At 40.9% G+C, this 57,671-nt stretch carries 47 protein-coding genes; 23 read left to right on the forward strand and 24 right to left on the reverse strand.

Annotated features, from left to right (window positions below; translation table 11 throughout):
- Positions 1–215: 215 nt before the first annotated feature.
- Positions 216–1,535: an alpha-amylase family glycosyl hydrolase gene (locus tag AN393_RS12725; protein ID WP_235575986.1), complete on the reverse strand. Its 1,320-nt coding sequence runs from the start codon at positions 1,533–1,535 to the stop codon at positions 216–218.
- A 221-nt stretch (positions 1,536–1,756) separates the two neighbouring features.
- Here AN393_RS12725 and AN393_RS12730 point away from each other — a divergent pair, with 221 nt between their 5' ends.
- Together AN393_RS12730 and AN393_RS12735 are read left to right on the forward strand one after the other, a co-directional pair.
- Positions 1,757–2,632 carry a LysR family transcriptional regulator gene (locus tag AN393_RS12730; protein ID WP_055016074.1) on the forward strand — a complete coding sequence of 292 codons (876 nt, stop codon included), beginning with the start codon at positions 1,757–1,759 and terminating at the stop codon, positions 2,630–2,632.
- A 270-nt stretch (positions 2,633–2,902) separates the two neighbouring features.
- Entirely contained in the window at positions 2,903–3,583 is a 681-nt protein-coding gene (locus AN393_RS12735) for an SDR family oxidoreductase (RefSeq protein ID WP_055018261.1), read from the forward strand.
- Positions 3,584–3,714: 131 nt separating this feature from the next.
- Here the strand turns inward: AN393_RS12735 and AN393_RS12740 are convergent, their stop codons facing one another.
- The 4 genes from AN393_RS12740 to AN393_RS12755 form a co-directional block, all read right to left on the reverse strand.
- Positions 3,715–3,978: a Txe/YoeB family addiction module toxin gene (locus AN393_RS12740; RefSeq protein ID WP_004587014.1), complete on the reverse strand. Its 264-nt coding sequence runs from the start codon at positions 3,976–3,978 to the stop codon at positions 3,715–3,717.
- Entirely contained in the window at positions 3,971–4,225 is a 255-nt protein-coding gene (locus AN393_RS12745; RefSeq protein WP_055016076.1) for a type II toxin-antitoxin system Phd/YefM family antitoxin, read from the reverse strand. The genes AN393_RS12740 and AN393_RS12745 overlap by 8 nt, the downstream gene beginning before the upstream one ends.
- Before the next feature lie 320 nt (positions 4,226–4,545).
- Complete coding sequence (locus tag AN393_RS12750) at positions 4,546–4,884, reverse strand: hypothetical protein (RefSeq protein ID WP_055018262.1); 339 nt, start codon at positions 4,882–4,884, stop codon at positions 4,546–4,548.
- A 489-nt stretch (positions 4,885–5,373) separates the two neighbouring features.
- A complete protein-coding gene (locus AN393_RS12755) occupies positions 5,374–5,892 on the reverse strand; it encodes a hypothetical protein (RefSeq protein ID WP_055018263.1) in 519 nt (172 codons plus the stop codon).
- 673 nt (positions 5,893–6,565) lie between these two features.
- Between AN393_RS12755 and AN393_RS12760 the strand changes: the two genes are divergently transcribed.
- A complete protein-coding gene (locus tag AN393_RS12760) occupies positions 6,566–7,879 on the forward strand; it encodes a M20/M25/M40 family metallo-hydrolase (protein WP_055018298.1) in 1,314 nt (437 codons plus the stop codon).
- Between the two features lie 15 nt (positions 7,880–7,894).
- Here the strand turns inward: AN393_RS12760 and AN393_RS12765 are convergent, their stop codons facing one another.
- A complete protein-coding gene (locus AN393_RS12765) occupies positions 7,895–8,794 on the reverse strand; it encodes a LysR family transcriptional regulator ArgP (RefSeq protein ID WP_055016122.1) in 900 nt (299 codons plus the stop codon).
- Between the two features lie 105 nt (positions 8,795–8,899).
- Here AN393_RS12765 and AN393_RS12770 point away from each other — a divergent pair, with 105 nt between their 5' ends.
- A complete protein-coding gene (locus AN393_RS12770) occupies positions 8,900–9,502 on the forward strand; it encodes a LysE/ArgO family amino acid transporter (RefSeq protein WP_055016079.1) in 603 nt (200 codons plus the stop codon).
- Positions 9,503–9,562: 60 nt separating this feature from the next.
- Here AN393_RS12770 and AN393_RS12775 read toward each other — a convergent pair whose 3' ends face one another.
- The 3 genes from AN393_RS12775 to AN393_RS12785 form a co-directional block, all read right to left on the reverse strand.
- A complete protein-coding gene (locus AN393_RS12775) occupies positions 9,563–10,360 on the reverse strand; it encodes a response regulator (RefSeq protein ID WP_055016080.1) in 798 nt (265 codons plus the stop codon).
- A 121-nt stretch (positions 10,361–10,481) separates the two neighbouring features.
- Positions 10,482–11,198, reverse strand: coding sequence for a Sir2 family NAD-dependent protein deacetylase (locus tag AN393_RS12780; protein WP_055016081.1), 717 nt, complete (start codon positions 11,196–11,198; stop codon positions 10,482–10,484).
- Complete coding sequence (locus AN393_RS12785; protein WP_055016082.1) at positions 11,195–12,211, reverse strand: kelch repeat-containing protein; 1,017 nt, start codon at positions 12,209–12,211, stop codon at positions 11,195–11,197. Before AN393_RS12785 ends, AN393_RS12780 begins: the two co-directional genes overlap by 4 nt.
- 362 nt (positions 12,212–12,573) lie before the next feature.
- Here AN393_RS12785 and AN393_RS12790 point away from each other — a divergent pair, with 362 nt between their 5' ends.
- The 3 genes from AN393_RS12790 to AN393_RS12800 are packed head-to-tail and all read left to right on the forward strand — an operon-like array spanning position 12,574 to position 17,213.
- Positions 12,574–14,634 (forward strand): TonB-dependent siderophore receptor, encoded by a 2,061-nt coding sequence (locus AN393_RS12790; protein ID WP_055016083.1) that lies wholly within the window; start codon positions 12,574–12,576, stop codon positions 14,632–14,634.
- Between the two features lie 8 nt (positions 14,635–14,642).
- A complete protein-coding gene (locus tag AN393_RS12795) occupies positions 14,643–15,176 on the forward strand; it encodes a YfiR family protein (RefSeq protein WP_055018264.1) in 534 nt (177 codons plus the stop codon).
- 3 nt (positions 15,177–15,179) lie between these two features.
- Positions 15,180–17,213, forward strand: coding sequence for an EAL domain-containing protein (locus tag AN393_RS12800; RefSeq protein ID WP_055018265.1), 2,034 nt, complete (start codon positions 15,180–15,182; stop codon positions 17,211–17,213).
- On the opposite strand, the gene AN393_RS12805 is transcribed toward AN393_RS12800, so the two are convergent.
- The 5 genes from AN393_RS12805 to yegQ all read right to left on the reverse strand — a co-directional run bounded on the left by AN393_RS12805 (position 17,214) and on the right by yegQ (position 24,312).
- Complete coding sequence (locus tag AN393_RS12805; protein ID WP_055018266.1) at positions 17,214–17,849, reverse strand: isoprenylcysteine carboxylmethyltransferase family protein; 636 nt, start codon at positions 17,847–17,849, stop codon at positions 17,214–17,216. It abuts the gene before it with no gap.
- Between the two features lie 98 nt (positions 17,850–17,947).
- Positions 17,948–20,875, reverse strand: coding sequence for a TonB-dependent receptor (locus AN393_RS12810; protein ID WP_055018267.1), 2,928 nt, complete (start codon positions 20,873–20,875; stop codon positions 17,948–17,950).
- Between the two features lie 323 nt (positions 20,876–21,198).
- Positions 21,199–22,524 carry a PAS domain-containing methyl-accepting chemotaxis protein gene (locus AN393_RS12815; RefSeq protein ID WP_055016088.1) on the reverse strand — a complete coding sequence of 442 codons (1,326 nt, stop codon included), beginning with the start codon at positions 22,522–22,524 and terminating at the stop codon, positions 21,199–21,201.
- 132 nt (positions 22,525–22,656) lie between these two features.
- Complete coding sequence (locus tag AN393_RS12820) at positions 22,657–22,911, reverse strand: YfhL family 4Fe-4S dicluster ferredoxin (protein ID WP_055016089.1); 255 nt, start codon at positions 22,909–22,911, stop codon at positions 22,657–22,659.
- Between the two features lie 9 nt (positions 22,912–22,920).
- Complete coding sequence (yegQ, locus tag AN393_RS12825; RefSeq protein WP_055018268.1) at positions 22,921–24,312, reverse strand: tRNA 5-hydroxyuridine modification protein YegQ; 1,392 nt, start codon at positions 24,310–24,312, stop codon at positions 22,921–22,923.
- Positions 24,313–24,529: 217 nt separating this feature from the next.
- Here yegQ and ndk point away from each other — a divergent pair, with 217 nt between their 5' ends.
- From ndk to der, 9 genes are all read left to right on the forward strand, one after another.
- Positions 24,530–24,961 carry a nucleoside-diphosphate kinase gene (ndk, locus tag AN393_RS12830; protein ID WP_004586996.1) on the forward strand — a complete coding sequence of 144 codons (432 nt, stop codon included), beginning with the start codon at positions 24,530–24,532 and terminating at the stop codon, positions 24,959–24,961.
- A 184-nt stretch (positions 24,962–25,145) separates the two neighbouring features.
- On the forward strand, positions 25,146–26,276 hold the full coding sequence (locus AN393_RS12835; RefSeq protein WP_004586995.1) for a bifunctional tRNA (adenosine(37)-C2)-methyltransferase TrmG/ribosomal RNA large subunit methyltransferase RlmN: 1,131 nt from the start codon (positions 25,146–25,148) through the stop codon (positions 26,274–26,276).
- A 126-nt stretch (positions 26,277–26,402) separates the two neighbouring features.
- Complete coding sequence (pilW, locus tag AN393_RS12840) at positions 26,403–28,298, forward strand: type IV pilus biogenesis/stability protein PilW (protein ID WP_055018269.1); 1,896 nt, start codon at positions 26,403–26,405, stop codon at positions 28,296–28,298.
- Entirely contained in the window at positions 28,295–29,191 is an 897-nt protein-coding gene (locus tag AN393_RS12845; protein WP_055018270.1) for a RodZ domain-containing protein, read from the forward strand. Before pilW ends, AN393_RS12845 begins: the two co-directional genes overlap by 4 nt.
- Before the next feature lie 5 nt (positions 29,192–29,196).
- The gene (gene ispG, locus AN393_RS12850; RefSeq protein WP_055018271.1) at positions 29,197–30,315 is read left to right on the forward strand and encodes a flavodoxin-dependent (E)-4-hydroxy-3-methylbut-2-enyl-diphosphate synthase; all 1,119 of its coding nucleotides are present in this window, start codon (positions 29,197–29,199) and stop codon (positions 30,313–30,315) included.
- 396 nt (positions 30,316–30,711) lie between these two features.
- Positions 30,712–31,992 carry a histidine--tRNA ligase gene (gene hisS, locus AN393_RS12855; protein ID WP_055016094.1) on the forward strand — a complete coding sequence of 427 codons (1,281 nt, stop codon included), beginning with the start codon at positions 30,712–30,714 and terminating at the stop codon, positions 31,990–31,992.
- A 19-nt stretch (positions 31,993–32,011) separates the two neighbouring features.
- Positions 32,012–32,632, forward strand: a complete 621-nt coding sequence (locus AN393_RS12860; RefSeq protein ID WP_055016095.1) for a tetratricopeptide repeat protein — start codon at positions 32,012–32,014, stop codon at positions 32,630–32,632.
- A gap of 10 nt (positions 32,633–32,642) precedes the next feature.
- Entirely contained in the window at positions 32,643–33,821 is a 1,179-nt protein-coding gene (bamB, locus tag AN393_RS12865; protein WP_055016096.1) for an outer membrane protein assembly factor BamB, read from the forward strand.
- Positions 33,822–33,895: 74 nt separating this feature from the next.
- A complete protein-coding gene (gene der / locus AN393_RS12870) occupies positions 33,896–35,365 on the forward strand; it encodes a ribosome biogenesis GTPase Der (protein ID WP_055018272.1) in 1,470 nt (489 codons plus the stop codon).
- Positions 35,366–35,453: 88 nt separating this feature from the next.
- On the opposite strand, the gene AN393_RS12875 is transcribed toward der, so the two are convergent.
- The 6 genes from AN393_RS12875 to AN393_RS12900 form a co-directional block, all read right to left on the reverse strand.
- Positions 35,454–36,605 carry a cytochrome-c peroxidase gene (locus AN393_RS12875; RefSeq protein ID WP_152968283.1) on the reverse strand — a complete coding sequence of 384 codons (1,152 nt, stop codon included), beginning with the start codon at positions 36,603–36,605 and terminating at the stop codon, positions 35,454–35,456.
- Positions 36,605–36,835 carry a hypothetical protein gene (locus AN393_RS12880; protein ID WP_055018273.1) on the reverse strand — a complete coding sequence of 77 codons (231 nt, stop codon included), beginning with the start codon at positions 36,833–36,835 and terminating at the stop codon, positions 36,605–36,607. The genes AN393_RS12875 and AN393_RS12880 overlap by 1 nt, the downstream gene beginning before the upstream one ends.
- Positions 36,836–36,847: 12 nt before the next feature.
- Complete coding sequence (locus AN393_RS12885) at positions 36,848–39,541, reverse strand: TonB-dependent receptor (protein WP_055018274.1); 2,694 nt, start codon at positions 39,539–39,541, stop codon at positions 36,848–36,850.
- Positions 39,541–42,348, reverse strand: a complete 2,808-nt coding sequence (locus AN393_RS12890) for a cadherin-like domain-containing protein (RefSeq protein ID WP_055018275.1) — start codon at positions 42,346–42,348, stop codon at positions 39,541–39,543. The genes AN393_RS12885 and AN393_RS12890 overlap by 1 nt, the downstream gene beginning before the upstream one ends.
- A 491-nt stretch (positions 42,349–42,839) precedes the next feature.
- Entirely contained in the window at positions 42,840–43,340 is a 501-nt protein-coding gene (locus AN393_RS12895; protein ID WP_055016098.1) for a zf-TFIIB domain-containing protein, read from the reverse strand.
- Positions 43,341–43,379: 39 nt separating this feature from the next.
- Positions 43,380–43,967, reverse strand: a complete 588-nt coding sequence (locus AN393_RS12900) for a DUF4202 domain-containing protein (protein WP_082422736.1) — start codon at positions 43,965–43,967, stop codon at positions 43,380–43,382.
- Between the two features lie 216 nt (positions 43,968–44,183).
- Here AN393_RS12900 and AN393_RS12905 point away from each other — a divergent pair, with 216 nt between their 5' ends.
- Positions 44,184–45,911, forward strand: a complete 1,728-nt coding sequence (locus AN393_RS12905; protein ID WP_055018277.1) for a DUF885 family protein — start codon at positions 44,184–44,186, stop codon at positions 45,909–45,911.
- Positions 45,912–46,030: 119 nt separating this feature from the next.
- Positions 46,031–47,338, forward strand: a complete 1,308-nt coding sequence (locus AN393_RS12910) for a DASH family cryptochrome (protein ID WP_055016123.1) — start codon at positions 46,031–46,033, stop codon at positions 47,336–47,338.
- A gap of 41 nt (positions 47,339–47,379) precedes the next feature.
- On the opposite strand, the gene AN393_RS12915 is transcribed toward AN393_RS12910, so the two are convergent.
- Positions 47,380–48,456, reverse strand: coding sequence for a YeiH family protein (locus tag AN393_RS12915; RefSeq protein ID WP_055016101.1), 1,077 nt, complete (start codon positions 48,454–48,456; stop codon positions 47,380–47,382).
- 137 nt (positions 48,457–48,593) lie between these two features.
- Between AN393_RS12915 and AN393_RS12920 the strand changes: the two genes are divergently transcribed.
- Positions 48,594–49,472, forward strand: a complete 879-nt coding sequence (locus tag AN393_RS12920; protein ID WP_055018278.1) for a LysR family transcriptional regulator — start codon at positions 48,594–48,596, stop codon at positions 49,470–49,472.
- Between the two features lie 80 nt (positions 49,473–49,552).
- Here the strand turns inward: AN393_RS12920 and AN393_RS12925 are convergent, their stop codons facing one another.
- Together AN393_RS12925 and AN393_RS12930 are read right to left on the reverse strand one after the other, a co-directional pair.
- Positions 49,553–49,939, reverse strand: a complete 387-nt coding sequence (locus AN393_RS12925; RefSeq protein ID WP_055016103.1) for a hypothetical protein — start codon at positions 49,937–49,939, stop codon at positions 49,553–49,555.
- Positions 49,940–50,125: 186 nt separating this feature from the next.
- Complete coding sequence (locus AN393_RS12930; RefSeq protein WP_055016124.1) at positions 50,126–50,584, reverse strand: thioredoxin family protein; 459 nt, start codon at positions 50,582–50,584, stop codon at positions 50,126–50,128.
- 128 nt (positions 50,585–50,712) lie between these two features.
- On the opposite strand from AN393_RS12930, the gene AN393_RS12935 reads away from it, so the two are divergent.
- From AN393_RS12935 to AN393_RS12950, 4 genes are all read left to right on the forward strand, one after another.
- Positions 50,713–53,271 carry a CotH kinase family protein gene (locus AN393_RS12935; RefSeq protein ID WP_055018279.1) on the forward strand — a complete coding sequence of 853 codons (2,559 nt, stop codon included), beginning with the start codon at positions 50,713–50,715 and terminating at the stop codon, positions 53,269–53,271.
- Between the two features lie 77 nt (positions 53,272–53,348).
- Positions 53,349–54,263, forward strand: a complete 915-nt coding sequence (locus AN393_RS12940; RefSeq protein WP_055018280.1) for a polyphosphate polymerase domain-containing protein — start codon at positions 53,349–53,351, stop codon at positions 54,261–54,263.
- Between the two features lies 1 nt (position 54,264).
- Positions 54,265–54,852, forward strand: a complete 588-nt coding sequence (locus AN393_RS12945; RefSeq protein WP_055016106.1) for a DUF4956 domain-containing protein — start codon at positions 54,265–54,267, stop codon at positions 54,850–54,852.
- Position 54,853: 1 nt separating this feature from the next.
- Positions 54,854–55,945, forward strand: a complete 1,092-nt coding sequence (locus tag AN393_RS12950) for an OprO/OprP family phosphate-selective porin (RefSeq protein ID WP_055018281.1) — start codon at positions 54,854–54,856, stop codon at positions 55,943–55,945.
- 368 nt (positions 55,946–56,313) lie between these two features.
- Here the strand turns inward: AN393_RS12950 and AN393_RS12955 are convergent, their stop codons facing one another.
- Complete coding sequence (locus AN393_RS12955; protein ID WP_055018282.1) at positions 56,314–57,195, reverse strand: NAD(P)-dependent oxidoreductase; 882 nt, start codon at positions 57,193–57,195, stop codon at positions 56,314–56,316.
- Positions 57,196–57,671 lie beyond the last annotated feature (476 nt).

A 57,671-nucleotide genomic window follows, 5' to 3' on the forward strand; every position in this document is an offset into this window, starting at 1 on the left:
ATAAATGTACCTAGCGCTAACACTAATAAAATAGCCGCTTTGTTTAACTGATTAGATGCCGACGCAACATCTGCACTCATAGAAGATCCCTCAACTTTGATTTTAAAATAGCGAATAGCCAAACTCTAACCATGCGCAATTGCGGTCGTAGTATGGCTATTTAAAGTGGAAAAACGTGTGGCGTCAGTTATAAAAAAATTTTTAAAACTGCACGCTTATTTTACAAATACCTTATAGCCATACGCAGGTACAGATAGCTGAGTGTATGCATTTATAACTGTGGCCTTATTTGAAAAATATTCGGTGTATTCACCTAATTGAATTGTTTCATTAAAAGAGACACTTTGCGCTTTATCTGAAAAATTAATGACTACAAATACTTTGTCTTCAGCTTTTTGGCGAGCAAAAGAAAAAATAGCCTTACTGTTGTTATTAGGCACAGGAATCATTTTACCACCCCAATTACCGTTCCAAAGCGCCTGATTTTTATGCTTTAGTTTAAATAATTGTTTGTATAAATCACCCACCGGGTGCGCCTTCCAAGTGATCTCATCTTTTTCAAAAAATGCCAGTGGCCTGTCCAACCCAGCTTCTTGGCCACTGTAAATAAGTGGCATTCCCTCTGCTGTTACTGTTAATACAATACCCGCATTTAAGTATTTGCCATGGCGCGCAAACATAGACTCCTCCCACGAATTTTTATCGTGGTTATCAACAAAATTCATTTTAATTGCATTATCAGGCCAAGCACTTAACGCATGCGCAAAGTGAGAATATACTGTTGATGCATCGCCATGACCTTTATTTACATCTACTAATGTATCGTGAAGCTCCCATGCATAGGTCATATCAAACGCTTTTTTATGTAAGTCTCTTGCATCCCATTCTGCAAGCATAAAAACAGGTTTTATTTTATCGAGCTCAAAGCGAACAGTGTCCCAAAAGTTGGTAGGAATAAACCCAGCCACATCTGCACGATAACCATCAATGTTTGCTTCTTTAACCCAATAAATTAATGAGTCAGTCATGTATTTACGCAGCTGTGGGTTTTCGTAATCAAAATCAATAATATCGGTCCAATCCCACCATGGGGTAGGCTGAAAACTCCCGTTGTGATCTTTTGTGTACCACTCAGGGTTATTTATTGTGAGGGGGTTATCCCACGCAGAATGATTAGCCACCCAATCAAGTATGACGTACATGCCAAGTTCATGTGCTTGCTCAACTAGCGACTTAAACTCATCCATAGTGCCAAACTCTGGGTTAACGGCTTGGTAATCCTTTACAGCGTAGTAACTGCCTCGTTCACCTTTGCGATTTTTTTCACCTATGGGTTGAATTGGCATTAACCACAGTATATCTACGCCTAAGTCTTTTAATCGAGGTAAGTGCGAGGCAAACGCGTTAAAAGTACCTTCGGGCGTATACTGACGAATGTTAACCTCATAAATAGTGGCATTTTTACTCCACTGAGGATGAGTTAACTCTACATACGGTTGGGGTTCATAAGCATGCAATTTATCTTGTGGTTGCACGGTATTGCATCCGTTTAAAAATAACAACGAAACAAAAAAAGTAAAAGCATACGCTTTATTTAATATTATATTTTTAAGTACCATTAATGATCTCTGTTGAGTAAAAGTGGCACTATTGTCGAGTATTTAAAAACGAGAACAACCGCCTAAAAACAAAATCACTGTTTACATATAAAAACAATAACTGATAATGTTTTTATATAAACCACATAAGCACTATTATGAAATTAGATGATGTACGCCTATTTGCTGAAGTAGTTAAGCAAGGTAGTTACTCAAAAGCAGCGCTTAGTTTAGGCGTTTCGAAGGGGTATTTATCAAAACAAATAAAGCAACTAGAAGCCCAGCTAGAAAAACAACTATTAGTGAGGAATACGCGCACTATGCGACTAACATCTGCTGGAGAAGTTCTTTTTGAACAATCGAGTAAATTAACCCGATTTTGGTCCGATACTCAAACGTTGTTAAATAACAACGAAGACTCAATAGCAGGTGAAGTAAAATGTACAGCACCTGTGGGGCTTGCTCAATATAGCTTATGGCCTATTTTATCTGACGTTATGAATAAGCATAACGGCCTTTCTATCTGTCTTGACACCGGAAACCCTACTCACAACCTAATTGCTGATGATTACGATTTTGCAGTCAGAATATGTAACGCCCCACCTGAAGATATGATTGCCAAAAAAATAGGCCAAGTAAAATACGTATGCTGTGCTTCACCGGAGTTTATTGCACTAAATAACTCCCCGGTCACACCTGATCAGTTAACAGACTTTCCATGCTTAGTACTCTCGCATTGGAGAGAATGGACATTTTATAAAGAGCAATTAGCTATAAATATTCAGTTACAAGGTAAATTAATGTCATCAGACAACGAAGTGTTAAAAAAAGCGTGCCTAGCACATAAAGGTATAGCGCGTTTACCTCGTTATATGGTGCAAAAAGAGCTAGAAAAAGGGACTCTAGTCAGTTTGTTTAATAGCTACCAAATAGAGACAAAAGATGTATATATTTTATACCCTCAAATAAGCAGCCGCCCCAAACGTATAAAGTGTGTTATTGACGCTATTATTGAAGCAACCGAGTTAATTTAACCTACTATGTATATAAGTCGCTAGGTGATCTTTTATATACCACACTAGGTAAAAAACGATTAAAAATCAGCCAATCAAAAAGTGTCATCATTTTTAAATTAAGCAACTTTATGTCTAAAGCCCCCTAATAGTGAGCGCTGAAAATTCAACCTAAAAAGATAAACAGCCTCTTCATTCAACCCCTGTTAACCCAGTACTGTTACAGTGAACAGCACGTATTAGATAAAGCGTTCTTATCATTTTGAATATGTAAACATAGGAGAAATAATCATGGCGAAAGAAAAAGTAGTCCTCATTACAGGTGCCTCAAGTGGCATTGGTGAAGCAACGGCCAAAACATTGGTTAATAACGGTCACAAAGTCATTCTTACCGCCAGAAGTGAAGATAAATTAGCTAAACTAGTTGAGTCATTAGGTGAAGATAACGCACTGAGTGTACCTGCAGATGCCACCGACTTTACCGAGCTTGAAAATGTAGTAACAAAAGGGCTCGAAAAATTTGGCCGACTAGATGCCGCATTTGCCAATGCAGGTATGGGCGTTTCAACCGCAGGCACCGAAAAAGGCGACCCCGATGAATGGTCAACCATGATAGACATAAACATTAAAGCCCTACTTTGGACCGCAAAAGCAACCTTGCCCCATTTACGCCAAAACAAAGGTCATTTTATATTAACCAGCTCAGCTGCTGGCCGTAAGCCAATTAAAGGCTCTATTTATGGTGCAACTAAATGGTTTGCTTACGGGTTTGGCCAAAACTTAGCTGAGGAAATGAGCGAGTGGAATGGCCGCTGCACAACCATAGCCCCTGGCATGGTAAACACCCCATTTTTTGATGAAGCTAAGCCCGACAAACTCGACCCGCAAGATGTAGCCGATGCGGTATTGTTTGCAATAGAGGCAAACCAGCGCAACAGCGTACGCGAGATATATTTAATGCCAACTAATTAAAACGTTAATTGGTTGAGTTCGGGCTGTCAGGTTTAATGCTAATGCGTTAAACCTGACGATTGTTTTTGATAAATACTGGCTGGATAGAATGAAGAATTTAAGATGGGTGTCTTGTTTATTTGCGTGTTTATTTAGTAATGGTAACGGCACGAGATAACTGTAATTGCTGTATCATCCACGGCATATACCAAACGATTTGTATCATCTATTCTGCGAGACCAAAAGCCTGAAAGATTTTCTTTAAGAGGTTCCGGTTTTCCAATCCCATCAAATGGAGAACGCTTAACATCGACAATTAGCTTATTTATACGTTTCAAAGTTTTCTTATCTTGAGTCTGCCAGTAGACGTAACTATTCCAAGCTTCATCAGTCCATGATAATAACCTGTTACTCATCAATAAGTTCTCGTGGAGTCGTTTTGCCCGCTTTATACTGCGCAATTGAACGGTTTAAATGTTCAGCGTTCGCTGGAGAGCGAAGTAAATGAACAGTTTCCATAAGGCTGTTGTAGTAATCTAATGACATTACAACCGCATCTTCAGTGTCACGACGAGTTATTACTGTCGTATCTGCATCATTAATTACATTATCCAAAACGGTTTTTAGACTATTTCGGGCTTCGGTAAAAGAGACTATTCTCATTTCGCACCTCACTTGTACATTATATAGGACAAGTTTAGCTGGAAAATTATTACATGTACAGGATGCTGTGCATTACTTTGTCGTGGTAGCAAATTTCTAAATAAAGCGCACAGACATACGGGCTAAAAAAAAGGCACTCTATATTAACTAGCCCAGCTGCTGGATAGAATGAAAATTTAAGATGGCTGTCTAGTTTATTAGTATATTATCTAAGTGAGGCGTACAGACATACGATCTAAAATTCGAGCCGGCTGCAATGTGCACGTGCTATTATCCTTGTGCGCAGCTTAATATGAACTAGCTCAAAATTAATATGATTGTTAGCAGTTTATAACAACAACGTCTGCATCTTTAAAAATCTCTCTTGCATACTCAAAAATGGGCTTCGCTAAACGATCGCTTGGTGCCCAAATATCAACAGCATTATCACTCGCATTGAAAAAACTAACATAATTACCAGCTAACTGGATTTTAGTAACCGAAGACTTAGGAATAGTTTTCCCGTACTTTTTATTAAATCTAGCAACGGGGAGGTGAGAAATGAACACTTGCTCTCCCATGTCTACCAACACTTTTTCGGGATTATAATGTCTAGACCCATAACTAAAATACAAAGATGTTACGCAAACAAAAAAGCAAATTAATAAAAACCATTCCATACACTACTCCTTGAACTGTTAACGCCAACATAACCATTAGCCATGTGCTAGCACTCTTTAGGCTGTCCTGCCACTAAGTGGCGATGATTGGATACTTGATTAGGTATCGAAATACACTTAGGCCAAAAGGTGCAAACCTGCGGCGCTGCTGACTCCGTAAGCCCATAAAGTTTCAAACGACGAGCTTAAAAAAATACGAGTACGAGCAGTTATTGTTTTTACCATAGACACCTCCTTTTTACTGTTGTCGTTTGCCAAAGGAACTAAACGAATGGTTAAGTAACGAAGTAAAATTAATAAAAGGGCTACAGAGCCAACAATCGCTAGAGGAATTGAACCTCCACCTAATACCCCTATTGGCCTAAATGTACTTTGCTAAATGTTACCTCCTAGATAGCTTTTTGCTAAGCGGCAAAAAAATTGGCTAAAATTTGCGAGAAACGTGCAAAGCCAACTGTTTTTTGTCTTTTTGAATGACTCGTTAAGCGGTTACTTCCCCGGCTCTATCGGCACTGTTTTTATATACTTGCTTAGTGGAAGTCTTGCCCAGTCATAATTATGTTCGATATACCCCATAATAAATAATGAGGAAATAAATAAACCTGTAGCTAAAACCCTAAAAAAGAATAACCTAAATTTTTCTGCCCAGTCATGTTTAGCTTCTAATTTTAATTCCTGCTCTTTTAAAGCTACCTTTCGAGATTCATCAGAATTTAAATCCTCAAATTTATCGATATATCGAATTAATTTAATGAGGGAGTTTTCAATGTCATCTTTGTGTTTCCACAATTCAGATTGGCCTGAATCATATTTCCCTAAATCGATAATTTGCTCTTTAAGCTTGATTAGTGCCTTTTTATCTAAGGAAGAAAGATCTTTTTCAAAGTCCTCTCTTCTTTCAACTCTTGAGCGGTTATCAGGTACAGGGGTATTGGCAGACGTATATTCGGGTATTTGCATTCCTTGCAATGGGTTTGTAATTCCATCTAAATTGAACCTTCCTGTCATTATCCTACTCCTGAATTTGAATAACCGCTTAACGATTTAGTCTACGACATTTGCCGTTTATAAACTGCCAAATGTCCCTATATTACAGTGATTTTATCCTAGCTATAAAATAAACATCTGTAAACAGATAGTTAGCTTCGCCTTACCTTTCCTAAATACAGTAAAAACCCAAATTGGTAGAGAGCAGTAATATCAAACATATAGCTGTGTAGTTGTACTAGTTGATTATTAATTAACAGGTTTTATTTTAAACACCTGTGTTTAAATCAATAACGCATATACCCATTAACCCGTAAACTTGTAACCCGTTATTGCTTATAAAATTAGTTAAGAATCACAAGCTACTTCTATTGAATCCTCAGTATTTTTACTTCATATTGGGGCGTGTTGACCTTTGCAGATTGAAATTTGTTCAATCTAGGGGTGATTAAATCGCGGCGCGAGGTTTGTAACCTAGTGGGCTAAGTAAAAACCGAGCAACAAAGAGTTTATCGCCCCTAGAAAGAACCCGAAGGGCAGCGCATGTTTGGCATTTATGCTACGTTATCGCCTATTTATGGGGAGTAACCACACTACACAGGCTCAGCCTTGCCTAAAAACCAAACACACTGCTGCAAATCCAACCATCAAAGATAAACACGCCCTAACTCTTTTCTTCAATTATGAGGCTGTTATGTCACTTTTAAAATTTAGCCATGCACTTATCCTTACACTTGCTAGTACCCTACCGCTTACAAGCCATGCAGCGCTTAATAAAAATGAGCGTGAAATAGTAAAACAGGTCGATAAAAACATTCCCCAAGCACTTAAAGAAATAGAGCAAGCCGTAAATATTAATAGCGGTTCGCTTAATATTGAAGGTGTAAAAAAAGTAGGCGCGCTTACAAGCGAGCAACTAAAGGCCATTGGTTTTGAGGTTGAATGGTTAGATGGCAGCGCGTTTAACCGTGCAGGGCATGTATTAGCAACCCATGAGAGTAAAAACCCCGATGCAATAAAAATACTGATGATCGGCCATCTTGATACGGTGTTTGCCAAACACGATAACTTTACGACCTATAAACAAATTGATGAACACACCGCAAGCGGCCCAGGTGTTGCCGATATGAAAGGCGGTAATACGATAATAATTACCGCGCTTAAAAGCTTACAAGCCCTTAATTTACTTGAAAACGTGAGCATAAAAGTACTGCTTACCGGCGATGAAGAAAGCAGCGGTCGTCCACTTAGTTTATCTAAAAAGGCGATTGTTGATGCAGCAATTTGGGCAGATGTAGCACTTGGTTTTGAGAACGGCGATAACAATATTAAAACCGCGATGGCGGCGCGCCGTGGCTATACCGGCTGGACATTAAATGTAACGGCCAATGCTGCACATTCGTCGCAAATATTTAGTAAAAGTGTAGGCTATGGCGCTATTTACGAGGCGTCGCGTATTTTAAATGACTTTAGAGAGCAACTAGCTACACAACCTAATTTAACCTTTAACCCGGGGCTTATTGTAGGCGGTACAAATGCCGATTACAACAGTGCTAACTCGTCAGCCATAGCGTTTGGTAAAAGTAATGTAATTGCACAAACCGTGCATGTGGCGGGTGATTTACGTGCGCTTTCGCCAAAGCAGGTAGAGGGCGCTAAAAAAGTGATGCAGCAAATAGTGGCTAAAAGCTTAAATGGCAGCCAAGCCGAGCTTATTTTTGAAGACGGCTACCCACCAATGGGGCTTACCGAGGGTAATAAAAAGCTGCTTGCACTGTATAGCCAAGCAAGCCAAGACTTAGGTTATAACAAAGTGGTGGCTGCAAACCCTCGTAATGCCGGCGCTGCTGATATTTCGTTTGCTGCAAACCATGTTGATATGGCGCTGGATGGCCTTGGCCTAATGGGCAGTGGCGCACACACTAAAAACGAAACCGCTGATTTAACCTCTCTAAATAAAAACACTGCTAAAACAGCGTTACTTATATACAGATTAGGGCAGTTATAAACGCAGACTTAGCCTTTATGGGTTAATAGGCTCTAACCGTTTGCCTGCTACTTGCAGCGCAAATTTACGCAACGTTTTAAGCTGCGGGCTTTCGGTTTGCCAATAGTGCCAATACAACGGTGTATCAATATAATATTCCGGGAATAAATCAACTAACTCCCCTTTTACCAGCGAGTCTCCTAGCTGTAAGGTCGGTAATAGCCCATAACCTAGCCCTGCTATCATGGCTTGTTTAAATCCCTCTGACGAAGGGTAAATATGGGTAAACAGTGGGGCTGAGCCATTAATATCTGCTAAAAACTGGTGTTGTAACTTGTCATACTCACTAAATACCAAGCATGGTAAATGTGCTAATTGCGAAAGCTCACTAAGCTTATGTTGTTTTATAAAATCAGGGCTTGCAATGGCTTTATAGCGTATGGCGCCAAGCGGGCTTACAAGCCCGCCATTTACTGGCTCGGGGGATGAGCTAATACACACCATTACTTCGCCGTCTTTCATTCTTTTATGGGCAATGGATTGATCTTCACTAATGACTTCAAAGCGTAATTTGCACGCAAGCTCTGTATCAAGCACAGCGAGTGCTTCGGGCAGCCAGGTTGCAAGCGAATCCGCATTAGCGGCAAGCTTTACGCTAAGCGGGGTGTTTAAATCTGTGTGCTCGTTGAGCGCCTCTACATTAAGGGCCACTTCTAACTGCAATACTTGCTGTAAATGGTTAAGTAAACGCTTGCCAAGTGCCGTGGGCGATGGCGGCTGGGTTCTTATTAATACGGGCTCGCCTAGTTTGGCCTCAAGCTGATGAATACGCCTGCTCACCGCCGATTGGGTAATAAATAATTTTTTTGAGGCCTTTTCAAATCCGCCTTCACTTATCACGGCGCTAAGCGCATTGAGCAACTGATAATCAATCATGAGTTTTACGCATATAACAATAAATATATTCATTGGATTTGTAACAGAATAGCCCCTACCCTGCAAGGCATTGAATAGCTGGTTTTATTTGGGTGGATTTAAAGTATGTCGTTTTTGTCGGGTGTTATGCTTGGGCTGAGTTTAATTATTGCCATTGGGGCGCAAAATATTTGGATTTTAAGCCAGTGTATGGCGGGCGCTAACCGCTTTGTTTTAGCTGCAGTTTGCATACTTTGCGACGCCACTTTAATTATAGTAGGTGTATTTGCCGCTAATGAATTAAAGCTATGGCTGCCGGGGTTATTACCGTGGTTAACGTGGGGTGGTATAGCCATGTTACTTTACTTAGCATTTGGCGCTGCGCGCAGTGCAATTAAAGGCACATCGGGGTTAAAAGTAACTCAGGTAATAAAAGTGAGCTGGTGGAAGACTGCCCTTGCGGCCCTTGCTATAAGCTTACTTAATCCACATGTTTATTTAGATACCGTGTTACTACTTGGCAGTATTGGCGCACTTCAGCCTGCGCCTTTGCATTTTGCTATTGGCGCTTGCGTGGCCTCTGTTATTTGGTTTAGTAGCTTGGTGTTGTTTGCACCAAAATTAAAAAAGGTTTTAAGCTCCCCGTTTAGATGGCGCATATTTGATAGCTGTATTGCGGTTATTTTATGTTTTGTGGCCTTTCAGTTGTATAGCGTGCCTAGCCAATAAGCCAAAACAGCGGTAGTTATGTATTTAACCAACGCTGTTGTTAGCTGTTTTTTAAAAAGACTAAGACATTATTTTATACAGTAATTCTCGCACTGTGGCGGGCTCAAACGGCTTATCACAAATGGCATCAACTCCCGCTTGCGCAATATTAGCTAGGTGGGTGTCGTTTGCCTCTGAGCTCACCATTAAAATAGGAATATGCGAGTAAGCATTTGAGCCGCGTACTGTTTCGGTTAGCTCACGGCCGTCCATTTCTGGCATGTTGTAGTCGGTAACAATTAAATCAAACGACTGCTCGCTAAGGTGCTCGATTGCTTCTTTACCGTTTTCGGCTTCTACTGGCTCAGGAATACCCATGCCAGCGAGTACGCGTATAATGTGTTTACGTGCAAAGCGGCTGTCGTCTACTACAAGTACACGAAGTAGCGTTACATCAAAAAGTTCAAGCTCTACTTCTTCTTCGCTTATTATATCGAGGGTTGCTTTAAGTGCGCGAGTAATGGCTTTTGCGCTAAAAGGCTTAGGTAAAATAGCCAACACGCCCGATTGGCGTAATTGCTCAAGGTATTTTTTATTACGCTCGCTCGATATAAGCATAAAAGGTTGATGCTCTGTGGCAGGATTAAGTCTTATTTTTTGCAACAATGAGTCGGCTGTACCGTCAGATAAGTACATTGAACTAATCACTAAATCTGGGTGGTAGCTTTCAAGCATAGATAGAACTTGTTCTTGAGTAGCCGCTGTTTCAACTTGCTTAACCCCACTTTCTACAAGCGATTTTATTATTATTTTTTGCTGAACCTCTGAAGGTTCTACAAGTAAAATGGACAAATTTGCTATTGCAGTTAAGTCGCTCATTCAAGTCTCTTTGGTATTGTTATAATCAGGATAATAATAACATTATTGACTCGTTAATATTATATAAAGAGATTGTAATATTTGAGAAAACATTAGCAATCCCCTTAAAATATAGCACTTATTAATTAGATTGAATGTAATCTAATGCATTCATTTTTTTATACGTGACGTTAGCGTGCAAAATATGTGCAGGCTCAGGGTCAACTACCTCAACGGGTATATCGTAATTTCGTGCTATTTCAATTGCCATTTGCGTGATATTGACACTAAATGAAGTGCCCATAAATACAATTTTATCGGCATTGAGCATACGCTGCTGTGCTTCGGTTATTCTGTAAAGCTCGGTGTAGTATTCATCAAATAACAAAACAAAGGGCTTAAATGAATGATTTAGCTCAGGCGTTTGGTTTTGAATATTAAATAGCTCAAAAAGAGAGTCATGCAGGCGGCTTTCGTCTACGCTATCCCACGGGGTCATAAGCGGTTTAACTGCTTCGCCTTGCTCATGAAATAATGTCATTTGATCGAGCCTGCCGTGTATAGCAATGTAATTTTTGTTACCTGCTTTGCCATCAAGGCCATCTATATTTTGGGTAATTAAATTTTTATCGCTAAGCCAATGGTGAACGTCATTAGGGCCATGATTCCGATAGGCTGCAAAACGGTTGTAATACCAAGCTAAAAACTCGCGTGGATTATTTTGATACATAGCTCGCGTGGCCATTTCCATGGGGGTGTAATTTTTACTGCCTATAGTCCAAAAGCCATCTTCCCCTCTAAATGTAGGTATGCCGCTGGCTGCGCTTACCCCTGCGCCGGTAATATAAAGCGTATTCACTGTGTTACCTCGTACCCTAATACATCACTTATTACTTGCTGTTGGTTGTTCATTCCGCCAATACGGTATAAAAACCCATTGTGCTCAAGTAAGCCACGGTGATCCATACTGCCAACAGCTACATTAGGTAATACTTGCCACGAGTTTTGCTTTATATTAAAACGCCACACATGGCTGCTCGCCGGAGCGGGCTTTTTATTGTAACCAATACCGTTGTAGTTATACGGGTTATTAGAGCCACCCAGCATGTAAATATTGCCATTGTAGCTAGTCGCAGCCATACGGTAATGCGACTCACCTGTAGGGTGCGGCAAAGTACGCCAATCTATTTTTAGCGGATTGCTTGCGTTAATAGTGCCTTTTAAACACTGCGCAACGCCTGCAAACGAGCGACGTGAATCTGGGTTGGCCTGGGTTTTAACCCCATCGCAAATAACTATAGTATTACCGCTAATGGCTGCTGCTTGGCCAAAAACAGCTTCTCCTAAAAACGGCGATGCCTGTTGCCATGTGTCAGTTTGGGTATCGTATACTTGTACTAAATTTACATTGCCATCGTTATGCCAACCGCTAATAAGGTATATGTAACGCTCTTTGTAACTTAGCGCTACGCTGTCATCAACTGGTACTGGCATACTTGCAAGGTGTTTATATGTATTGCTTTTTATATCAAAGCGGTAAACATCGGGGCTGGAAATTTCAGTATGATCGCTATCTACCGTATAACCACCAAATATATAAGCGTATTCACCTAAGCCCACAGCAGTACTGGCTAAACGCCCTTTTAAGGGTAAGCTTGAAGGTACACTCGCTTGCTGCTGCCATTCGTTCTCACCTAATTTAAGTGAAAACACCTTATTGTGCACATCAGTGTGTTGTTTGTTTTTACCAAGGCCCATAAAGCTTAAAAAATAGCGTTGGTTTTCAATAGTAACCTTAGCAACAGCATTGTTTGCAACGGGTTCGGGTAGAGCAGGAAGGCTTGTTAACGCAATAGAAAAAAGAAGGCTCATAAACAATTAATATAAAAGTGACTAATATACTAAGGGTAAATTATTTTGCCCCTATGAACCAGACAACAGAAAGTAATTTGCCTTTTTAAAACATGAGCTCAAATGCGCTGCGTTTTACTTATTATTTAAAACAGCCGCCAATTTACACTTCCTTTAATTTAATTTTTAAGCATTGTGTTTAAAACTGCAAAACTTTAATAATTTTGAGCTAATTTTAAACATACGTGCTACCAAGCAATTTATACTTGTTAGTCCAATTAAGTGTACTTTTAGCCATATAAAGTATGCTAATATTTTGTGGTAACAAATGCTTTACAAAAATATATCCTGTTTTTGATTTTTGATCCTGTGGAGAAACCTAGGTGAAAATACCTAAAAAGTTAGTGTGCTCACTTATTATTGCCTCACCAATACTTGCTGCCGAACCATTAAACGACGATGACTTAGACCTTGATGCGTTAATGGGAATGGATGTGCAGGCCACCTCTGCAATGAAACGAGCACAATCGGCCTTTAATACAGCCTCGTCTATTTACGTACTAAGCAAAGAGCAAATTGAAAGTTCGGGAGCCACCTCTATTCCTGAGGCGTTAAAAATGGTGCCAGGACTTGCCGTAAGACAGCTTGATAACAATCAATGGGCTATTTCTGCCCGCGGGGTTGCTTCTCGTTATTCAAGCAAATTACTGGTAATGATAGATGGGCAAAGCTTATATACGCCGAAATTTGCCGCTGTTTACTGGGAGTCATTACATGTGCCCTTATACGACATTGAGCGCATTGAAGTTATTCGAGGTCAGGGTGGGTTGTTATGGGGTAATAATGCAAATAACGGCGTTATTAATATCATTACTAAAAACAGCATAGATACTCGCAACACATACGCTAAAGCAATTACAGGTAATCAAATTAATGCAGATATAAGCCTTCGCCATGGCGGCGATATTTCAGATATTGGTAGTTACAGGGGCTATTACAATACTAAAAATACTGCACCTTCTAAAAAAGGCAGTCGCATTAAACCGAATGACTTTACTAAGCAACATTCCGGTGGCTTTAGAGCCGATTTTACGCCAAGCGATGAGTGGTCAATACTCTTCCAGGGGGATCATACTCACACGCAGCACGGTCAAAACCTTACTGGCGTTTTAGATTCGTCGAATCGTAGCCAGCAGTTTCCAACAACCGCTGACAGGCGCGACACGCGCTTAATGACCCGTGTTGAGCATCGCCTTTCTGAGAATGCAAATCAAATGTTGCAAATGTCGTGGCTTAAACAGCAAGGCGATCAGCCCTATATAAATGAAGATTTTGAATCGATTGATATTGATTATCAAATGAACTTTATTGCCGGCGCATTACAGGTAGATTGGGGCCTAAATTATCGCTTTAATAATATTTCTTTCCAAGATAGTATTTTTATTAATAGCGATAAAGACTTAGATAATCTTTATCAATACGGTGCCATGCTACAAGCACAATACAGTGTTATACCTGATACGTTAAACCTCATTGTAGGTACAAAAATAGAGCATAACGATTTAACCGGCTGGGAAAACCAACCTTTAGTTCGTTTTACCTATCAACCAAATCACGATCACTTAGCTTGGGGCTCAATTTCTCGAAGTGTGCGTATTCCTACCCTGATTGAATATAATGATAACTTTAGAGTCAATGGCCAAAAAATTTCAGACGTCATTGGGATGCAATCGGGCGTACCCGAAATAGATGAATACCATATAGCCACATTTTTAAATGGGAACGATAAAGTAAAAGCTGAAAACTATACCTCCTACGAGCTAGGTTACCGTGTATCTAAGGCTGACTGGTCTTTAGATGTTTCTGCGTTTAATACGCAAGCAGATGATGTTGCCGTAATTGGCTTAAACCCTCACGTAGAACAATTTATACCTGCATTAAATTTTTACCTTTCAGGACAAATACCTCAAGCGTTTGCGGCACTGCAAAAAACAAGCTTAGATTACGACTTTGTCTCGCTCGGTGAAACCACCACCACCGGCGGTGATTTGTTATTTTCGATGCAACTAATAGACGACTTAAGCAGCGAAATTGGCTACAGCTACACTAAAATAGATTATGATTTACCTAATGCAACGCGCCCCACTATTGGCTACGACTCGATAAACAGGCAGTTATTTACAAAACTCAACTATCATCTGAATGAACAGCATACTGTTTTTGCTACATTAAGAGCCGAAAACTCAAGCACCTATAATACAGATAACTACACGGCGGTAGACCTTACATGGAACTGGAAAATAAACAACAACTGGGCCACAGCCGTATCAGGCAAAAACTTATTTGCAGGCGCCCATATTGAATACGGCAATACTCGCGAAACATTTACGGTTCCTAATTACATAGACGAGTGTGTCACGTTTTCTGTTAGCGCAACATTTTAAGAGAGCCAATGCTTAAGCTTTTAAATCGACTGCTTTACCTATTTTTATGCCTTGGGCTTTGTACAAGCCCAAGCGCCTTTGCTGTGCAAAAAGAATATGTACTTAAAGCAGGCTTTTTATATAACTTTGCCCGATTAGGGCAATGGCAATCAGCTAAAGAAAACACGCCCGATTTTTTAATCTGTAGCCCCGATAGCCAATTTATAGCCATAGCCAATGCCGCTTTAGAAAATCGCAAAGTGCATAATCGCTACCTACGTAATAAATACACCCCCCTTAAGACAACCGTACTTGAGGACTGTGATATAGTCTTTATTACCGATAATACCTACAAATTATGGTTAGAGGCTCACTCTGCCCTTGAGTTAAAAAATACAATGGTAGTTGGCGAAACCGATGGCTTTATAGCCGCAAATGGACATATTCGATTTTTTCTTTCAAGTAGTAAGGTACGCTTTGAAGTTGCCCCAAACAAGCTCAAAAAAGCAGGCATTACTATGAGCTCAAAAGTGCTTCGCCTAGCACGTGTAGTTGAGGGGTAAATAATGAAAAACTATTTCTCGCTTAACTCAATGAGTAAAAAGCTGCTGTTTATTTTAATGAGTGTTGCGCTTATCTCTACGGCGACCGTAACTGCTGTTTTTAGCGCGTATGAGCTCAAAACAGCTAAAGAAGAACAAACGCAAAGCCTAAAATCGCTATCTCAAATATTGGCCCCTAATATAAGTACGGCCTTAATTTTTTACGATATTGCTGCCATTAAAGAGCTCATTGAGCCGCTATTAATGCGCTCCGACATTGTTTCTGTAGAAGTGCTAGACAATTTTAGCCAACAACTCGCAAGCGTTGCATCACCTAAATACAATAAAGAAAACTCAGCTGCGCACACTACAGAAGTAAAAACACCACTAAAAATTGACGCACAGCGCTACGGTACGCTAATTGTGCGCGCCGACGACAGTGACCTCAACGACAGAGCCGCTTTTTATGGCCGGTTTATTATTGTATTAATGATTTTTAGCTTTATTTTAAGTTTGCTTGTATCGCTAATGCTTAGAAAGCGTTTTTTAAACCCCATTTTATATTTAGCACAAACTGCGGAGCAGATAACCTCATCTAACGACTATAGTTTACGAGCTAAAGAGCTTTCAAAGGACGAAGTGGGTAAGCTAACCAGCTGTTTTAATACCATGCTACAAACCATAGAGCAGCGGGATAACCTACTTGAAAACCAAGTAAAACGAAGAACAAAAGAGCTCGAAAATGCCAATGTTCAGCTGCATCAATATGCCTATCAAGATGGCTTAACCGACCTACCTAACCGCCGTTATTTTTATGAGCACCTGCAACAGCTTGTAAGTCCCCCTGAGCAACCATTTTCTTTGGTGTTTATTGATTTAGATGGCTTTAAAGAGGTAAACGATAGCTTAGGCCATGACTTTGGTGATTTATTACTCCATGAGGTGGCTAAGCGACTTCGCCGCTGCTTAAAACAGCAAGATATAGTGGCGCGCTTAGGCGGTGATGAATTTACCCTAATACTTAAAGGGGTAAACGATACAACAACGGTCTCCCATATAGCTCACGATGTAATGAAAAGCCTTACCCGAACCATAACTATTAAAAACGAACATGTTCAGGTAACTGCAAGTATGGGCGTGGCATTTTTTCCACAGGACGGCGACTCGGTAGAAACGTTGATCAAACGAGCTGACCAAGCAATGTATTTATCAAAAAGTAAGGGGCGTAATAGGTTCGAGTTCTTTTCCTATGAAATGGAAGAGCTCGCTATTGAAAAACGTCGTCTTATAGAAGAGATACGCATCGGCTTGCATAAAAACCAGTTTGAACTTTACTACCAACCAATATGGGACCCACATTCACATACGCTAAAAAAAGCGGAAGCGCTGATCCGTTGGAATCATCCAAAAAAAGGCATTATTGGCCCTGCCGAATTTATTGATGTAGCAGAACAAAATGGCTTAATAAAAGAGCTAGGGGAATGGGTTAAATCGCAAGCTGTTCGCGATGCTGTAGAGTTTAATAAACTAAGTTATACACCGGTGCAAATTAGTGTAAACACCTCACCTTTAGAGATTGACCGCGACGGTGTGTGGGTTACACAGTGGGTAGAGGCATGCAAACTTTATAAATTGCCCCCTCACACGATTCTAATTGAAATAACTGAAAACAGCTTAATGGACCCAGATAACGCAATCCAACACCATTTAAAGCGGCTTAACGCGCTTGATATAGACATTGCCATTGATGACTTTGGGGTTGGCTACTCATCGCTTGCGTACCTGCAACAATTAGACATTGATATACTTAAAATAGATCAATCGTTTGTACAAAATATTGAAGCCAATAGTAGCAGTATAGCGCTAATTAAAGCCATAATTACAATGGCGCATAACTTAGGGGTAGAAGTGGTCGCCGAAGGGGTAGAAACCCCCACTCAACAAGCGCAATTAATTGCATTGGGCTGTGACTATATTCAGGGCTATTTATATTCAAAGCCACTTTCAAAGCAAAACTTTATAAATAGCCATCTGCAAATAAAAGCCACCACCGAATAATTACAGCCAGCGCGGTACGGTTTGCTTGTAGTTTAGGTAGTCACTATTAAAGCGTGTTGCTAAATGCGCTTCTTCAACCACTATTTGTTTATAAAGTGCAATTAAGCCAACGGCCAAGCAGATTAAACTAAATACACTCGGTAAGGCTAAAAAGAATCCCAGCTGAGCAGTTGCCACTCCTACATACATGGGATTGCGCGAAAAACTATATAAGCCTGTGGTTTTAAGCGTTTGCGGTCCATTTGGATCTATACCCGAGCGCCAAAGTGACGCCATATGAAAATGCACCACCATGCTAAGTGCAAAGCCCGCCGTGAGCAAAATATTACCAAACATAACACCTGGCCACCCATTTAAGGAATTAAACATACCTAGGTAGTTGTCGGTGGCAGGTACAAACACACGCAGCACACACACTAACCATATAGCAGCCCGAAAAAACTTAAACGCCATATGATTCCACCAGCTAGTACAAAACTTAGCGCCAGGAAAAATAACACCCGCAGGCGTAGAACGGTTTTTATAAATAATTCTAACGGTGTAAAACCCCGCCACAAACGTGTAAAAAAGCGCTAAATACACACGCGTAAATTCGATTAGCGAAGCAGAATCATCTATAAACGGTTGGTAGCTCATTAATTTATTTTCTTCATCCTTTTATAATAATTTCATCATAATAGCCATGCTATTTATTAACAAGGTTAGTGTGCTAAAAACGTATAGTGGGTTTTTACCTAAAAACTATAATTTATACCCGCGTAGTAGCGCCTACCTGAGTAACTTGAACTTAATAAACGCGCATCAGTATCGTTACCTAAACGCGTAACAGTTTCCGATTTAGTTAAATTAATAACAGAGGCTGTTAAACTTAAGCTATCAGATATATTAATGGCGGCATTTACATCAACTTGCTCGTAAGGGTCTTGGTATACATTTAAACCGCTATTTAAGCCAAGTACAGTTTCGCCGCGTTTATTGTACGACGCGCGAAGAGTAAAGTACTCGCCTTCGTAATAAGCGGAGGTGTTGTATTGGTATTTAGCGCTTCCAATTAATGGCGATTGGCCAAATTCTTCACCATTTACACTTACATCGGCTTTATTGGTTTTGTTATAGGTGTAATTAGCATAAAAGCCAAAACCGCCTGCAAATGCATGTTGAATAAATACTTCAGCCCCTTTTGATACCGCATCGGTGCCATTGCCCACTGTGCTGTATGGCGCAACGGTAATTACCCCGCTTTCTACTATATTTTCTTTGCCTGCAAACTCTTGCTGCATATCTATTACCAGCGGCACAACAAAGTTATCAACCTTTTTATGAAATAGCGCTAGCCCCAATGCGGAGCCCTCGGCGTAATAATATTCAATAGATAAATCGGCCTGCACTGATTCAAAAGGTTTTAAATTTTTATTACCGCCTCTGCCACTAAAGCCTGCAAGCTCGTTAAATGCCGCTCTGTCATCTGCCCATTCATTTGATACAAACGTAATACGCTGCTGCGAGCCTAAATCGCTGTAATCTGGTCGCGCCATCACTTTAGCAATAGCGCCTCTAATCACTAAATCGTCGGTGGCATCCCACGCTATGTTAAAGCTTGGTAGAATTTGAGTGTCGGTGTTTTTTTGTGTAACCAACTGATAGTCATCTACAAAGCGCGCATCGCCAGTTACCGGCTCGCCTGTTTCATCATTGGTGTGATCACGTTGATAAGTATATAAATCGGTAGAAGAGGTTAATGTTTTAGTGTGTACTACGCGCACACCTAAATTACCTCTAATGTCACTCAATTCAAAATCGCCTTGAATGTAAAACGCGGATATTTTTTCTTCAATATCGTATACAAAATTATCTTCTATGCGGATATAAGGTGTGTAGTTGTTTGTTACTAAATTTCGGTATTTATCCCAATCTATGCTGGGCATTTGGTTTATGTTAAACCCGCCCACTATATTGGTTTGATTAATAAACACCTCCTCGGCCAGTGGCATACCGCCATTCCATTGATAGCTATCAAATTGCGTTATGCCTTGCTCACTCGCTTCACCTGCAGCAATATCAAAGTTAGAGTCTAAAAAAAACGTATTGCCGGTCTCGCGGTGTAAGTTGGCATGGCGATATTTAGCGCCGGTTCTAATGGTTTTTAAAAACCCCCAATCAACATAAAAGTCGATGTCGGCCTGGTAATAATCTTCCTCGAGTTCACTGCGAACAAAGCTTGAATTTGACGAGCCAGCATCACGGCCGCCGCCCAAACCACTTTGCAAGTTAGCGAATGTATTTGAGTCAATATTAAGTGATACATTATCTTGCGCTATTGACCAGCCAGCTGTTTGAGCTGCATTTTCTATAACGGCTTGGTTTTCACCAGCGTTTGAGCTTTTATATGCGGCTTCCCAGCTTTCTTCAGGCCCACCCTCAGATTGCGTGTTACCAATAACAAAACGTGCTTTAAAGGTATCGCCTTCGTAGGTTAAATTAAAATCAAACGTATCGGAGGTAGACTCTTCGCGTACATAACTGCCACGCATCCACGGAAACTGCATATCGTTTTCAACACCGCTAACACTGGCATTATATTGCATACCCGTTGCAATAGTGCCTGTTTGATCAAGTGTAACGGCGGTTAAAAAATCAGGATTGAGTGACCATTCTGGTATATCAATGACTGATTCAGTTCTGTCTTGCCCAAGCGTAAACCCAAAGTAGTTAAAGCCAAGCTCTAAGTTGTTAGTTGGTCGCCACTGCGTACTAAATTGAATACCTTCACGCTCACGTTTTTCATTAAGCACTGAACCACGTACTACCTGCGGAAACCACACGCCATCGTAACTCTTACCACTGGCATCATTAATAGTATCCCAGCCATTATTGTTATCAACTGCATTTCCATTAATATCAGCAGGTTGGCCGCCACCAGTGTAACGCCATACATTGGCATCGGTGCTGCCTGTTAATGTGCAATTAGTACGCTCTTGATAGGTATAACCCATTAATACGCCAAAGGTGTCGTCGTCATTTTTCCATGAATATAAGCCAGTAAATTGCGGCTCGTATTCTTTTGTTACATCAGCGTAAGTGGATTCAACATTAAATACACCTGAGTTTGCCTCCATGCTTAAAGGCTTGCGGCTATGCATCAATACTGTGCCACCCACTCCGCCTTCATCTAAACGTGCTTCTGGCGATTTATACACTTCTACGCTTTCTATCATGGCAGAGGGCAGTAAAGTGTAATCGAACGAACGAGAAGGCTCTCCGGGTGATGACGCTATAAAATTGCCATTAAGCTGAGTAAATGTAAGCTCAGATGATAAGCCACGAATACTAACCGATGCCCCTTCTCCGCCGTCGCGTTCAATAACAACACCAGGCACTCGCTGCAACGAATCCGCTACGTTTTTGTCAGGAAATTTCCCGATATCTTCGGCTGTAATTGCATCCACCACAGAGCCAGACATCCGCTTAACATCTAAATTCTCAGCCATACTTGTGCGTATTCCTCGCACTTCAATTACTTCCATGTTTTTTTTAAGCGGAGTTTTAGCGTTTTGTGAGGTAACACCATCGGCTAAACTAAGCGAACTTGAGCTAATAAGGGATACACAAAACAAAGATTTATATATTTTAGAAAAGGGGTAATGACGTGGGCAATTAATCATTTTTATAACTATTCCATTTATGTTGCTTTTAGCTAAGCAAATAAGTGATTCCGTCAACGTATTGAGGTACGCAATAGTAAATTTTCGCAAAGTTTACATGGCGAAACTTAATCTATTGTTAACGTATGGCTTAATTTCCCCTTATCATGATTTAAAAACTGACTTACACCTCACTACCTAGGGCATATTTGGTTTATATGGCTAGTTTTAAACGCTGTTTTAAGTGTAAAAAAACGCCTAGGGTATTGTTTAAAATACGCCATAAAGCAAAAAACCGCGAACGCGGTTTTAGTATATGCTTGTTTTTATCGCGCTATAGCCAATCAACTATTAGAGTTTAATTGGCTTGTGAATTGCCCCACCGCATTCACTACCTTTTGTGCTCCATCTTGAATTTCAGCCATAACATCACCTGACTCTTTAGAAAGCGCTAAACCTTGCTCGGCTTTTTCTTTACCTTGCTCAATAACGGCCACTGTACTTTGAGTTTGTGATTGATTACGCTGCACAACTTCCACAATTTCTTCTGTTGCCTTTGATGTTCTTGACGCCAAATGCCTTACTTCATCAGCTACTACAGCAAAGCCGCGCCCTTGCTCTCCTGCACGCGCAGCCTCTATTGCAGCATTAAGGGCAAGCAAATTGGTTTGCTCAGCAATACTACTAATACTTTGCACTATGCTGGCTATTTGTTGTGACTGCTGATCAAGTGCCGATATTTCATTAGCGGCTTGCTCCATATTAACGGCTAACTCATTCATAACAGAAACTGTTTCTTGTAGCACGCTACTACCACGCTCTGCGGTTTTATCTGTTTCTGTAGAGGTGCCGTAGGCAATTTCGGCAGCTTGCGATATAGCAATTTCGCGGTTTACTTGCTCAGTAATTACGGTGGCAAACTTCATTACTTTATAAAGTTGATCCGCATCATTTGATATTGGATTGTAAGTCGCTTCTAACCAAATCACGTTGCCATACTTATCTATCCGCTTAAACCTATCTGCAATAAATTGGCCTTGCCTTAATTTACTCCAAAATTCTTGGTATTCAGCCGAATTAGCTTCTTCGGTTTCACAAAACACTCGGTGATGTTGACCTATTATTTCTGATTCACTGTACCCCATGGCCGACAAAAACTGATCGTTTGCCGTTAACACGTGGCCCGCTAAATCAAACTCAATCACGGCCATAGAGCGATAAATCGCTTTTATTGTGTCGCTTTGCTCGCGAGAAGTCGCAATCGTTTTGGTAAGCACAGTGCCAAACACAGAAAAATACAATAACTGGTTTTGCTCGCCCACCACTGGGTGCACTATTAACCTTAGCCATTCTGCATTGCCATCTTGGCGTATAAACTCTATGGCACCACTCCAGTGGCCTTCTTTTTGGAATGCTTTTTCAAGTTCTTCGTATTCTGGTGATAACCGCGACTGCTCAGCAATAAATTCGCCTAACTGATTATTTGTTAAATTATCTTCGTTATAGCCAAGTGCGTTTAAAAAGTTATCGTTAGCATGCGAAATTCGTCCATCATAAAGTACATTAAGTACCAGCATTTCTTTGTAAAGCCCTTCCCATACCTGCTCCAAGGGATACAGCTGGGCTTTTAAAGCGGCTATTTCGTTTTGCTTACCTTTTGAAAAAAACATTAATTTCCCTACCAAAAAACACTAAATCAAGTTACTTTCAGTATAGAAGGTATTAATGATAACGCGATAATTAATAAGTAGTTTAAGCTAAATTTTTACTCTATTTTTAAGCATAAGCTTGTTTTTATGTGTTCAGCTATCACTTTCAACAAGGTTTACATACTTTTGTGCGAGCTGCTCAAGTGACTCCTTATTTAAAGGATCGCTTTTAATACACTTAATAGGGCACACTATGACACAAGTGGGTTTATCGTAATGCCCCACACATTCTGTGCATTTACTTGGGTCTATTTGATAGATTTCTTCCCCCATAAAAATGGCGCTGTTGGGGCACTCATCTACACATACATCACAGTTAATGCATTTATCACTAATAAGTAGTGCCATGCCTATCCCTTACACACCTGCTATTTTTTTATAAGGGTTACGCGTATCTTGCTGCTCATCTAAATTACGCATCAAAATGGCATGCTCTACATTAATGCTCTCATCTAATGGTATTTTTACACTATGCCCAGACCCTTTTGCATCACTAATCCTTTCGCCCTGTTTGTTTTGCATGCTATCAAGTACAAAAGTGATGTTACCTTGCGGGGTCATTAGCTCTAAAGAATCCCCTACACAAAATTTGTTTTTAACGTCTATGTTTACTAACCCCTTTTCATCGCGTCCTAACACCTCTCCTACAAATTGCTGCTTAGTCGATACCGAATGACCATATTCGTAATTTTGGTAATCTTGATGAGCATGGCGTTTTAAAAAGCCTTCGGTGTAGCCTCTATGCGCTAAGTTTTCTAGTGTATTAAATAAGTTAGGATCAAACGCCTTACCTGCAACCGCATCATCAATTGCTTTACGGTAAACTTGCGCAGTGCGGGCAACGTAATAAAACGACTTAGTTCGCCCTTCTATTTTTAAACTATGTACGCCCATTTCTGTCAGCTTTTCAACATACTGTACGGCGCGTAAGTCTTTTGAATTCATAATGTAGGTGCCATGTTCATCTTCAAAGGCTGGCATATACTCCCCTGGGCGTCCTTGCTCTTCAAGCATGTAAATATTATTGGTTGGCGCACCTTCACCAAGCGTTGGTATAACTTGGTTAGGGTCAACTTTGTGCACCATATCGCCCGTTTCGTTTTCAGTGCCTGGTTTTACCTCATAATCCCAGCGGCAGGCATTAGTGCAAGTTCCCTGATTTGGGTCGCGCTTATTAATATACCCCGAGAGCAAACAACGCCCAGAATACGCCATACATAATGCACCATGCACAAACACCTCAAGTTCAGTATTTGGGCATAGTGTGCGAATTTCTTTTATTTCTTCAAGCGAAAGCTCGCGCGATAAAATCACCCGCTCAATACCTTGTTTTGCCCAAAATTGCACGCTTGCATAATTAACGGCATTTGCTTGCACCGATAAATGAATAGGCATAGTGGGCCATTTTTCACGTACCAACATAATTAAGCCAGGGTCTGACATAATCAGCGCATCGGGCCCCATAGCAATCACCGGCTCTATATCACGTAAATACGATTTAACTTTGCTGTTATGCGGCGCAATATTAGAGACCACATAAAACTTTTTATTTCGCGCATGAGCTTCATTAATGCCTATTTGTAGCGTCTTTAAATCAAACTCGTTATTACGTACCCGCAAGCTGTAGCGAGGCTGGCCGGCATAAACGGCATCAGCTCCATATGCAAAGGCGTAGCGCATGTTTTTTAAACTCCCCGCAGGGCATAACAGTTCAGGTATAAAAGAAGTGACAGAAGAAACAGCTGGCATATGCGCTCCATACAGCTAACCGAGTACTCATCGGCTATGTGATTAATTAATTTACAAGCGCGGCATTATAAATGCGCCAAACAATGTGCTTTTGATCAAGATCATAAAACTGCAACCAAACTGGTTTTTAATAAAATTAGGTTTTTTCAATTAAAACGCGTATAATTCGCGCCCGTAAATATTCACACTTTTATTTAAAAATTATTGGAGCATAAAGATGGCTTTAGAGCGTACTTTCTCAATCGTAAAACCTGATGCAGTAGCAAAAAACCACATCGGCGCAATCTACAACCGTTTCGAAACTGCGGGTCTTAAAATCGTTGCAGCTAAAATGGTTCACCTTTCAAAAGAGAAAGCTGAAGGTTTCTACGCAGAGCACAGCGAGCGTCCTTTCTTCGGTGCTTTAGTATCTTTCATGACATCTGGCCCAGTAATGGTTACTGTTCTTGAAGGCGAAAACGCTGTTCTTAAAAACCGCGAAATCATGGGTGCGACTAACCCAGCTGAAGCACTAGCAGGTACTTTACGTGCAGACTACGCTGATAGCATCGACGAAAACGCTGTTCACGGTTCTGATGCTGTTGAATCTGCTGCTCGCGAAATCGCGTACTTCTTCGCTGACGAAGAGCTTTGCCCACGTACTCGTTAATTCGAGTTTTACAGCTAACGCTGTAATGCAAAGTAAGAAAAGGGCTTTCGAGCCCTTTTTTAGTCATTACGTAAAGTATCCTTAAGTACATTTTTGATATTTTACTTAATGATTAAAGTGGGTGAATTGTGTACAATTTATCCTTGTAAATTTTATCTCCACCGTCACCGATTGAGGTTGTTTCATGACCGAGCAAAAAAAGATTAACTTATTAGATTTAAACCGAGATGCAATGCGCGAGCTGTTTGTATCATTCGGTGAAAAGCCATTTCGTGGCGACCAGGTGATGAAATGGATTTATCATTTTGGCGTTGATAACTTTGACGATATGAGCAACGTTAATAAAAAGCTTAAAGAAAAGCTTAAAAACGAATGCGAAATTGTTGCGCCAGAAATCTCAGTGCGCCAGCAAGCAAGCGACGGCACTATTAAGTACGCTTTAGTGCTCGATGGCGGCCAAGAAGTTGAAGCGGTATGGATCCCAGAAAAAGACCGCGCCACTTTATGTGTATCTTCACAAGTGGGCTGTGCCCTTGAGTGTACGTTTTGCTCAACTGCGCAACAAGGCTTTAACCGTAACCTTAAAGTGTCGGAAATTATTGGACAAGTTTGGCGCGTAGCTAAAGACATAGGCCTTGATGGCAACAGCGAAAAACGCCCTGTTACCAACGTAGTAATGATGGGTATGGGCGAGCCACTACTTAATATTAAAAACGTCGTGCCAGCAATGGAGCTAATGATGGACGACTGGGGCTTTGGTTTATCTAAGCGCCGCGTAACATTAAGTACCTCAGGCGTTGTACCTGCGCTTGATTTACTAAAAGAAAAAATAGACGTCGCACTTGCTATTTCACTTCACGCACCCGATAACGCACTGCGTGACGTACTTGTACCAATTAATAAAAAATACCCTATTGAAGAATTTTTAGCGGCGTGCCGTCGTTATATCGATGGCTCTAAAGCCAATAAAGACGTAACCATTGAATACGTTATGCTAAATGGCGTTAACGACAGCACCGACCAAGCCCATGAGCTGGTTAAAACGCTTAAAGGTACACCTTCTAAGGTTAACCTTATTCCGTTTAACCCGTTCCCAGGTAACGAATACACACGCTCTAGCAACAGCCGTATTGACCGTTTTTCTAAAGTACTGCAAGCAGCGGGTATCACATGTATTGTGCGCCGTACCCGTGGTGACGATATTGACGCCGCCTGTGGGCAATTAGCTGGCGATGTTGTTGACCGTACAAAACGTATGGCGAAAAAGAAAATGCGCGACGATAACGCCATTAGTGTAAATATTCAGCAAGCATAAGCCTGCCACCACCCTGTGTATTTTCCCTATACAGGGTGGTTAAGTTGTTTATTTTTAAATAAATGATGCAACACTAAAGGTTTTAGGTAAGATAGGCGCTATGGATAGAAAAACAGAGACAAGGTAATGCGATCTTTACTTGCTTTAACACTTTCAACACTAGCCCTTAGCGGATGTGTAAGTGAAAGTAGTTATAACGGCAGTGACAAACCCGTCGTCGAAAACAAAATCAATAATGCAGGCGCAGCACGCACTCGTATCGCCCTCGCTTTACAATATTTAGAAACAGGCAACAACTCGCAAGCAAAGTATAACCTTGAGCGAGCTATAGAATTTGCCCCTAATCTGCCTGAAGTTCATTACTCTCTTGCTTATTATTACCAACAAGTAGGCGAAAAAGAGCGTGCCGATAAAGCCTATCAAAAAGCATTAGCAATTAAGCCTGACGATCCGAATACGCTTAATAACTACGGTGTGTTTTTATGTAGCATTAAAGAGTATGATCGCGCAACCGATCAGTTTTTAAAAGCAATTGATATCCCAAGCTATATACGCGTTGCCGAAAGCTACGAAAACCTTGCATTATGTGCCATTGAATTTAACGACTTTGAAAATGCAGAGAGTTACTTTAAACAAGCACTTAATCACAGCTCGCAACGTACATCGACCCTAATAAGCTTAGCCGCCCTTTTTTATGCTAAAAGCGATTTGCATAAAGCCAGCGAAGTACTAAAGCGCCATGACGACACCGGCCGAGTGTCTGCACGGGCTTTATTGCTTGGTTATTTAATTAAGCAGCGTATGGGCAGAATAGAAGAAGCAGAAAAAATTGCCGCTACTATAATGCAAACTTACCCGACAAGTAAGCAAGCCTATGCTATTCGCGATAATCGTACCAAACAAACTGAGTTTGAAATTCTACGCGAAAAATACCGTAAAGCGCAGCTTGAAGAGCTTCAAGAGCAGTACGGCGAAGAGCAAATTAGGGTTGAGCAACCAAAAATTAAAATTATTCGTAAAAAACGCCCAACTACCGATAATTCGACCAGCTTAATTTCCCCAGGGGTTGAGCCTTCAAGCTCAGTATTAAATGAGGCGCCAAGCGCGCAGGCAACCATCGCCGCTGTAAACAAACAAAAAAGCGTAGCTGAGCAAAGTGACGACGCTAACACTCTCACGCCAGCCCCACAAACCGCGCAAACTAAAGTAGTTACAACAACTAAAGCAGTAGTGCCAGCTGCGGCAGCGGCTCCAACCGTAAAAAATACTGCCCAGATGCCTGAAACTAAAAGAGAACAACCTGCCCAAGAGGTAAACAAGCCTACACCTGCAGAGTCTAAAACAGATACCGCAGCCGTGCTTATGGCATTAACAACGGATCACCAAGCGCAACACACGGCTAAAACCACAGCTGAGCCGCCAAAAACTGCCACTACACAAACAGCTAAAGAGGATGACGAAGTAAAAATAATTTCATTTGGCGCACCAAAACAAGCTAACTTTAATACTCCACAAAATACACGTTCTGCTGCAAATGGCCCACAGAATACGGGCTTAAATAATGCAGTTGTATTTTACGAGGCTAAAAAAGACAGTGCTGTATTTAGTGGTAATTCATACAGCGACAACCAAGACATTACACTCAAAAACTATCAACCAAGTGTAAAACAAGTGCCACCAATGCTTAATCCAAAAGTCCCCCCTTTAAAGGTGCCTTTTCATATTATTGAGTTTGGTGAAAACCTATTTAGCATTTCAGTGCGATACAATGTTAAACTACAAAAACTCCTGCAGTGGAATGGTCTAAAGGAGTCGGATCGTGTGATCAACGGAAGTAAAATTTATTTAAACGATCCTAATATTTATTACGAGATTAAAGCTGGCGATACCCTTTACGACATAGCTACCCAGCGGCATGTATTAATTGATGAATTAATGCGATGGAATAAATTAAGCCCAGATATAGAACTTACACCTGGGCATAGACTATTACTAGTGGATCCAAATTCGTACCTATTATGACAGAAGAAACTACGCAACAAAGCGATGAGCCAAGTGTTGGGCAACTATTAAAAGCGCACAGAGAGCAGGCTAATGTAAGCTTAGAGTCACTTACTGGCCCACTTAAGCTTTCTATTTCTCAGTTACAACGCTTAGAAAGCGATCAGTATCAAACATTAGGCCCTATTACCTTTGTAAAAGGCTACATTAAAAACTATTGCCGTGAACTACACGTCGATAGCGCCCCTATATTAGCCAGATTGCCTGCACCGCCTGAGCCTACAAAGCCGGCTAACATGCAAAGCTTTTCGCGCCGCACAGAAAAAGAAGCCCACGACAGCCGCCTAATGCTGGTGAGCTACATTATTTTAGCCATTGTTATTGGCTCATCTGCCTTATGGTTTTGGCAAAATGCCACCCCTATCGATGAGCAAACAAGCACAATCAATATTGAAAATTCAATTTTAGATAACCTGCAAACTAACAACGCGCTAAATAACGAAAGTCAGAACACCTCACAAATGCAAGCAACACAGGCTGTTGAGCGCACACCGGCGGTGATGCCTATAAGTGCTGAACAAGTCCCCTTAAGTGAAGCCGTTAATGCCACGGCGCCTATTGCCGCTGACACCCAAGCAGCCACTAACGATCCCGACACGCAAAGTAACACCAGTACAATTAACATGGTGTTTAACGATGAGAGCTGGGTAGAAATACACGATGGTGAGGGTGAGCGCATTGCATTTGGCGTAAAAAAAGCAGGCTATAAAATGACTGTAAGCGGTACCCCGCCTTTTTCGGTTGTGCTAGGTAAGCACGACGTAGTTAGTGTTTCTCTAAACGGCGAACCAGTTGATATCTCTGGTTATCCTAAAAATCGTTTAGCCAAATTTAAATTACCATTAGCAGAGTAGTCGCTATGTTTTCAGAATCTCCAATTAAACGCAGAAAATCAACCCGCATCAATGTAGGCAACGTGCCTATTGGTGACGGAGCCCCTATTGCCGTGCAGTCGATGACCAATACCGACACCCTAGATATAGGTGCCACGGTTGCGCAAATCCAAGCAATACAAGATGCCGGCGCTGATATAGTGCGTGTATCTGTCCCAACAATGGATGCCGCAGAAGCGTTTAAAAGTATAAAAGAGCAAGTGAGCATTCCGCTTGTTGCCGATATTCACTTTGATTACCGCATAGCGTTAAAAGTGGCAAAATATGGCGTAGATTGCCTGCGCATAAACCCAGGGAATATAGGTAGTGAAGAGCGTATTAGAGCTGTTGTAGACTCAGCGCGCGAGCATAATATTCCTATTCGTATTGGTGTAAATGGCGGCTCATTAGAGCGCGACCTACAAGAAAAATACGGCGAGCCAACTCCCGAGGCATTACTTGAATCAGCAATGCGCCATGTAGATATATTACGCCGCCTTGATTTTGACCAATTTAAAATATCGGTAAAAGCATCAGACGTATTTTTAGCTGTAGGCGCTTATCGCTTACTTGCTAAAGAAATAGATCAACCCCTGCATTTAGGGATCACCGAAGCCGGCGGCATGCGCTCAGGCTCGGTAAAATCGGCTGTAGGCTTAGGCATGTTACTTGCCGAAGGTATTGGTGATACGCTGCGTGTATCACTTGCTGCTGACCCAGTTCAAGAAATCAAAGTCGGTTTTGATATTTTAAAATCGCTGCGTATACGCTCACGCGGTATTAACTTTATTGCCTGCCCTAGCTGCTCACGTCAAGAGTTTGATGTCGTAAGCACCATGAACCAGCTTGAAGAGCGCCTTGAAGATGTGGTTGAGCCAATGTCTGTTTCAGTAATTGGTTGTGTCGTTAACGGCCCAGGCGAAGCCCTTGTGAGTGATATTGGCCTTGCCGGTGCAAACCGCCGCTCAGGTTTATACATTAATGGCGAGCGTCAAAAAGCGCGTATTGATAACAACAACATTGTTGACCAGCTTGAAGGCTACGTGCGCGACTTTATTGCTCAAAAAGAGCAGCAAACACCTATCGACATTAAAATAGTCGAATAAATACCGTATAAAGCGCCAAACCATGCTGTTTGGCGTTTACCTTTATAGCTAGAGGATACCCAAACGACCCCAAGATACAGAATTCAGCGTTTCACAGGCTCTTAATATCAAGGCGTTACTTTGCAAAAATGGCAATCCCTTTTAAAAAGTAACAACGATGAGAATAAGTGTCTGTAAACCGCCCAACGGGTTGGTTTAAAAGCGATTTATACTGCGTTATTGATTTTAACAATAGAACCACTATTACTTTCAATCAATGCCTTGCCTAAATCGCTTTTAATTCAAACGACGCTCGCATCATGGGGTCATTTGGGTATATAATGACGGGTCAATTTTTAGCATTCTTGTTGTGTAAGCATTTTTTTATTACACATAAACAGTAATTAGGATTTATCAGTGGCAAAACAAATTCAGGCAGTTCGCGGTATGAACGATTGTCTGCCGGGCGACACGCAAGTTTGGCAGAAAGTAGAAAACATTTTACGCGAGACAGTAGCATCGTTCGGTTATCAAGAAATTCGTTTTCCTATTGTAGAATCAACCGACTTATTTAAACGCTCTATTGGTGAAGTAACCGATATAGTAGAAAAAGAAATGTACACTTTTGCCGATCGTAACGGCGACATGCTAACCCTTCGCCCAGAAGGCACCGCAGTATGTGTACGCGCAGGTAATCAAAATGGCTTGCTTTATAACCAAGAGCAGCGCCTGTGGTACATGGGCCCAATGTTTCGTCACGAGCGCCCACAAAAAGGCCGCTACCGTCAGTTTCACCAATTTGGCTTAGAAACATTTGGTATTGCCACAGCCGATATAGACGCAGAAGTTATATTATTAACAGCGCAATTATGGAAAGCGTTTGGCATTAGCGAGCACGTCCGTTTAGAGCTTAACTCGTTAGGGTCTAACGAAGCGCGCGCCGATTATCGCGATGCACTTGTAGCCTACCTTGAACAACATACCGACGTACTTGATGAAGACTCAAAGCGCCGTATGTACTCAAACCCATTACGTGTACTTGATAGCAAAAACCCAGACGTGCAAGCAATCTTAGTGGGTGCACCTAAATTGTCTGAGCATTTAGATGCTGAATCAAAAGAACATTTTGCAAATTTATGTGAACGTTTAGACGCAGCTGGCGTCATATACACGGTTAATGAAAAGTTAGTACGTGGTTTAGACTACTATAACCGCACCGTGTTTGAATGGGTAACAGATAGCCTTGGCGCACAAGGTACAGTATGTGCCGGCGGACGCTACGATGGCTTAGTAGAGCAACTTGGCGGTAAAGCCACCCCAGCGGTAGGTTTTGCAATGGGCCTAGAGCGTTTAGTGCTGTTACTCCAAGCACTTGAGTGTGTAGGTGACATTCGCCGCAATGCTGATGTATATTTAGCGGCAATGGGCGACAAAGCAAGTATTCAAGCCCCTGCCATTGCAGCGCAACTGCGCAGCGACGTACCGGGTTTACGCGTTATGGTACATGCTGGCGGCGGTAACTTTAAAAAACAACTAAAACGAGCTGATAAAAGCGATGCACTAGTGGCTGTTATTATCGGCGAAGATGAATTAGAAAAAGGCGTTGTGACCATCAAATATTTACGTGAGCGTAAAGAGCAAGTCACACTAGAATTAGAACAAGCTAAAGCGCTATTAGCTGAGCTTATCAATAGCTAAGCTAACTTAAGAGGTAATAATGGACATTTATTCAACAGAAGAACAACAAGCAGAAGCCATTAAGCGCTTTTTTCGCGAAAACGGTATTTCACTTGCGCTAGGTGTAATTGTGGGTTTAGGCGGATTATACGGCTGGAAAGCCTACAACCAAAACCAAATTACAACGGCTGAGCAAGCGTCTGACCAATATACAACACTTGTACAAAGTGACGATGTACTTGGCGCGGCCGATACATTCATTAAAAACAACCAAGACACAAGCTATGCAACTTTAGCCGCTTTTGTTGCGGCAAAAGACGCTGTTGATGCAAAAAAATTAGACTTAGCTAGTGAAAAACTAAGCTGGATTGTTACAAACGCTCAAAGCGAAGAGCTTAAAGCCATTGCCATTACGCGCTTAGCACGTATTCAACTTGCACAAGGCAAGTATGACGAAGCACTTACAACGTTAAACTCGCCACTACCAGAAGCATACAGCGCCAATGTAGCAGAACTTAAAGGCGATATTTACATTGCGCAAGGTAATAAAGACCAAGCTCGCTCTGCATACCAAGCAGCGGCTGAAGCAGCGGGCTCAGCTACAAACCCTTTATTACAAATTAAATTAGACGACCTAGCAGTAACTAGCCCAGCGGCATAAGGTTTTAGGTATGAAAAAAATAACAACAGCAACGCTCGCACTATGCATGGCAACACTTATGGGTTGCTCATCAAGTGATGACGAAGACGAGTTAGTACTTCCTGAAATTGTTAATCAGTTTGAAACAGAGGTAGTGTGGCAAGAGTCGGTTGGCAGTGGTGTAGAGCATTATTTTTCTCGCTTATCGCCTGCTGTTTACAAAGACACTATTTATGTAGCCAGCCGTGAAGGCCAAATTGAAGCACTGTCGCTTACTAATGGCGATACACTATGGGAAACCGACATACGTGAAGACGTATCGTTTTGGCCATGGTCAGATAACGGCACTGCAAAATTATCAGGCGGTATACTACAAGCTTATGGTAAAATTTACGTAGGCTCTGAGCACGGCTTTATTATTGCGCTTGACCGTGAAACCGGTGAAGAAGTATGGCGTAAAAATGTACCTGGCGAAGCGCTGTCTAAACCAGCCGCAGGCGATGGCCTAATTTTTGTAAACTTAGGCTCGGGTAAATTATTAGCACTTCACCCAGATACAGGCGAAGAACGCTGGAACTTTGAGCAAGAAGTCCCCCCGCTTACATTACGTGGCCAAAGCTCGCCAACTGTAGCAAACGGTGGGGTGTTACTGGGCCTTGAAACAGGCAAACTAAGTGTGCTTATTTCAGAAAGTGGCTACTCAGCATGGAGCGCAGAAATTGCCGTTGCTAAAGGCGCATCAGAATTTGAGCGTTTAGTGGATGTAGACACGCAACCTATTATTAGCGGTCCTTACGCATATGCTATTGCATATAACGGTAACCTAGCAGCAGTAGATATTCGCTCAGGTAATGTTGTATGGAAACGTGAATACAGCAGCTATCGCGAAATAGCGATGGATGCACAAACTATTTACCTAGTAGATAGCGAAGGCGTAATTTACGCATTAGATAAAAATTCAGGTATTGAACGTTGGAGCCAACCCGCTCTGCGTGGTTGGTACCTAACAGGCCCTGCAGTAGCAGGTAGCCATTTAGCTTTAGGTGACCAAGAAGGTAACCTTCATTGGTTAAACAAAGACACTGGCGAGTTAGTATCTCGTGAAGAATTTGACAGCTCGGGCTTTTTTGTAGAGCCGGTTGTAGCCGACGACAAGCTAATTTTATACACCCGTGATGGTGAAGTTAGCGCGGTTACAATACCGAACTAACTAGCTAACACTTAAAGGTTTTTTGTAAGGCTTCGCACTGCGAAGCCTTTTGTTGTTTTTTAAAGAGGTAGTTTATGCTTCCCGTGATCGCTCTAGTTGGGCGACCCAATGTGGGCAAATCCACATTATTTAACCGTTTAACACGTACTCGTGATGCACTCGTAGCCGATTTTCCAGGTTTAACACGAGATAGAAAATATGGCCAAGCTAATTACGATGGCTATGAATTTATCGTGGTAGACACGGGTGGTATTGATGGCTCCGAAGAAGGCATCGAAACCGAAATGGCTGATCAGTCATTACTCGCCATTGAAGAAGCCGATATTGTGCTGTTTTTAGTTGATGCCCGCGTAGGCATGACCGTAGCCGACCAAGCCATTGCTAATCACTTGCGAAAGCAAGAGAAAAAGTGCTTTGTGGTTGCCAACAAAACAGACGGCATTGACGCCGACTCAAACTGTGCTGAATTTTACCAATTATCATTAGGTGAAGTACATCATATCGCGGCAGCCCATGGCCGTGGTATAACACTATTGCTTGAACAAACGCTGCAACCTGTAATTGCTGAGCTTGCCGCGCTTGACGAAGACGTTGCTGATGATGACGAAGAATTAATCGACCTTTATCAAGAAGCCGAAGGCGACGATACAGACCATCAAGCGTTTGCCGATAAACCAGTAAAGCTGGCTATTATTGGTCGCCCTAACGTAGGTAAGTCTACACTTACAAACCGTATACTTGGTGAAGAGCGCGTAATTGTATACGATATGCCAGGCACCACCCGCGACTCTATTTATATTCCGATGACCCGTAACGACAAAGAATATATTTTAATAGATACCGCAGGTGTTCGTAAGCGTAAAAAAGTAAGCGACGTAGTTGAGAAATTCTCAGTAATTAAAACACTTCAAGCCATTGAAGATGCAAACGTTGTACTACTAGTTGTTGATGCTCGCGATGGCATTTCTGATCAGGACTTAAGTTTATTAGGTTTTGCGCTTAACTCAGGGCGTTCATTAGTAATTGCTGTGAACAAATGGGATGGGCTTGATGATTACGTTAAAGACCGTATTAAAACAGAGCTTGATCGCCGTTTAGGCTTTATCGACTTTGCACGCTTACACTTTATATCTGCGCTTCATGGTACAGGTGTTGGCCACTTATTTGAGTCGGTTGATGAGGCGTACGAGTCAGCAACTAAGCGTATTAGCACCGCAATGCTACGCCGTATTATGGACATGGCACAGGCCGATCACCAGCCGCCACTTGTTCGTGGTCGTCGTGTTAAGCTTAAGTACGCACATGCCGGTGGTTATAACCCGCCACGTATTGTAATTCACGGTAACCAAGTTCACGATTTACCAGATAGCTACAAACGCTACCTAATGAACTACTACCGTAAAGCACTTAAAATTATGGGCACACCAATCAAAATTGAATTTAGAGAAGGTGATAACCCATTTGCAGGGCGTACAAACAAAGTAACGCTTTCGCAAAAACGTAAAATACGTGCCTTTGCAAAAGAAAACCGTAATAAGTCTTAGAGCTGTATACTGTAAGCTGTAAAATAAACCTTGTAGAGTGCGTCTCTACAAGGTTTTTTTATGGCTCACTATAATTCTGCCCATCATTTCATTTGGATTGCGATAAGAATGAAAGATGTGGCCCTCTGGCCGGGTGAGCTGTTATGGCATTTAAAAATGCCTCTAATGCTTTCATTTCTTCTGCGGTTAGTGATAACGGCTTTAAAATGGATGATGTTTCAGGAAAAAAAACATCATTCTTGTCCTTAGGTATCCTAACACCACCTGCATTATATATATTGATGACGCCTTCCATACTTGCAAATAAACCATTATGCATCCAAGGTTTAGTATTCATTACCCCACGTAAACTAGGTGTTTTAAACTTACCTACATCATCAGGCATACCGGTGATATTGAATAACCCAAGATCTTCATACTCTCTTTTATAGTAAGTAAGGCCAATATTATGAAATTCATTATCTGAAAAAAGTGCGCCGGAGTGACAATTCATACATCGCGCTTTGGTTCTAAATAAGTGCATCCCCCACAACGCTTGATCACTTAATTGTTTAGCATAAAAAGTCTTTTTTTCTTCGTCTTCTTCCGCAATTGCATGCATAAAATAGTCAAAGTCTGAATTACGCGAACGAATAGTCCGTTGAAAAGTAGCCAACGCTTTTGCTACATCACTAACCTCCACTATATCTTTGCCAAATACGTCATTGAATTTACTTTTATAGTTCGCGTTAATATTTAATCTTAGCGCTAACTCAAACAGCGAAAAATTCATTTCATTACTATCTTGTATCGGCATTAATGCTTGTTGCTCTAATGAGCTTGCTCTGCCATCCCAAAATAAATTTTCCCATAGCGCTGCATTTTCAATGCTGGGTGCATTGCGTTTTCCAAAACGACGACTGTGACCAAACGACACTTCACGACCATCTGCCCAACCTAAATCTCTATCGTGACAGCTTGCACACGCTATATGCTTAGATGAAGATAAGATAGGGTCGTGAAATAGCGCTTCCCCAAGGCGCATTTTAGCCACTGAAAATGAGTTTGATTTAGGAAATGTGATCTCTGGTAATAAACCAATCTCATTATGCGCAATTCCGGGGTCTAAAAAAGGCTTTGGCCACTTATCGCTAGGTTGAAGGTATTGCTCACGTAAAAACTCTAAGTTAACTGACTGAGCACTTAAATTACATGCCCAGCCTATTAATATCACTAAAAATAAATGAAAGGGTTTCAACATTACTTATTTTTTTCTAAAGAGAAAGTTTTACCATCAGCTGCAACAAGCTTTTTGACTTCTTCAATGTGTAATTCATTTATATCTATACACATATCTTCGCGTTTTTTTCTTGCAGACACTAACACTGCTGGCTCAGAAATAAATCGCTCTATTTTAATTGCATGGGTGTCAGCATCTGCGTTATAACATAGCTGTGTAGCCGTAAGGGTTAATACAAGTAGTGGTGCCATAATAATTTCCTCTTAATAATCTAAATTAATGCCTAACCAAAAGCGTCGTCCAAGCTCAACACCTGTTGTATAAGGGCTAACTTGATAGGTACGCTCGTTTAAAATATTTTCACCTTCAAAACTTAAAGTCATTGTGTAATCACGTGCTACTACTAACGAGTATTTAACGCTACCGCTTAGTAACCAAAAACTTGGTCGCTTTTCTATTCGATACACGGGGTATTCTTTTCTGTTTGGTGCACAGCCATCGCAGATAGAGGTAGCTTCACTGACTGATTTTGTGGTGCCTGTTGCGTAAACCACATCTTGCGCACCGTTAAAGCGGGCATACGCAGACAGTTGCCAATTACCAAAATCGCCGCCCCAGCTTAAGTTAGCAATTATTGGTCGGTTAAAATCTTGTTTTTCAAGCTCCATATCATGACGAGTAATTAAGTGATAAGTATCGTTCACACTTCGGCTGCTCAACTCATAATTATCAGATCTTAAATAAACTAGTTCATTATCATCATACGAAAAATTTAGGAAGTAATCGTTGCTATTAATATAAGTGCGTGTTTCACCATCGAATTGTTCAGCGCTTGTGGTATTACTTGCGTGCGATACATTACACTCAATGTGTTGATTATCATATGTTGCCATCCATGAAAGGCTATAACGCTGATACTCACTACTGCCTGAGTTAGCCCCATATAATATTGCTTCACCTAGGTCATTGGTTCCTCTAACGCGATTTATGCTATCTTGCTGATCACGATACAGCCACTTTAACTCAAGCGTTCCACCGAGCAGTTGATGTCGATAAGCTGCTGTGAGTTCATCACTAAACGGGGTTTCTAAATCATTATAAACATAGCGATAACCAGTGTTCGTAAGTGAAGCTTGCCACTGCTGAGGCCTATGCTGATAAATAGCCCTCACTTCACTGTGGGTGGGGAGCATCGCTTCATTTAATTTATAATTAATTGCATCACTTGCGTAATAGCGATTTGCACCAAGTACAATTTTGCCATCTCCTTCAAACAGCGAAACAGTGCCACGTAAACGTGGTGCTAAATTATGATTAGTAAAAAAGTCATTGTAATCGTACCTAAAGCCCAATGTTAACGAATAGTTTTGCCATTCAAGTTGGTTCTCTAGGTAAGCTGAAAACACATTTACTTGCGCCTCAGCTTTCGCTTTAGGCGTTACTTGGCGGCTTTGAAAATATTGCCCTGTTTGTTGAATATTACTTTGGTACAGTAAAAAGTCGTCACTGTTTTGCAAGTCAAGTGGTCGCCCTAGCTCTTCTTCAAGATCAGCGACAGAACTATATAGCTGTGTTTCTACGCAATCAAACTGATACCCTGCGCAATCAATCATTGGGGAGATAATTGACCCGTTATACACTATGGCATCTTCTAAACGCTCAAATACAGATGTTTGCTGCTCTAATGCATAACCTATTGAAAGACTATAATCACCGTCCAATACTTTTGCTAAAGGGATTTCAAAATCTTGTTTAACGCTTAACGTTTCTTGGGTTTTCTTAATATCACCAAAACCACCTTCAAGACTGTTTATAGACCCGTCATATTCACCCCAGTTTTTACCTGCGGTATTTAACCAGGTATACCATGCTGAATTCGCATTTTTAGAGTTTTCACTGCTGCGCCAACTTAATTGTGAGTTAATATAACCCCAACTTCTATCCGCTTGCCAAGTAAGTACCGCATTTGTGCCACCACCTTCAATGGTATAATCGCTATTAAGCGCATTAACATCAAAATAGTTACCCTCGTAAGGTGCAAATAAATAACTCAGTGAAATATCATCATTCGGTGTCAAAGCATAATCAAACTTAATAAAACCATTGTAGTTTGTTTGTTCTTGTAACCTTAGCGAACCTAACTGCTCTAGGCTTTCTTGTGACTCTAAGTATTGAAACTGTGCCACAACACCGAGCTTATCGGTAACTGGCGCTGAGATATACGTACTAAAATCACGTTTTTGGAACACCGCATTTTCTAAGGTGTCTGAGCCATCAAAATCAGGTGAGTAATAATTATGATACTCAACCCAATCATCCGCTGTTTGCCGATAGCTTATTCCAAACGATAGTTTATCAAGCGCTTTACGGGTTTGTGCTTGTACTAAACCACCATTAAAGTTACCGTATTTAGCAGGAATATTACTATCGTAAACTTCTATACTTTCAATTAGGTCAAGGTTTAAAAACACTTCTTGGCTATGACCTGCAACATCTTGGAGTAAATTCCTATCGGTGTTCCCTGCAACATTGTTTAAGTTTGAGTTATTCGAAACGCCATCAATGAGATAAGCAGTAGCGCGACCATCAGCTCCTGCAATAGATACTTCAGCAGGTTTAATATTGCTTACTTGATCAGCCGTATACGCAGACTCTCCATATTGAACGCCGGGTAAAACACCAAGAAGATCATTTAAATTACCATTGCCAAAACGGTAATCTTTAATTAGTTTACGATCTAACGTATATACACCCTGAGCCCCCATAGAGATAGGGTTTAACTTTTCTCCCTTAACCTCTATTACCTCAATATTTTTAACACAATGAGAATCTTGGCCATCGCACGTTTCATAACGACTTTCGGTAATTTCTTTCTCATCACTTGTGGCTTGTTGTGCAAGAGTAGGCATCGTGAGCGCAAAGCTAACGATGCCTAAAGTCGAATTTATAAAGCTCATTACTGGCGTGTCTTATCTAATGGGTAAGCATCTGTTAGATCATCAACACCATCGTTATCGCTATCTAGATCAAGTTCAATTGCAGACTCTGCGATCATTTGCTCACTGGCATACGGTAAGAAGAAGTTTGCTTTACCATCGTTATCTGTATCTACAGTGGCAATGCTCACACCCGTAAACGCATCAAACTGGCTTAGGGACTCAATCGCAGAAGTCAAAATAGAGTCGTGCTCAACCACCCCAAGTGAACCTTTGTCTTTTAATTCAACTGCGCTATCAAATTGCCCGATAGCTAGGTATTGCTCAGCAAACTGTGGATAATATTGTAACTGTGTTTGTAGTGAGGCTTCGTCTAAACGCGTGATATTCCATTTCACTAAATCTGCCCATAAAGTTGTCGTCTCTTCATGAAGCTGCTGGTAATTATCAATTTTTCCGGCTTGTCTAAGCAATAACTTATAGTAGGATTCAAAGCGATAATCATCTTTTGTAGTGGTTGCTTCAAAATAGTCTTGCGTCACTGAAAACTGATATTCACTGCTTACCAACGACTCTATTTCTTTAATTAGTTCTACATATTCAGTGTAATGAGTCAACGCTGTAGCAAAGTCACCGCCATAGGCAAAAGCAGCAGCCAGTTTCCCTGTGTCTATTAATTTTTGCGTAATTTGACTGTCATCGTATGCTGTAATAAAGCTTTGTGCTTTTTCAACTAGCGGGCTTACTAATTCAGCTTGTCCTAATGAATAATGGTATTTAATCAAATCAATACTTGAATCAACAATCTCATCAGCGGTTACATCTGTACCACTGATTTGCCCATATTTTTGCAGCGAAATTTCACGGCACACCGTTAAGGTTGATACGGCTTGATCGATGTATTTTTGCTCATCCGTAAAGTTGATTATTGTTGATAGCTGATCCAGTATAAGCTGACACCCCGTGGCGCCAGTAACAAATGCTTGTGTTGCTATATTTTGCGCTAAATATTCTTCAGTGCTTAAAACACTTAAACCCTCTGCAATGTATTTTGCTGCATCTGCGTAACGTCCTTGCTCAATCAAAATTGCAGAACCACCAGGGTTAGAGCTATTAAAAGATGTAATTGTTGTAAATAAATTTCTTAAATCACTCTCATCTTTTTGTGCAAGAATTAGCGCTAAACTTTCATCTGCATCTTCAATGCTACGAACATATGCAAATAAAAGTGCTTCCTCAGCATCTTCTTTAGCCCAATCATAGTAAAAACTATCCTTGTCAAACTTACTTAATAGTACTGTTTCAATATCTATTTCGGGATAAAGCGTGACCAAATGCTTGGCGTAGTCTACTAGTCCAAAAGGGTACTCGGTAAGGGTAACTTGCGCATATTCATCTGCTTCTCGGGGGTATGCATCATCGTAATTTACAACGCCATTTAAGGCTAATGCGTCTGCAATTGCATTTTTTGCGTCATCTATTTCATTTAAGGTTATATAGCTTTCTACAACATTAGTTAATGCTACAAGGCGTATACTGTAATATTTTTCCCCTTCATTGCCATTTCTGTCGTTCGACACATAGCTGTAACCTATTTTATTGGCAAATATATATAGCCTATCCACCATATCTTTAGCATATTGAAAATCTTGCTCAGTACGGGTTTCAAGCCAAATATTAATTACATCTTCAACCGTGTTTCTAAATCCAAAAAATAATCGTAGCGCTTGAGTAGTCTGTTCTTCATCAAGCGCTGAGCTTAATAAGATATCTAGAATATTATAACTTTGTAGTGCAAGTGTTGGCTCACCCGCGTTTAGGTATGACTCAGCTAAAGAATAGAAAAAATCTTGATCGTCTGCTGTAAATGCCGAAATACCTTTGGTCGCAATATAGGTAGAGTATAAGTTACTGGCCTCTAATCTAAGCTCATTCGCTCTTTCAAGTTTACCTAATAAAGTGTATTGATTCGCAACATTAACAAGTGCTAAAGCGCGTAGCTCATCACGAATAATGCTATCTTGTGTAATTAAACGCTCTGTCTCATTCTCTAACCCTGCCTCCGCGTATCCTATTGCCAAAGCTGAGTTTACTTCACCAATATTAATATCATTTTGTAATGTAGTAGTAAGCTGCTCCGAGCGCTTTAAATGTGACTGTTCTGACGCGTAGTAATAATAAGCACGATCCGCATTAGTCGATAAATTAGCCGATATTTCGAGTGTTTTACTTACAGTACCGCCATTTCCATCATCAACTGTTAGCTCAAAGCTATCAACCGCATTCGACAATGTAATTGGCGAATAAGTAATTTCACCCGTGTCTGAATTAAGCGTAAGATCACCATTAATGGCTTGTTTTGAAATTGTATATTTAAGTGTATCTGCATCGATATCTGTGGCAGCAACCGTTCCAACTTTTGTCTCGCCGCCACTAACCTGAACTTTATCTATACTAATAACAGGGTCATCATTCACTGCTAGCACGTTGATTGATACTGTTGTTGTTGCTGAGTCTTTGCCATCAGACACCATCACTTGAAACGCGTCAGCGCCATTAAAGTTGCTATCCGGTAAATACGTTACCTCGCCGGTGCTGGTATTAACATTCACGCTACCATTACTCGCAGCATTCGCTAAAGAGTAACTAAGTTGATCATTGTTAGTGTCTGTTGCGCTTACAGTAAATGTCAGGCTCGAATCTTCATCCAAAGATGAAGAGTACGCTGCCTGAGAAAATTGTGGTGCGGAGTTTGACTCTGAACCTGAGCCGCCGCACCCACTTAGAATTAGTGTACTTATTGCTATAGATAAAAATTTTAATTTCATGTCAATTCCCTGTTAATTTCCAGCGAGATCTTAATGAAACTAATTATCATTTTCAATGCTTTTTATTTTTTTCCAATCATTTATTTACAAAGGTGTTATTTTTTAAATAAAGTTAACCACTTAACCAACAAATATTAAAATCATTATCCTTTCTAATCATGGGGTAGCTAGCTGTAGCGGTTGAATTTTAAGCTGCACATGTAGACTTATTACCAAACTGGTTATTTAGGTAATCTATTTTAAGGTATGTAAATCATGAGGGTAGTGAAGCGAATTTTTTATTAGGTTGTGTTTATTAATTAACCTTTTGTACTCCAAATTTATACAGCCCTAAATGAGGGTTTTTAATATAGCCTGCGGAAAATTTGATTACCCAAAATAACCAAGAGCTACATCTTTTTTCATAACGAGTTATATTTTATTAGCAGCACTTGCTTGCTTAAAATTAATACCAATTCACTTAATTAAGTGAGCTATTTTGAGGCTTGGTATTAAAGATTAAGTAATGCTAATTGCACCAGCCGCTCAACCGTGGTGTTTTGGGTATTTTTGGGCGCTTTGGGGTAATACTTAGATTTTGGCGACTTAATAGTTATAAACCCATGATTGGTTGCCATTTCGTGCGCTAACAGCTTTCGCTCTTTGGGGGTTAAATGGTTTTCGTGTATTTTTGCAAGCTCGCCGCTATCGAGCCATATGCCTGCACAACCTGGGCACTCGTCTATTTCAACCACTTTGAGCGGTGAAAAAAACCGGCGCATCATCACCACTTTTATACACTTTGGGCAATTAATTCGTTGCGATACATCGTATTCACTCTCGCTATATTCACCCAAGTACTTAAGTAGCACCTGGCCATGCTTTAACTCAGGCGAGCTAAACTTAAAAATTTGGCTGTTATCAAAAAATACGCCGCCTTGTGCTGACGTGTAAACAGTAATCCCGCCAATTAATAGCGGCTCAAGAGAGGTATTTGTGCGTGGGCATAACATTCTAAAATCCTTTTATTTTAATACTTAACTTACACTACTTTACTCAAGTGCTTTATGAATAAGCCCAACAAGCGGTGGTGGCAATGTAATATGTCCAGCCAATACAAACTCATGTGCTTCGTCTGACATTTTTTGCCAAGTACGGCGAATAATCCCTATCCATTTTTGCTCATCGTAATCAGGCTTGCTATTAGCAAACCCGAGCATGTAATGCTCAATAAATACAAGGCTAGCTACATCTTCTACTAATTGGCTGTCGGGGTTACGTTTAATATTCTTTTTAGCAACTGCATCGTACACTCTGTTTTGCTCAGCCTCACCGTACCCAGCTTGCTGCATAAGCGCTACAACACTACTTGCATGAAATATATAAAGTGCACTGCGCCACTGATGATAGCCCTGCTTATTCATTGCAAAGTCACTACGCGGCGACTTCCAGCGCTGAATATGCTGCCCACGCACTGCAATTTGCATTAGCTCATCAGCACCTGGGTTAAAACGGCTAAGCATGTCGCTCATACGAGTAGCATAAAGGCTTTCTTTGGGCACGCTTTGCCCATTAAATTGCTCAGTGTTTGGGTCTTGGTTGTTAGCTTCATCAATTAGGGCGATTACTTTATTAAACATGACGGTCATTTTTTATAATAAGTTTTAATTATTCTAAACGCTGATAAAACAATAAACTAGTGCGCCAATCAGTTATGCAGTGAAATTTGTTCAATCAAAAATAAAACCACTAAATATGGGCTGTAAAAGTGAGCGCATTGATTTAGTTAACTTGGTACTATATTAAACACAAATTAAAATAAAAAAGCGCGACTAACTCGCCAATAACGGATGACTATGTTTAAAAAACGTATTTTAGCTATGTGCTTAGCAACCACCTCGCTACCAAGCCTTGCCGACAGTAACAGCGATTTAAAAACCATTATTGATAACCATTGGCAAAACGCCAAAGCTGAAAAAATATTTTTTCGAACCGACCCAGACGGCTGGAAACCAAATGGCACATTACCCGATTGGAGCGAGCAAGCCATTGCTAAGCGCCAAGCTTATAACAACAGCGTACTAAAAAGCTTAGCCAGTATTGACCCAAAAACACTCAACAACGAGCAGCTAATGAACTACCGCTTATTTAAATATGAGCGAGAAACCGAGCAGCAAAGCTACCTTTATCAGGATAAGTATTTTCCGGTTAATTTTTTAAGTGGCTGGCATACCTACTTTGCAGAAGCGCCCGCTAATATGGCTTTTTTAACAGCTGATGATTACAACGCATTTTTAATCAGCCTTGCCGACTACCCGCGCTTTAATCAGCAAAATATTGATTTAATGAAAGAAGGAATAAAAACAGGCTTTACCCATTACTGTAAAACCTTTGAAAATTACAGCCAAAGCATTAGCGCGCACATAGTTAAAAACCCCGAAAACAGCGCCCTTTACGAGCCCTTTACTCGTATACCTAATACCTTTAGTACAGCGCAAAAATCAAACTTAAAACAAAAAGCACAAGCCGTAATTAAAGATAAAGTAATTCCTGCGTATCAGCATTTTTACGACTTTTTTAAGAATGACTATATGCCACATTGTAGAGCGCAGCCTGGTATTGCAAGCGTTAAAGGCGGGCTTGATTACTACAAATACACGGTTAATTACTACACCACAACAAACGCCACACCAAAGCAAATTCATGAGCTTGGCTTAAAAGAAGTGGCGCGTATAAAAACGCAAATGCAAAATATTATTGATGAAGTAGGCTTTGATGGTACCTATAGTGAGTTTTTAGAATTTTTAGCAACCGATGAGCAATTTTACGCAAAAGACGCGCAAGACTTGCTAGAAAAAACCGCGTTCATCACGCAAAAAATGTATGGTAAATTGCCCACTTACTTTGGCCACTTACCGCGTAACACCTTTACTATTAAAGGCTCAGCAAGTCGTGGCGCGTTTTATATGCCACCGGCCGACAACCGCTCGCCAGGTACTTACTTTTTAGCCTCAACACCTAAACTTCAGCCTTTATATAATTTAGAAGCACTCAGCCTGCACGAAGCCATACCAGGGCATCACTTACAAAATGCCATTGCTATGGAGTTAAATGTACCCGAATTTAGACGCACACTTAGCCACTCTGCTTTTGGCGAAGGTTGGGCCCTGTATACAGAACGCTTAGGTAAAGAAGCTGGCTTTTATCAAAGCCCATACAGCGATTTTGGCCGTTTAGGTTACGAAATGTGGCGTGCTGTGCGTTTAGTGGTTGATACCGGTATTCATGCCTTTGGCTGGAGCCGTCAAAAAGCAATTGATTACCTAGCAAGCCACACCGCTTTACCACAAAGCGCCGTGGAAGATCAGATAGATCGTTATATATCATGGCCAGGCCAAGCGCTCTCTTACAAAATGGGCGAAATTAAAATACGCGGATTACGTGCAAAAGCCGAAAAAGAACTCGGCACACAATTTGATATTCGCAGCTTTCACGACACTGTAATAGGCCAAGGTTCGCTCCCTATGGCAGTACTTGAAGACGTTATAAACGATTGGATAGCAGAGCAAAAAGCAGCTATTTAACATCAAAGGAGGCGGTATTATTTGCCGCCTCTTTTTTAAACCCTTTTAAACGCCTCAAAACTAATCCCTACCCGCTTATGCTTCGTAAACTTAATGATTACAAAAACAAGAGCATAAGTATGAGCAAACGCATTTTATATTGGCTACAAAACGATTTACGCCTAACCGACAACCCAATTTTTAGTGACCTTATGTTTCAGCAATGCGCGCTTGATATTGTATTTGTTATTAACCCGCACTGGTTTAAAAATAATAACTACCAACAAAAACCTTACGGCATACACAAACAGCAGTTTTTAATGCAAAGCTTGTACGAACTACAACAAGCACTTATTGAGCGTGGGCAAACCCTGCATGTGCTTGAGGGCGAACCCGTATCGCTTTTAAAAGCGCGTATAAATGAGCAAAATATTGATGAAGTTGTATACAGCGAACAATTTGGCGTGTACGAGCAACGCCAAATAAACTTACTCAAAGCACATTGCCCCAATACACAATTTACAGGGTCGCAGCAAGACACGCTCTTTGAGCAAAGTGTTCTCCCCTTTGATTTAAGCGAATTACCTAAACATTTTACCCCGTTTCGTAAAAAGGTAGAGGCAGCTAATAGCCCTATTACACCAACAACTTTGCCAAACGGTTTGCTCCCTAAGCCAATAACTTTATGCGCAAAAAAACCTATAGAACGTATAACAAATAAAGGCGAAATGCATGGCGGGCTTAACAGTGCGCAAGCACATTTAAAGCAGTATTTTTCAGGCGCAATGCCAAGCACTTATAAAATGACTCGCAACGAGCTGGATGGCTTTAACAACACCACCAAATTTAGTACTTGGCTTGCCTTTGGCTGTATAAGTGCAAAACAAGTATATAAAGCCGTGGAGGATTATGAGCAAAGCAACACGGCAAACGAGTCTACTTACTGGATTAAATTTGAATTGCTATGGCGAGAGTATTTTAAATGGCACGCACTTAAAGCAGGTAGTAGCCTGTTTAGCTTTAAAGGCCAAAAACAAACTAAGCCGCTTACTACTTTTACACCTACACGTTTTGCAGCTTGGTGTAATGGCACAACACCTTACCCGCTTGTAAATGCCATTATGAAAGAGCTAAACACTACGGGTTATATTTCAAACCGTGCAAGGCAAATTGCAGCAAGCTGTTTAGTAAACGAGCTTGGTCTTGATTGGCGATACGGCGCAGCCTATTTTGAGCAGCAATTAATTGATTACGATGTAGCAGCAAATTGGGGCAACTGGCAGTACATAGCCGGTGTGGGGGTTGATCCGCGTGGTGGCCGCCACTTTAATATACAAAAGCAAACCGCGCAGTTTGACCCTGAAGGTATTTATACCAATAAATGGTACGGGCACAGTAATAAAACACAGCAGCTCGATCACTTAAACGAGGTAGATTGGCCTATTTAAGCCAATCTAGTTAACCTGAATTCAGGTTATTCATCCCAAATTTAAAATAGCTCAGCAATGCCTACATTAATGGCAAAGCCACCCAAAGTTAAAAACAAAAATAAACAACCTGCTAATAACAGTGGCTTTATACCTGCTTGGCGAATAGCGCCAACATGTGTGCGCAAACCTAAAGCCACCATCGCGATGGTAAGTAATATATTATCAAACCATACAATGGCGTTTGAAGCCCCCTGAGGTATAACCGATAACGAATGCACGCCACTCGCCACTATAAATAACACCGCAAACCAAGGAATCGTAATTCCCGATTTATGCTCGCTGCCATGTGCGTGTATGTTTGCATGCTTTTTAGTTTGCCAAAAAGATAAGCCTACTAAAAATGGCGCAAGCATCATCACGCGTAGCATTTTTTCTATCACGGCGGTGTCGGCTGCATTAGCGCTTACCGCGGTACCTGCTGCAACTACTTGCGCAACTTCGTGAATGGTTGAACCAACAAAAACGCCGTATGCGTGCTCGCTCAACCCCATATAATCAAACATAATTGGGTAGGCAAACATACTTAGCGTGCCAAACACCACCACCGTTGCCACCGCTACTGATACTTTATGCGCTTGTGCTTTTATAACGGGTTCTGTTGCCATTACCGCTGCGGCGCCACAAATAGAGCTACCTGCACCTATTAATATGGTTGTTTGCTCATCAAGCTTAAAAACCCGCTTACCTAGCTGTACTGCTAATATAAACGTACCAACAAGCATAATAACGTCGGTTAGTAAGCCATGCCAGCCCACGCCCGCTACTTGCGCAAAGGTAATTCTAAACCCAAATAAAATAACGCCTGCTTTAAGTAATATACTTTTAGCGTAATCAACACCTACATCGGTACGCGTAGCAATGCGCGAAAACACACTGTTGCCCACAATAATGCCAAGCACAATACCAATTGTTAAGGAGCTAAATTGCGCAGTTTGCATTATTTGTAACTTACTTAATGCAACAGATGCCCCCGCTAATACAACCACCAGCAGCATACCTAACCACCAGCGCGTATCACTGTACTGCTTAGTATTAATACCCAAAGGCTGAAACCCATTTTTAATAGCGCTAAGCATACTATTCCCTCACTTAAACCATGTTGATGTGTTGACTTAATTGTAAGAAAGCTCAAAATATAACTCCAATATATTAAAATCATGATTTGATAACTTAAAGTTATACAATTAAGAGTTATGCAATTTAAGGTTATACAATGAACTTACATGCACTTCGGGTGTTTTATACAGTGGCTAAATTGGGTAGTTTTTCAGGCGCAGCCGAAGCGCTTTTTATAAGCCAGCCTGCTATATCAAAGGCTTTAAAAGAGCTAGAGCATCAGTTAAATATTCAACTTATTGAACGTGCATCTAAAGGTAAAAAACTCACCTTAAGCGAAGGCGGCCAAGCCCTATACGATCACGCACGTAGTATTTTTGCTATCGAAAAAGCCGCCGTTGACGATATAAAATCGCGCACGGGGCTCAAGCGCGGTACGCTCGTTATTGGCACCAGCACCACTATTGCCAGTTATTGGCTACCGCCTTATTTAGCTAAATTTTGCGCCCAATACCCACATATAAAAGTAGAAGTGCAAGTGGCTAATACCGCGCAAATTGAGCATGCGTTGCTAGAGTGCACTATCGATTTAGCATTGGTTGAAGGCACACCTACCGAGCCACATATAATAAGTAAGCACTGGCAAAACGATTTAATGAGTGTCGTTATACCGAGTAACTTTAAGCCCACTAAAAACTTAAAAGCATGGTTAAACAATCAATTTTGGCTACTGCGCGAGCCTGGCTCTGGCACGTTAGAAATGTCGGTAAAGTTATTAGCAGAGCACGGCATACAAGCAGAGCAAAGTATGCAATTAGGCAGCAACGAAGCCATAGCAAGGGCCGTCGCTCAAGGTATGGGAGTCGCTTTATTGCCAAATGTAGTCACTGAAGATTTAGTACAGCTAGGTAAATTAACACGCCTGAGCCAAAAAAATAACGAGCAACTCTCTCGACCACTTTATCAACTGCATTATAAAGACAGACCGTCTTCACACGCTGCGCAAGCGTTCGAAAAAAGCCTGTTTAGTGGGTAGTGATTATGTGAGTGAAATTAGATCTGAGCTGTAAGGCAGGTAATAAAAAGGTTATGTAACATGAGTCGCTTGTAGTGGTGTTACCTTAATTTATTATATATAAGCCAGCTAGTTAAACCCATTGAAAGTACTAATAAATGAAGAACCAATGTTTCACGATTAAATTCACCAAATAGACTAAGTAAAAAAACAGGAAGTATACTTAAGATTAAAACTACCGGTAATTTAAATAAATTTAACTTTTGGAGTAATAAGCTAATAGGTAATCCGTAAATGAACATTAAAGGATAAAAATAAAATAAACTTCCCAACCCTATTGATACACCAAAACCAACTCCTGAAATTAATGAACTAACAGAAGTATAGTTTTCGATACCCGCATAGAAATAACAAAAACCAAGGACTGGTAATGCAATTAAAGGACTAAGAATCGCAGCAATCAAATTTTTACGTAGATCTTTAGACATATTAAGAAATGCTACAACGAGCTTGTAGATTAATTCGTTTTTTATTTGTTTTAATTGATATGCAAACCATAGCTGAATTCCTATTTTTGCTCAGCCAAAGGAGTTAAACCTCGACTTCACACATTAAAATACTCATGAGCTAGTCATAACAGCTAACCGGTAAGCTCTCATATTCCTAAGCTCTACTCACAAACCCTGTGTTAAATCTTGTGCTAACGTACCCGTTGGCTTTTCAACTACGCGAACTAACTCTTTGCCATTTTGTTTAACAATAAACGTAGGTGTGTATTGCAAGTCGTGCGCCTGTGCTATTCCGGCGTCGTCTTGCTTGTTGTAACCCACGGCCACATATTTAACGCTTGCAAGTTTTACCTTAGATTCATCAAGTAACTTAATAAGCTTTGGCACTTCGCGATGGCTGTCGTGGCACCAAGTGCCAAATAATACAACTAATGCCTTGCCTTCTAGCTTTTGCATTAGGGCTATATCTTGCTCGGTTGGCGTAAATGCGTTGTACTGCTTATTAAACTTATCGTAATCGCTTAACAGGGTTTGAGTACTTATCTCGCCTGAAAATGGCGCAGTAGCGGCATTACTTACAAGCGGCATGCTTAACGCGCACAATAAAATTAATTGTTTAAACATAAGGTTAAAGTAACTTTTAAAGTGAGTAATTAAGCTCACTATACTGAAGATTACTAAAAGTTTACACATTGTTTGCACCTTCTATTTTTATAGTTTGCCCACTTTAATAAAATAATAAGCGTGCATACATGAATATAAAACCTTTTATATTTTATTCAGTTATCGCCTCTACTACATTTTTATATGGCTGTGGCGGTACTGAGCAAACAACCGACAGCAGCACAGATCAAAGTACTGACTCATCATCAACAATCACGTCAACTGGTTTAGTTATTAACGAAATTGTCGCAAGCCCAAGCGATACAACCTACGATTGGATTGAGCTATACGCCACTGAAGATATAGCCGACTTATCGGTATTTTCACTTGTTGATGATAACGCCGACAGAGAGCCTCAAGCTTTACCCGCAGTAGCGCTTTCGCAAGGTGAGTTTATTGTTATTCAAGCCATTGATGAAACCGATACACCGCCCGATAGCGGTTATTACGTTACCTTTAAACTAGGCAGCGACGATGCGGTTACGTTATACGAGGACGGCACTGCTATCTCTGTACTTGATTGGGAAGAAGGCGAAGCCGCTGAAGGCTTTAGTTATGGCTTATACACCGATGGCACCGGCACCGCGCAAACACTAACGCCAACACAGGGCGCAGCTAACCAAACAGCCGATACCTCTACACTTGTTACAACGCTAATTGCTGAAGATGCCCCACTTCGTATAAACGAAGTAGTAGCAAAAGACAGCAGCGGCGGCGAGGACTGGATAGAGCTTTATGTAACAAGCAGTAGCGATGTTTATTTAGCAGACTACACACTAAGTGATGACAATAACGAACAATTTTCTCTACCCGATATTACGTTATCGCCCGGTGAGTTTTATCGTATTTACGCAAGCACCGATGATTTAGGCGATCTGCCAAGCGTTGCGTTTAAATTAGGCGCAAGCGATACCGTAAGCCTTTACAGTAACAATGTAATTATAGAGCAGTTATCGTGGAATAAAGGCCAAGCGCTAAGTGGTTACAGCTATGGCCGCTACCCAGATGGCAGCGATGCAACTGCGGTATTAACTCCAACAGAGCTCAGCTCAAACAGCCAAGCAACCCACGGGCCACTCGTTATTAACGAAGTGGTGGCAAGTGCCGCAGACGATGGCAATGACTGGTTTGAGCTATACAATAACAGCGAAAATACAATTAACTTAGCCAACTACAAAGTTATTGATGAAAGCGACGACATAGACCCCGTAACCCTGCCCGACATAGATTTATACGCAGGCCAATACATTACTATTTATGCCACCGATGAAGATCCAGGTACTTACTACGTACCCTTTAAACTAGGCAAAGAAGACGAGCTAAGCTTAATACTCAACGATGAAGTAATTGACTACATTGACTGGGATGAAAGTGATGTAGCCACAGGCTTTAGTTACGGCCTAAGTAGTAGTACAGGCTTTACTCATGCGTTTTTAACACCTACCCCAAGTAGTGAAAATACAGTTGCAACTGCCTTTACACCCACAGCGGTAAATACGCTTTCTATTACAATTAGCGACGAAAACTGGCAAGACATTCTAGATAACCCACTAGATGAGGAGTACCACGAAACCGCTATTACCTTTAATGGGGTAACACTCGATAGCGTGGCTATTCGCACCAAAGGCGGCTCAAGCTTAAGCAGTGTTGCAAACTCTAGCAGCGACCGTTACAGCTTTAAGGTTGATATTAACGAATACGTGTCGGGGCAAACGTTTTTTGGGCTAAAAAAATTCACACTACAAAACTCGTTCAACGACCCGTCGTATATGCGTGAAGTAATCGCCTACGAGCTAATGGATGAAATGGGCGTACCAACGCCTGAGCATGCCTACGTTAACTTTTATGTAAACGGCGAACTATTTGGTTTGTACTTAATGGTAGAAGCCGTAGATGGCGAATTTGTAGAAAAACACTTTGCCAACAGTAATGGCGATTTATACAAGCCAGATGGCACAGGCAGCGATTTACTATGGCTAGGTGACGACATACAAAATTACACCGATATAAACCTGCAAACCAACGAAGAGAGCACCGATAACGGCGCCTTTATTAACTTTGTAGAATCGCTCGATAAAGGCGAAACCAGTACCATAGATATAGATACACTGCTGCGTTATATGTCGGTAAGTACTTCACTGTCTAATTTAGATAGCTACCACGGGCCGCTTGCACATAACTACTATATTTATGATGACGATGGCGTATTTAGCATTTTGCCATGGGATTTTAACGAGTCATTCGGCACATTTAACATGAACTGTAATGGCGTAGATGTAAGAGAGCTTTACATTGATGAGCCTGTAAGCGGCGCATTAAGCGAGCGCCCATTAATTGCTAATGTATTTGCCGAGCAAAACAACCTTGATACATACCACAGTTATTTAACGCAGCTTATTAATGGCTCACTTTCAAGCGACACATTTAACGCACGCGTCAATGAAATAGCCGATTTAATTCGTGAGCACGTACAAAACGACCCAACTAGCTTTTATGGCTCAACTTACTTTGAGCAAAACCTAACCTCTACCACGGGGCAGTTTTACGGCTTAACCTCGTTTATGCAGTACCGCGTAGCAAATATGGCCGCGCAGCTTGATGGCACATTGCCCTCAGCGGGTGATGGCAGCGGATTTTGCTCAAGATAAACAGCCCATCCTTTGTGCGGTGCCAGTACGCTGGCACTGCACTTTACTACTTTGCAATTTAATAATCTGAGAAAATTATGACAATTCAAGCACGTTTTAAGGATGAAATTTTTGAAAAGGACGCTTCAATATCACCAGTAGCAATTACTGCTATAAACACTAAAAATAAACAGGCACAACCTGAAAAGCCAAATGCCCGTACCCCATTAACAAGCTTAATTAACGAGTTACTTATTCCGTTTGAAGGTTACGGATTAAACGATCTTAACAACGCTAATTTAATGAACCGTGTAGACAGCAAGTTTATGCTACCACTATCGCTTTTACCTGAGCTGCTTACTCATATACAAGGGCAGTACCGTGTACTTGATATACAAGGAAAACGTTTATTTTCTTATTATAATCAGTACTTTGATACGCCCGAACTCGATTTATATAAAGCCCACCATAACGGTAAGCTTAATCGCTACAAAGTACGCCAAAGGCGCTATGTTGATACCGCTACCGAATACCTAGAAGTAAAACTAAAAAACAACCAAAGCCGCACAGTTAAAACACGTATAAAGCTCGAAAAAAATAACCAGCACGCTAACAACACGGCGTTTATTAAAGAGCAAATGCAAAACCACTTTGCACATTTAAACGTAACACAGCAAAGCGGCTATAACCGCATAGCCCTAGCTAACGAAGAAAAAGCCGAGCGCTTAACGCTTGATTTTAACCTGTGGTACAACACCCCAAAAGGCGATAACAAAATAACCTTACCGGGCTTTTTTATTGCCGAGCTTAAGCAAAGTAAAAAAACAAAACACTCCCCATTTTATAAGCTGATGAGCAAGCACCACATATTCCCAGCCTCGTTTAGTAAATACTGCATTGGCTGTGCTTTGCTCTACCCCGAGCGCTTAAAAGTAAACCGCTTTAAACCTGTTTTAGCCCGTTTAAAACACCTTAACCGCACTAACCCACTTTTACCTTTAGAGAATAATTAAAATGACCAAATTAGATCTTATTTTTCTTTCCCGCTTTTTAATAAACATCTTATCGTTGGCTGTACTTTGTTATGGCTGTTACTTTCGGTTTAGTAAAAATGCAGTAGTGGCAGGCTCGTTTATTTTATTTGGCGTAGGCGTTTTTATTATTACCTTTTTACTGCACGGGGTTGATATGTCGATGGAGTTTGCCTTTGGCCTATTTGCCGTATTCACCATGCTAAGGTACCGCACAGAGTCTATTTCTATTAAAGAAATGACCTACTTATTCCTTGTTACTGCCATTGCTTTACTGACCTCTGTAGGGCAAATGAGCCTAATTGAGCTAAGTATTCTTAATGGCATTATTTGCTTAATTGCTTTTTTGATTGACTCAAGCGTATTTGTCAAACGCTACGAAGTACAAAGCGTGTGCTACGAGCGAATAGAAAACATAACCCCGCAAAACCAAGCCACACTCATCAACGATTTAAAACAGCGCACAGGCCTAAACGTAGTGGCCGTAGATATAGAACACATCGACTTTTTAAGAGACGTAGCGCAACTAAAAGTAAGTTACTTAGCTGAAAAACAAACAAAGGTAGCCTAACATGACCCCTAAACAAACGATTACTTATGCGGCTCTTTCAGCGCTTTGCTTTGTTAGTAACGCAAGTTTTGCCAAAATTAACGACGATATAGACCTAAGCGGCTATATCATGCTCGACTACAACAAATTTGATACCGCATTACTAGAGGGGCAATACGACAGCACCAGCTCAGAAAGTACCTCTGAAATACGCCGCGCACGGCTAAGTTTTAAATCAGACATAAGCAAAGACTGGAAAAGTAAATTTCAGCTTGGCTTTGCTGATGGCGAAACCGAAATAAAAGACGCCTACCTAGAATACTCTGGCTGGGAATATGCCGATTTAACCATAGGGCAACAAAAAGAAGGTTTTGGCCTAGAAAAACTAACCAGCTCGCGTAAATTATTAATGCTCGAACGTAGCATGATAAGCGAAGCGTTTTCACCAGGGCGTAGCTTAGGTATTAGCCTTTCGGGAGACATAGCTTCAGTAAATTGGCAATTAGGTTATTACAAGCCCGATGAAGACAAAGCAACATCTGCTATTACAGGGCGCGTAGCCTGGGTGCCATGGCAGCAAGATACTAACTTATTACATCTTGGCGTTGCATTTAGTGAAAGGCAGTACGATGGCAACGAATTTAGAGTGAATGAACCTCTTGAAGTTTATACCGCCGATTCATTAATAGAAGGCGATAAAATTAATGCCGATAACCTCTCGCAACAAGGCGTAGAGCTACTATGGCTTAAAGACAGATTTACCATGATGGCCGAGTGGCAACAAGCACAAGTAACCAGTATTGAAAATACAACTAACGATTACGAAGGCGGCTATTTACAATTTGGTTATCAGCTATCAGGCGGATACCGTAAGTATAAAAACGCAAAACTAGGCGCAAGCTCAGAGCCAGGCTGGGAAATCACAGGCCGCTACAGCCTACTTAAGCTCAAGCAAGAAAACCAAGACGCAAAAACCTACGCCCTTGGCGTTAACTACACCGTAAACAAAAACATAAAATTTATGGCCGACTACATTAAAGCCGACTACTACGAGGCGGGCGGTACTATCACATCGGGTAATGCAATCTCATTAAGGCTGCAATATTCGTTTTAATGCGTTTAGTGTTTAGTAGGTTGACCTAAAACTATAAAGCCCCTGTGTTACACGTTACGTTTAATACAGGGGCTATTTTAATAGGGCTGTTATAAACAATATGATTATACACACTCTTTGAAAGTTACTTATCAAGCTGGAACTTACTCCACTAGCTTGAAAGTATTAATTACAGTGAAACTTAGTGAACAAAATATGGGCCATGGGCTAGTACAGGCCGCTATCGATAAACTAAACTTGCAAACGGCTTTAGGGGCAAAGTAAAAAACTTTTAAAAAAGTGTACTAAGGGCGAACTCGCTTTGCCTAATGTTAAAAGCAATGCATAGTAAAAATGCTACCCATGCCGAATCACTCTTAATTGCTTTGTTAGCAGCGTTTCAAAATTGGCAATACTTCTGGTGTTTCAGTATCTAGCATTTCCAAAACGCTTTTAAAGCCATGTATAGGTGACCACCCTAATTTGTCACATGCAGATGATGAATCATATACGCGATCTAAGCTTTGAGGTAGTTGCCAATCTCTTTGCTTAAATGCCAGCGCGATGTCAGGACATTGACGCTCGATGACAGATGCAGCATCAGTATATAGCGCTTCACAATCAGAAAGTTGAAAAGGTGTAGCGCCTGAGATTATAAAACGATTAAAACCACTTAAGCGTTTTTCCACAGAACATAAATGAGCGTTTGCTACATCACGAGCATCTATGCCACGAGTAAGGCGAAATACTGCCATTAAATCCGCAGGTTCAGGAAAACATCTCGACATTTGCAGCACAGTAACTGGAAGCTGAAACAACTTTGAAATTTCTTCTAGCTTAGCTTCAGCCGCAATTTTACTTTTATGATAAATCGACTTGGGTTGAGGAGTAACGTCTTCATTAATCCAACCTGCAATACCTTTAGGTGTTGAAGCATAGCCGTACAATGCAGTAGTGCTGGTAAAAATAAAGTGCTTAATACCTGCTTTTAATCCAGCCAGAGCGAGTTTCTCGGTCGCGTCTACGTTAATAGACTGAAACGCAGAATCAGGTACTAAACCCACATGGGGAGCGTGAAGAGCCGCTGTATGAATGATGACATCAACATTTTTAAGAGCCCGTTCAATCAGATCACTATCAAGAATATCACCAATGTAATCGGCTGTTGAGCAAGGCGTTTTATCAATGCCAACCACGTCATGGGTGCGCATTAATTTAATATAGATTGCACGCCCGACTCTACCGGCAGAGCCTGTTACTAAAACTCTCATCACCACACCTTACTAATGATTAGCCTCAAAGCAGCTAACAACCTTACTAGAGAACACTTACCCTATTTTAGCACGAAAACATCCCCATTTAATGAACTTATATCAATGAAAATAGTGTAAGCTATTGTCGGCTATAAATATTATGTCTTCTGAAGTTTATATAAGCATGTCAAAAAGCGGTAAATTTTCCCTTACTAAGTTAATAACGATTCACCAGAATGACTATACCTCGCCCATAACCGCCCCAAAACATTTAAGGTAAGTATGAATTTTTAATTTGGAATCTCTATTTAATGCTTTGATTAGTTAAAGCCTAAAAACCAAATAAAAAACGCAAGCCCCCCTATAAGGCGAGGCTTTGATAAGTAAGTTTCCAATAGGAGTCTGAATATTTCCCCATTCAATACTGGAATTAAGCTTATTTCTCAATTAACGCTGGAAGGGTTCACCCGTACGTTACTAGTCACTCAAGTACA

Origin of the sequence: Pseudoalteromonas sp. P1-25 (assembly GCF_001401805.1) — a bacterium.
Classification (GTDB): domain Bacteria; phylum Pseudomonadota; class Gammaproteobacteria; order Enterobacterales; family Alteromonadaceae; genus Pseudoalteromonas.

Bases quoted from the DNA above. Each gene is read 5' to 3' on its own strand.
- yegQ (WP_055018268.1), bottom strand. From the start codon at position 24,312: ATGCCAGCTGTTTCTTCTGTCACTTCTTTTATACCTGAACTGTTATGC.
- AN393_RS12730 (WP_055016074.1), top strand. From the start codon at position 1,757: ATGAAATTAGATGATGTACGCCTATTTGCTGAAGTAGTTAAGCAAGGT.
- AN393_RS12820 (WP_055016089.1), bottom strand. From the start codon at position 22,911: ATGGCACTACTTATTAGTGATAAATGCATTAACTGTGATGTATGTGTA.
- AN393_RS12955 (WP_055018282.1), bottom strand. From the start codon at position 57,195: ATGAGAGTTTTAGTAACAGGCTCTGCCGGTAGAGTCGGGCGTGCAATC.
- AN393_RS12785 (WP_055016082.1), bottom strand. From the start codon at position 12,211: ATGAGCCTTCTTTTTTCTATTGCGTTAACAAGCCTTCCTGCTCTACCC.
- ispG (WP_055018271.1), top strand. From the start codon at position 29,197: ATGTTTTCAGAATCTCCAATTAAACGCAGAAAATCAACCCGCATCAAT.
- AN393_RS12800 (WP_055018265.1), top strand. From the start codon at position 15,180: ATGAAAAACTATTTCTCGCTTAACTCAATGAGTAAAAAGCTGCTGTTT.
- AN393_RS12845 (WP_055018270.1), top strand. From the start codon at position 28,295: ATGACAGAAGAAACTACGCAACAAAGCGATGAGCCAAGTGTTGGGCAA.
- AN393_RS12805 (WP_055018266.1), bottom strand. From the start codon at position 17,849: ATGAGCTACCAACCGTTTATAGATGATTCTGCTTCGCTAATCGAATTT.
- AN393_RS12920 (WP_055018278.1), top strand. From the start codon at position 48,594: ATGAACTTACATGCACTTCGGGTGTTTTATACAGTGGCTAAATTGGGT.
- AN393_RS12930 (WP_055016124.1), bottom strand. From the start codon at position 50,584: ATGTTTAAACAATTAATTTTATTGTGCGCGTTAAGCATGCCGCTTGTA.
- AN393_RS12765 (WP_055016122.1), bottom strand. From the start codon at position 8,794: ATGATTGATTATCAGTTGCTCAATGCGCTTAGCGCCGTGATAAGTGAA.
- AN393_RS12770 (WP_055016079.1), top strand. From the start codon at position 8,900: ATGTCGTTTTTGTCGGGTGTTATGCTTGGGCTGAGTTTAATTATTGCC.
- AN393_RS12775 (WP_055016080.1), bottom strand. From the start codon at position 10,360: ATGAGCGACTTAACTGCAATAGCAAATTTGTCCATTTTACTTGTAGAA.
- bamB (WP_055016096.1), top strand. From the start codon at position 32,643: ATGAAAAAAATAACAACAGCAACGCTCGCACTATGCATGGCAACACTT.
- AN393_RS12880 (WP_055018273.1), bottom strand. From the start codon at position 36,835: ATGGCACCACTACTTGTATTAACCCTTACGGCTACACAGCTATGTTAT.
- AN393_RS12925 (WP_055016103.1), bottom strand. From the start codon at position 49,939: ATGTCTAAAGATCTACGTAAAAATTTGATTGCTGCGATTCTTAGTCCT.
- AN393_RS12795 (WP_055018264.1), top strand. From the start codon at position 14,643: ATGCTTAAGCTTTTAAATCGACTGCTTTACCTATTTTTATGCCTTGGG.
- AN393_RS12815 (WP_055016088.1), bottom strand. From the start codon at position 22,524: ATGTTTTTTTCAAAAGGTAAGCAAAACGAAATAGCCGCTTTAAAAGCC.
- AN393_RS12860 (WP_055016095.1), top strand. From the start codon at position 32,012: ATGGACATTTATTCAACAGAAGAACAACAAGCAGAAGCCATTAAGCGC.
- der (WP_055018272.1), top strand. From the start codon at position 33,896: ATGCTTCCCGTGATCGCTCTAGTTGGGCGACCCAATGTGGGCAAATCC.
- AN393_RS12900 (WP_082422736.1), bottom strand. From the start codon at position 43,967: ATGTTTAATAAAGTAATCGCCCTAATTGATGAAGCTAACAACCAAGAC.
- AN393_RS12890 (WP_055018275.1), bottom strand. From the start codon at position 42,348: ATGAAATTAAAATTTTTATCTATAGCAATAAGTACACTAATTCTAAGT.
- AN393_RS12895 (WP_055016098.1), bottom strand. From the start codon at position 43,340: ATGTTATGCCCACGCACAAATACCTCTCTTGAGCCGCTATTAATTGGC.
- AN393_RS12910 (WP_055016123.1), top strand. From the start codon at position 46,031: ATGAGCAAACGCATTTTATATTGGCTACAAAACGATTTACGCCTAACC.
- AN393_RS12915 (WP_055016101.1), bottom strand. From the start codon at position 48,456: ATGCTTAGCGCTATTAAAAATGGGTTTCAGCCTTTGGGTATTAATACT.
- AN393_RS12935 (WP_055018279.1), top strand. From the start codon at position 50,713: ATGAATATAAAACCTTTTATATTTTATTCAGTTATCGCCTCTACTACA.
- AN393_RS12905 (WP_055018277.1), top strand. From the start codon at position 44,184: ATGTTTAAAAAACGTATTTTAGCTATGTGCTTAGCAACCACCTCGCTA.
- AN393_RS12835 (WP_004586995.1), top strand. From the start codon at position 25,146: ATGACCGAGCAAAAAAAGATTAACTTATTAGATTTAAACCGAGATGCA.
- AN393_RS12945 (WP_055016106.1), top strand. From the start codon at position 54,265: ATGACCAAATTAGATCTTATTTTTCTTTCCCGCTTTTTAATAAACATC.
- AN393_RS12875 (WP_152968283.1), bottom strand. From the start codon at position 36,605: ATGTTGAAACCCTTTCATTTATTTTTAGTGATATTAATAGGCTGGGCA.
- AN393_RS12885 (WP_055018274.1), bottom strand. From the start codon at position 39,541: ATGAGCTTTATAAATTCGACTTTAGGCATCGTTAGCTTTGCGCTCACG.
- pilW (WP_055018269.1), top strand. From the start codon at position 26,403: ATGCGATCTTTACTTGCTTTAACACTTTCAACACTAGCCCTTAGCGGA.
- AN393_RS12755 (WP_055018263.1), bottom strand. From the start codon at position 5,892: ATGACAGGAAGGTTCAATTTAGATGGAATTACAAACCCATTGCAAGGA.
- AN393_RS12940 (WP_055018280.1), top strand. From the start codon at position 53,349: ATGACAATTCAAGCACGTTTTAAGGATGAAATTTTTGAAAAGGACGCT.
- AN393_RS12745 (WP_055016076.1), bottom strand. From the start codon at position 4,225: ATGAGAATAGTCTCTTTTACCGAAGCCCGAAATAGTCTAAAAACCGTT.
- AN393_RS12950 (WP_055018281.1), top strand. From the start codon at position 54,854: ATGACCCCTAAACAAACGATTACTTATGCGGCTCTTTCAGCGCTTTGC.
- AN393_RS12735 (WP_055018261.1), top strand. From the start codon at position 2,903: ATGGCGAAAGAAAAAGTAGTCCTCATTACAGGTGCCTCAAGTGGCATT.
- AN393_RS12750 (WP_055018262.1), bottom strand. From the start codon at position 4,884: ATGGAATGGTTTTTATTAATTTGCTTTTTTGTTTGCGTAACATCTTTG.
- AN393_RS12740 (WP_004587014.1), bottom strand. From the start codon at position 3,978: ATGAGTAACAGGTTATTATCATGGACTGATGAAGCTTGGAATAGTTAC.
- AN393_RS12810 (WP_055018267.1), bottom strand. From the start codon at position 20,875: ATGATTAATTGCCCACGTCATTACCCCTTTTCTAAAATATATAAATCT.
- AN393_RS12760 (WP_055018298.1), top strand. From the start codon at position 6,566: ATGTCACTTTTAAAATTTAGCCATGCACTTATCCTTACACTTGCTAGT.
- ndk (WP_004586996.1), top strand. From the start codon at position 24,530: ATGGCTTTAGAGCGTACTTTCTCAATCGTAAAACCTGATGCAGTAGCA.